At 64.3% G+C, this 54,502-nt stretch carries 50 protein-coding genes and 1 pseudogene; 34 read left to right on the forward strand and 17 right to left on the reverse strand.

Annotation, left to right across the window (positions count from 1 at the left end; all coding sequences use genetic code 11):
• Together ACZXDY_RS29480 and ACZXDY_RS29485 are read left to right on the forward strand one after the other, a co-directional pair.
• Nucleotides 1-168, forward strand: a pseudogene (locus tag ACZXDY_RS29480) (formate dehydrogenase); the annotation flags it as partial.
• A gap of 55 nt (nt 169-223) precedes the next feature.
• Complete coding sequence (locus ACZXDY_RS29485; protein WP_464347917.1) at nt 224-1,228, forward strand: formate dehydrogenase subunit gamma; 1,005 nt, start codon at nt 224-226, stop codon at nt 1,226-1,228.
• A gap of 10 nt (nt 1,229-1,238) precedes the next feature.
• Here ACZXDY_RS29485 and ACZXDY_RS29490 read toward each other — a convergent pair whose 3' ends face one another.
• Complete coding sequence (locus tag ACZXDY_RS29490; protein ID WP_464347954.1) at nt 1,239-3,230, reverse strand: 4Fe-4S binding protein; 1,992 nt, start codon at nt 3,228-3,230, stop codon at nt 1,239-1,241.
• A 171-nt stretch (nt 3,231-3,401) separates the two neighbouring features.
• Here ACZXDY_RS29490 and ACZXDY_RS29495 point away from each other — a divergent pair, with 171 nt between their 5' ends.
• The 11 genes from ACZXDY_RS29495 (at nt 3,402) to ACZXDY_RS29545 (ending at nt 11,790) form a co-directional block, all read left to right on the forward strand.
• A complete protein-coding gene (locus ACZXDY_RS29495; RefSeq protein WP_464347918.1) occupies nt 3,402-4,415 on the forward strand; it encodes a DUF6352 family protein in 1,014 nt (337 codons plus the stop codon).
• Nucleotides 4,412-4,888, forward strand: coding sequence for a DUF3305 domain-containing protein (locus ACZXDY_RS29500; protein WP_464347919.1), 477 nt, complete (start codon nt 4,412-4,414; stop codon nt 4,886-4,888). The genes ACZXDY_RS29495 and ACZXDY_RS29500 overlap by 4 nt, the downstream gene beginning before the upstream one ends.
• Before the next feature lie 18 nt (nt 4,889-4,906).
• Nucleotides 4,907-5,548, forward strand: a complete 642-nt coding sequence (locus ACZXDY_RS29505; RefSeq protein ID WP_464347920.1) for a DUF3306 domain-containing protein — start codon at nt 4,907-4,909, stop codon at nt 5,546-5,548.
• A gap of 36 nt (nt 5,549-5,584) precedes the next feature.
• Nucleotides 5,585-6,196 carry a TorD/DmsD family molecular chaperone gene (locus ACZXDY_RS29510; RefSeq protein ID WP_464347921.1) on the forward strand — a complete coding sequence of 204 codons (612 nt, stop codon included), beginning with the start codon at nt 5,585-5,587 and terminating at the stop codon, nt 6,194-6,196.
• Between the two features lie 76 nt (nt 6,197-6,272).
• Nucleotides 6,273-6,398: a hypothetical protein gene (locus ACZXDY_RS29515; protein WP_283807046.1), complete on the forward strand. Its 126-nt coding sequence runs from the start codon at nt 6,273-6,275 to the stop codon at nt 6,396-6,398.
• Nucleotides 6,399-6,470: 72 nt separating this feature from the next.
• A complete protein-coding gene (locus ACZXDY_RS29520) occupies nt 6,471-6,686 on the forward strand; it encodes a hypothetical protein (protein ID WP_464347922.1) in 216 nt (71 codons plus the stop codon).
• A 99-nt stretch (nt 6,687-6,785) separates the two neighbouring features.
• Complete coding sequence (locus ACZXDY_RS29525; protein WP_464347923.1) at nt 6,786-7,679, forward strand: LysR family transcriptional regulator; 894 nt, start codon at nt 6,786-6,788, stop codon at nt 7,677-7,679.
• Between the two features lie 174 nt (nt 7,680-7,853).
• Nucleotides 7,854-9,164 (forward strand): MFS transporter, encoded by a 1,311-nt coding sequence (locus tag ACZXDY_RS29530; protein WP_464347924.1) that lies wholly within the window; start codon nt 7,854-7,856, stop codon nt 9,162-9,164.
• Between the two features lie 11 nt (nt 9,165-9,175).
• Entirely contained in the window at nt 9,176-10,087 is a 912-nt protein-coding gene (locus ACZXDY_RS29535; RefSeq protein ID WP_464347925.1) for an ABC transporter substrate-binding protein, read from the forward strand.
• A gap of 11 nt (nt 10,088-10,098) precedes the next feature.
• A complete protein-coding gene (locus ACZXDY_RS29540; RefSeq protein ID WP_464347926.1) occupies nt 10,099-10,875 on the forward strand; it encodes a maleate cis-trans isomerase family protein in 777 nt (258 codons plus the stop codon).
• Nucleotides 10,876-11,019: 144 nt separating this feature from the next.
• Nucleotides 11,020-11,790 carry an IclR family transcriptional regulator gene (locus tag ACZXDY_RS29545; protein ID WP_464347927.1) on the forward strand — a complete coding sequence of 257 codons (771 nt, stop codon included), beginning with the start codon at nt 11,020-11,022 and terminating at the stop codon, nt 11,788-11,790.
• A 175-nt stretch (nt 11,791-11,965) separates the two neighbouring features.
• Here ACZXDY_RS29545 and ACZXDY_RS29550 read toward each other — a convergent pair whose 3' ends face one another.
• The 4 genes from ACZXDY_RS29550 to ACZXDY_RS29565 form a co-directional block, all read right to left on the reverse strand.
• A complete protein-coding gene (locus tag ACZXDY_RS29550; RefSeq protein ID WP_464347928.1) occupies nt 11,966-12,712 on the reverse strand; it encodes an SDR family NAD(P)-dependent oxidoreductase in 747 nt (248 codons plus the stop codon).
• Entirely contained in the window at nt 12,709-13,950 is a 1,242-nt protein-coding gene (locus tag ACZXDY_RS29555) for an ABC transporter substrate-binding protein (RefSeq protein ID WP_464347929.1), read from the reverse strand. The genes ACZXDY_RS29550 and ACZXDY_RS29555 overlap by 4 nt, the downstream gene beginning before the upstream one ends.
• Nucleotides 13,951-14,035: 85 nt before the next feature.
• Nucleotides 14,036-14,842: an acetoacetate decarboxylase family protein gene (locus ACZXDY_RS29560; protein ID WP_207231086.1), complete on the reverse strand. Its 807-nt coding sequence runs from the start codon at nt 14,840-14,842 to the stop codon at nt 14,036-14,038.
• 28 nt (nt 14,843-14,870) lie between these two features.
• Entirely contained in the window at nt 14,871-15,695 is an 825-nt protein-coding gene (locus ACZXDY_RS29565; protein WP_464347930.1) for a phytanoyl-CoA dioxygenase family protein, read from the reverse strand.
• Nucleotides 15,696-15,890: 195 nt separating this feature from the next.
• Between ACZXDY_RS29565 and ACZXDY_RS29570 the strand changes: the two genes are divergently transcribed.
• Entirely contained in the window at nt 15,891-16,673 is a 783-nt protein-coding gene (locus ACZXDY_RS29570) for an SDR family oxidoreductase (protein ID WP_464347931.1), read from the forward strand.
• A 96-nt stretch (nt 16,674-16,769) separates the two neighbouring features.
• Here the strand turns inward: ACZXDY_RS29570 and ACZXDY_RS29575 are convergent, their stop codons facing one another.
• Nucleotides 16,770-17,507 (reverse strand): aspartate/glutamate racemase family protein, encoded by a 738-nt coding sequence (locus ACZXDY_RS29575; protein ID WP_028168476.1) that lies wholly within the window; start codon nt 17,505-17,507, stop codon nt 16,770-16,772.
• 156 nt (nt 17,508-17,663) lie between these two features.
• Here ACZXDY_RS29575 and ACZXDY_RS29580 point away from each other — a divergent pair, with 156 nt between their 5' ends.
• Complete coding sequence (locus ACZXDY_RS29580; RefSeq protein ID WP_028168477.1) at nt 17,664-17,957, forward strand: GYD domain-containing protein; 294 nt, start codon at nt 17,664-17,666, stop codon at nt 17,955-17,957.
• Nucleotides 17,958-18,034: 77 nt separating this feature from the next.
• On the opposite strand, the gene ACZXDY_RS29585 is transcribed toward ACZXDY_RS29580, so the two are convergent.
• On the reverse strand, nt 18,035-19,012 hold the full coding sequence (locus tag ACZXDY_RS29585; protein WP_464347932.1) for a DUF3280 domain-containing protein: 978 nt from the start codon (nt 19,010-19,012) through the stop codon (nt 18,035-18,037).
• 214 nt (nt 19,013-19,226) lie between these two features.
• Here ACZXDY_RS29585 and ACZXDY_RS29590 point away from each other — a divergent pair, with 214 nt between their 5' ends.
• Nucleotides 19,227-20,639 (forward strand): HAMP domain-containing sensor histidine kinase, encoded by a 1,413-nt coding sequence (locus ACZXDY_RS29590; protein ID WP_464347933.1) that lies wholly within the window; start codon nt 19,227-19,229, stop codon nt 20,637-20,639.
• Complete coding sequence (locus ACZXDY_RS29595) at nt 20,636-21,298, forward strand: response regulator (protein ID WP_464347934.1); 663 nt, start codon at nt 20,636-20,638, stop codon at nt 21,296-21,298. Before ACZXDY_RS29590 ends, ACZXDY_RS29595 begins: the two co-directional genes overlap by 4 nt.
• A gap of 29 nt (nt 21,299-21,327) precedes the next feature.
• Here the strand turns inward: ACZXDY_RS29595 and ACZXDY_RS29600 are convergent, their stop codons facing one another.
• The gene (locus tag ACZXDY_RS29600; RefSeq protein WP_051397227.1) at nt 21,328-22,005 is read right to left on the reverse strand and encodes an alpha/beta hydrolase family protein; all 678 of its coding nucleotides are present in this window, start codon (nt 22,003-22,005) and stop codon (nt 21,328-21,330) included.
• A 186-nt stretch (nt 22,006-22,191) separates the two neighbouring features.
• On the opposite strand from ACZXDY_RS29600, the gene ybaL reads away from it, so the two are divergent.
• The 3 genes from ybaL to ACZXDY_RS29615 all read left to right on the forward strand — a co-directional run bounded on the left by ybaL (nt 22,192) and on the right by ACZXDY_RS29615 (nt 25,269).
• Nucleotides 22,192-23,958: a YbaL family putative K(+) efflux transporter gene (ybaL, locus tag ACZXDY_RS29605; protein ID WP_130228121.1), complete on the forward strand. Its 1,767-nt coding sequence runs from the start codon at nt 22,192-22,194 to the stop codon at nt 23,956-23,958.
• 47 nt (nt 23,959-24,005) lie between these two features.
• The gene (locus ACZXDY_RS29610) at nt 24,006-24,479 is read left to right on the forward strand and encodes a hypothetical protein (RefSeq protein ID WP_028168482.1); all 474 of its coding nucleotides are present in this window, start codon (nt 24,006-24,008) and stop codon (nt 24,477-24,479) included.
• A gap of 229 nt (nt 24,480-24,708) precedes the next feature.
• The gene (locus ACZXDY_RS29615; RefSeq protein ID WP_464347935.1) at nt 24,709-25,269 is read left to right on the forward strand and encodes a DUF2087 domain-containing protein; all 561 of its coding nucleotides are present in this window, start codon (nt 24,709-24,711) and stop codon (nt 25,267-25,269) included.
• A 198-nt stretch (nt 25,270-25,467) separates the two neighbouring features.
• On the opposite strand, the gene ACZXDY_RS29620 is transcribed toward ACZXDY_RS29615, so the two are convergent.
• Entirely contained in the window at nt 25,468-26,478 is a 1,011-nt protein-coding gene (locus ACZXDY_RS29620; protein ID WP_464347936.1) for a LysR substrate-binding domain-containing protein, read from the reverse strand.
• Between the two features lie 165 nt (nt 26,479-26,643).
• Here ACZXDY_RS29620 and ACZXDY_RS29625 point away from each other — a divergent pair, with 165 nt between their 5' ends.
• The 4 genes from ACZXDY_RS29625 to ACZXDY_RS29640 all read left to right on the forward strand — a co-directional run bounded on the left by ACZXDY_RS29625 (nt 26,644) and on the right by ACZXDY_RS29640 (nt 30,447).
• A complete protein-coding gene (locus ACZXDY_RS29625; protein WP_464347937.1) occupies nt 26,644-27,318 on the forward strand; it encodes an RraA family protein in 675 nt (224 codons plus the stop codon).
• A gap of 113 nt (nt 27,319-27,431) precedes the next feature.
• Nucleotides 27,432-28,538, forward strand: a complete 1,107-nt coding sequence (locus ACZXDY_RS29630; RefSeq protein ID WP_464347938.1) for an amidohydrolase family protein — start codon at nt 27,432-27,434, stop codon at nt 28,536-28,538.
• A gap of 20 nt (nt 28,539-28,558) precedes the next feature.
• Nucleotides 28,559-29,464: an amidohydrolase family protein gene (locus tag ACZXDY_RS29635; protein WP_464347939.1), complete on the forward strand. Its 906-nt coding sequence runs from the start codon at nt 28,559-28,561 to the stop codon at nt 29,462-29,464.
• Nucleotides 29,461-30,447: a Bug family tripartite tricarboxylate transporter substrate binding protein gene (locus ACZXDY_RS29640; protein WP_464347940.1), complete on the forward strand. Its 987-nt coding sequence runs from the start codon at nt 29,461-29,463 to the stop codon at nt 30,445-30,447. The genes ACZXDY_RS29635 and ACZXDY_RS29640 overlap by 4 nt, the downstream gene beginning before the upstream one ends.
• A 191-nt stretch (nt 30,448-30,638) precedes the next feature.
• Here the strand turns inward: ACZXDY_RS29640 and ACZXDY_RS29645 are convergent, their stop codons facing one another.
• Nucleotides 30,639-31,271, reverse strand: a complete 633-nt coding sequence (locus ACZXDY_RS29645; RefSeq protein WP_028167274.1) for an HAD-IA family hydrolase — start codon at nt 31,269-31,271, stop codon at nt 30,639-30,641.
• A 218-nt stretch (nt 31,272-31,489) separates the two neighbouring features.
• On the opposite strand from ACZXDY_RS29645, the gene ACZXDY_RS29650 reads away from it, so the two are divergent.
• Nucleotides 31,490-32,248, forward strand: coding sequence for a S1 family peptidase (locus ACZXDY_RS29650; protein ID WP_464347941.1), 759 nt, complete (start codon nt 31,490-31,492; stop codon nt 32,246-32,248).
• Nucleotides 32,249-32,349: 101 nt separating this feature from the next.
• Here the strand turns inward: ACZXDY_RS29650 and ACZXDY_RS29655 are convergent, their stop codons facing one another.
• The 3 genes from ACZXDY_RS29655 to ACZXDY_RS29665 form a co-directional block, all read right to left on the reverse strand.
• Complete coding sequence (locus ACZXDY_RS29655; protein WP_464347942.1) at nt 32,350-34,572, reverse strand: acetate--CoA ligase family protein; 2,223 nt, start codon at nt 34,570-34,572, stop codon at nt 32,350-32,352.
• Nucleotides 34,573-34,722: 150 nt separating this feature from the next.
• Entirely contained in the window at nt 34,723-35,310 is a 588-nt protein-coding gene (locus tag ACZXDY_RS29660) for a class GN sortase (protein WP_464347943.1), read from the reverse strand.
• Nucleotides 35,311-35,494: 184 nt separating this feature from the next.
• A complete protein-coding gene (locus ACZXDY_RS29665; protein ID WP_464347955.1) occupies nt 35,495-37,711 on the reverse strand; it encodes a marine proteobacterial sortase target protein in 2,217 nt (738 codons plus the stop codon).
• A gap of 237 nt (nt 37,712-37,948) precedes the next feature.
• On the opposite strand from ACZXDY_RS29665, the gene ACZXDY_RS29670 reads away from it, so the two are divergent.
• Nucleotides 37,949-38,710, forward strand: coding sequence for a helix-turn-helix domain-containing protein (locus ACZXDY_RS29670; RefSeq protein WP_464347956.1), 762 nt, complete (start codon nt 37,949-37,951; stop codon nt 38,708-38,710).
• Between the two features lie 7 nt (nt 38,711-38,717).
• Here ACZXDY_RS29670 and ACZXDY_RS29675 read toward each other — a convergent pair whose 3' ends face one another.
• The 3 genes from ACZXDY_RS29675 to ACZXDY_RS29685 all read right to left on the reverse strand — a co-directional run bounded on the left by ACZXDY_RS29675 (nt 38,718) and on the right by ACZXDY_RS29685 (nt 42,482).
• Nucleotides 38,718-39,431, reverse strand: coding sequence for a DUF1614 domain-containing protein (locus ACZXDY_RS29675; RefSeq protein ID WP_028167268.1), 714 nt, complete (start codon nt 39,429-39,431; stop codon nt 38,718-38,720).
• A gap of 183 nt (nt 39,432-39,614) precedes the next feature.
• Entirely contained in the window at nt 39,615-40,838 is a 1,224-nt protein-coding gene (locus ACZXDY_RS29680; protein ID WP_464347944.1) for an ABC transporter substrate-binding protein, read from the reverse strand.
• 96 nt (nt 40,839-40,934) lie between these two features.
• Nucleotides 40,935-42,482 carry an acyl-CoA synthetase gene (locus ACZXDY_RS29685; protein WP_464347945.1) on the reverse strand — a complete coding sequence of 516 codons (1,548 nt, stop codon included), beginning with the start codon at nt 42,480-42,482 and terminating at the stop codon, nt 40,935-40,937.
• Between the two features lie 209 nt (nt 42,483-42,691).
• On the opposite strand from ACZXDY_RS29685, the gene ACZXDY_RS29690 reads away from it, so the two are divergent.
• From ACZXDY_RS29690 to ACZXDY_RS29705, 4 genes are all read left to right on the forward strand, one after another.
• Entirely contained in the window at nt 42,692-43,828 is a 1,137-nt protein-coding gene (locus tag ACZXDY_RS29690) for an acyl-CoA dehydrogenase family protein (RefSeq protein ID WP_464347946.1), read from the forward strand.
• A 140-nt stretch (nt 43,829-43,968) separates the two neighbouring features.
• Nucleotides 43,969-45,132, forward strand: coding sequence for an acyl-CoA dehydrogenase family protein (locus ACZXDY_RS29695; protein ID WP_028167264.1), 1,164 nt, complete (start codon nt 43,969-43,971; stop codon nt 45,130-45,132).
• A gap of 1 nt (nt 45,133) precedes the next feature.
• Nucleotides 45,134-45,790 carry a glutathione S-transferase family protein gene (locus ACZXDY_RS29700; RefSeq protein WP_464347947.1) on the forward strand — a complete coding sequence of 219 codons (657 nt, stop codon included), beginning with the start codon at nt 45,134-45,136 and terminating at the stop codon, nt 45,788-45,790.
• A 204-nt stretch (nt 45,791-45,994) separates the two neighbouring features.
• Complete coding sequence (locus ACZXDY_RS29705; protein WP_464347948.1) at nt 45,995-46,801, forward strand: helix-turn-helix domain-containing protein; 807 nt, start codon at nt 45,995-45,997, stop codon at nt 46,799-46,801.
• A gap of 144 nt (nt 46,802-46,945) precedes the next feature.
• Here ACZXDY_RS29705 and ACZXDY_RS29710 read toward each other — a convergent pair whose 3' ends face one another.
• A complete protein-coding gene (locus tag ACZXDY_RS29710) occupies nt 46,946-47,788 on the reverse strand; it encodes a universal stress protein (RefSeq protein WP_464347949.1) in 843 nt (280 codons plus the stop codon).
• A gap of 197 nt (nt 47,789-47,985) precedes the next feature.
• On the opposite strand from ACZXDY_RS29710, the gene ACZXDY_RS29715 reads away from it, so the two are divergent.
• The 4 genes from ACZXDY_RS29715 to ACZXDY_RS29730 all read left to right on the forward strand — a co-directional run bounded on the left by ACZXDY_RS29715 (nt 47,986) and on the right by ACZXDY_RS29730 (nt 54,430).
• On the forward strand, nt 47,986-48,852 hold the full coding sequence (locus ACZXDY_RS29715) for a beta-keto acid cleavage family enzyme (protein WP_464347950.1): 867 nt from the start codon (nt 47,986-47,988) through the stop codon (nt 48,850-48,852).
• 147 nt (nt 48,853-48,999) lie between these two features.
• Nucleotides 49,000-50,604 carry an AMP-binding protein gene (locus ACZXDY_RS29720; RefSeq protein WP_464347951.1) on the forward strand — a complete coding sequence of 535 codons (1,605 nt, stop codon included), beginning with the start codon at nt 49,000-49,002 and terminating at the stop codon, nt 50,602-50,604.
• A 137-nt stretch (nt 50,605-50,741) separates the two neighbouring features.
• Entirely contained in the window at nt 50,742-52,358 is a 1,617-nt protein-coding gene (locus ACZXDY_RS29725; protein ID WP_464347952.1) for an acyl-CoA carboxylase subunit beta, read from the forward strand.
• 119 nt (nt 52,359-52,477) lie between these two features.
• Complete coding sequence (locus ACZXDY_RS29730) at nt 52,478-54,430, forward strand: acetyl/propionyl/methylcrotonyl-CoA carboxylase subunit alpha (RefSeq protein ID WP_464347953.1); 1,953 nt, start codon at nt 52,478-52,480, stop codon at nt 54,428-54,430.
• Nucleotides 54,431-54,502 lie beyond the last annotated feature (72 nt).

Genomic DNA, 54,502 nt, shown 5'->3' on the forward strand with positions numbered 1-54,502 from the left:
GGCGAGGGCAAATTGCCGATGTGCGCGGAGATGTGCTCGACCAAGTCGCTGCTCGCCGGCGATGGCGACATCATCGCTCAGATCTATGGCGAGCGGGTGCGCAAGCGCGGCTATGGTTCCGGTGCCTGGGGCTGGACCACGGCGTACCACGAGGACGTCGGGGTCTGAGCGGACAGGCTCAGGCGGCCCGCGATGGGCGCGGGATGAGAACAGGGTAACGGTCATGACGTTTCTCGCACGCTTTCGTCTGGCGACCTTCGTCCTGGCGCTGCTTGCGATATCAGCGGCGGCGCCCGTGTTCGCACAAGAGCGCGGTCCCGATGGCGCACCCAATCCGACCGCAAGCGTCACCAGCCAGCACGAATTGCTGCAGCAGATGCCGCGCATCACCGGCCGCATCGACATTCCCGACACCAGGGCCAGCGTACTGATCCAGCCGGCGGGCCGGACCTGGGAATATTTCCACCAGGTCCTGCTGCGCTGGGGCGGTGCGATTGTGATCCTTGGCACGGTCCTGCTGCTGGCGATCGCCTATCTGATCCTCGGACGGCTCCCGATCTCAGCCGGGCGCTCGGGGCAGAAAGTGGTCCGCTTCGAGGCGTTCGAGCGCTTCGCGCATTGGCTGACGGCGGCCTCCTTTGTCATCCTCGGACTGACCGGATTGAACATCACGTTCGGCAAGGCTCTGCTGCTGCCGCTCGTTGGGCCGGATATGTTCGCCACCATCTCGGAGATCGCGAAGTACATCCACAACTTCACGAGCTTTGCCTTCGTGGCCGGCCTCCTCCTGATCATGGTGATCTTCTTCAGGGACAATCTCCTGGAGAAGGTGGATATCGACTGGCTCAAGCAGGGCGGCGGCTTCATCAAGAACAGACACGCGCCGGCGGGCCGCTTCAATTTCGGCGAGAAATTGGTGTTCTGGCTGTCGATCGCGGCCGGCATTGCCGTGTCAGCCTCGGGATTCCTGCTGCTGTTTCCGTTCTACGGGACCGATATCCTCGGCATGCAGCTCGCGCAGGTGGTGCACGCCGTGACGGCTATCCTGTTCATCGCCCTGATCCTCGGCCATATCTATATCGGCACGGTCGGGATGGAAGGCGCCTTCGAGGCGATGGGCACCGGCGAGGTCGACCTCAACTGGGCCAAGGAACATCACGACCAATGGCTCGCCAAGAAGCTTGCGGGGGAAGGGCGCGCCGAACCTACGGCGACGCCGGCGGAATAGCTGCTCATTTTCAATCGTGACTGCCGCGGCGAGGCGGTGGCGCGTCGTCGCGCTCGCGCAGATAGTCGTCGGTGGTGCGGACGGTCGGGCTCGCCACGCCGTAGGATTCAAAGCCCTGCTCGGCGACGAAGTTGACGCGGCAATCGTCGCACATCTTGATGACGTCGAGCTTGCGCGGTGAGCCCTTGTACATCCAGTGCTTGCCTTCGAGCTTGGCGGCCACGCGCTCGATCGTGCTCTTGACGCCGAACGGCTTGCCGCAGCGGATGCAGCAGAACGGCTCTTCTTCCTTGAGGATGCGGGCAGGGGCTCTTGCCGCGCCGAAATCGAGCCGCGGCACCAGCGTGATCACGTTCTCCGGACAGGTCGACTTGCATAGGCCGCACTGAACGCAGGCGTCCTCCACGAAACGCAGCAGCGGCCGTTCGGGATCGTCGCGCAAGGCGCTGGTCGGGCAGGCCGATACGCAGGACAGGCACAGCGTGCAGCCGGTTGCATTGACTTCCACCGCACCAAACGGTGCGCCCGCGGGCAGCGGGATGATATCGGCAGGCGCTGGCGCCGCGCGATGCAATTCGCCGAGCGCAAAACGCAGCACGTCGCGTTTCTTTCCCGTGGCCCGGAAACTCGCCGGGCGCGGCGCCGGCGGCAATGACGGGATCGCGCGCAACGTCCCAAGCAGCGTGTCCGGATCGTCGGTCTCGATGGTGGCGATCCGCTCCGTGCCGAAGCCGAGCCCGGTCAGGATTGGATCGGCAATCGCCATCGTCCGCGTCAGGCCCGCAACGTCATGGCGCGGTTTTGCCCGCAGCAGGAAACGCATCGCAGACGCGCCATAGGCGAAGGCGGCGGCGATGCTCTCGAGCCCGATTTGCGTGACCTCGTTGACCGCGAACGGCAACACGTTGGCCGGCAATCCATCGCCGAACCGCGCCAGCGCGTCGATCAGCGGCGCACCATGTGCATCGTCATGCACCAGCACGATCGCCTGCTCGCCGCCGGCTTCGCGATAGGCGATCAGCAGCGCGCGCAATTTGCGCATCAGCGCGTCTTCCGGCGGCAGCGCGTAGGAGGCGGCGCCGGTCGGGCAGGCCGCCGCGCACTGGCCGCAGCCCGCGCAGATATTCGCATCGATCGCGACATGATCGCCGGCCGGCGTGATCGCGCCTGCGGGACAGAGATCGAGACAACGGGTGCAACCGATGCGCCCCGAGCGCGAATGCGCGCACAGCTTGGCGTCGAACGTGACGTAGCGCGGCTTCTCGAACGTGCCGACGAGATCGCGCGCCTTGAGCACGGCCTGCAGCATCGCCGCGGGGGAAGCGGGATCGGCGCGCAGATAGCCGTCGCGCAAATCCGCGGCCGGGAACAAGGACACGCCGCCGGTCAGATCGAGGATGATATCGCAGTTCGATCGCGCATTGTTGCGCGAAGGGCCGAACAGCAGCGTGTCGCGCGAGGAGGGTGCGGGTTCCGCGAAATCGTCGACCACGACCTCGAAGGCGCCAAGATGGCCGCGCGCCGCGGTCACCTTTCCCTTCGCTACCGGGAATTCGTCCTTGCGCGGTGGCGCGATGGCGGCGGGCGGCTCGATCAGCACGGTGACGTCGAGATGGTCCTTGAGCAGATTGCCAGCCTCGATTGCGCTCTCATCGCGGCCGTAGATCAGGATGACGCCGCCGCTTTCGAGTTCGACCGATGGTGCCGGCGGTGCAGTCTCGGCCGCCGCCGCAAGCAGCGCCGCCATTTTCGGCCCCGCGCGGTCGGCATCGCCGGACCAGCCGGCGGTTTCGCGGATGTTGGCGAATTGTATGGATTGTGTGCGGCCACTTTCTTCGGCCACGTCGGAGAACAACGCCGCTTCCTGGGTACAGGCGACCGTGAGCGGGCCGTCTTCGGCGGCGATGGCTCGGAAGCGATCAATCTCGGCGCGGCAGAGTTGCGCTGCCGTCATCGGCGAGTGACGACAGCCGCGGCTGATTGCATCGCCGTCGAGCGATATCGTGCCCTCGCACGAACAGATGAAAACACGCTTTTCGGTCTCAGACATGCGGTCACGAACCCGTGTAGCCATACGGTACAGCCGGCGAAACTGGCCGGGAACATGTGCAAAGTATATACTGCCTCTCAGGCAAAATACGATGGCGGCATAGCGACTTGCAGGGAGCATCGGATGAGTGCGCCGCGCGATTTCTGGCTGGCTTGCGGCCATCATCTGCTCGACCGCGACAAGAGCGGCCGGCTGCTGGTCACCGACGACTTCCTGAAAGCCTATCTGGCGCGGCCCGAACTGATGCCGCCGCCGGAGGCCTGCGCGGCGGAGCAGGAGTTGCACCGCGCGCTGCTGAGTCACCCGCGGCTGCCGATCTCGGCCGCACAAGTCGATGCGATCGCCGACGCTGATGCGCGCGAGAACTGGCAGATGATGATCGCCTGGCGCGATCACCTGGTAAGGCACGGGAGCCTCGAGGCCGCTTATCTGGCGATCATCAGGCGCAACATCGCCTTTCCCCAGCTCTTCATCGGCCAACTGGTGCAACTGATCCTGCGCAACGCGCTGGATGATTGCCCCGATGCTTTCATCCTGCGCGCCGCCGAACTGTTCTTCCGGCCGCAGAAGCTCATGATCGAAGGGGCCTCGGTTCTCGCCATTGACGAGGAACGGGGCTCGCCAACCGGCCGGCATTCAGCGTCGCCGCTGATGGCGCTGCTCGGGCTGCCCGAGGCCACTGAGGTCGACGTGCTGAAGGAGTCCACGGCGGGCGGCTATTGGGCGCGCAGCGACCGGTTCGACCTGGCGCTCGACCTCGCCGCCAGTGGGCGGGGGATGGCCGCGCTCGGCGATGTGATCGCCCGTTGGCTTGCGCATCTGCTGGCGATCGAGGTCAAGGTCGAGCCTGTGGCGGAACTGCGCGAGGCATCATGGAACTGGTATGTCGGACTGAGCTCCGACGCCACTCGCATCGGCGACGCGATCTGGCATGGCGATGATCTCGACGACGGCGTGCGCGCTCAGTTGATCGGCCTGTTCCGGCTGACGTTCCGCGATCCCGCCTATATGATCGAAAAGGTCAGGGGCGAGCCGGTTTATTTGCTGCTCGCCATGACCACTGATGGGGCGTTGCGGCTGAAGCCGCAAAACCTCATCACCGGCTTGCCGATTGCGAACACGGAGGCAGTCAATTGATATCGACGGCGCTGGAGCGCATTTCCGTTGGCGTTGTGGTCGAACGGCGCAAGGGCAGGAGCGCCTGGGCCGACGTCCTCTGGCGACCGGTTTCGGTGCTCGTGGGAAGCCCCTCGGCGGCGCCGTGGACCCCGCTCGATAGGCAAGGAGAGGTGACGTTGTTCTATGCCGGCGAGGCGGTGATCGAACTGCACCGCACCGAGACCGGCAACTATCGCGACAATCTTGCATCCGGCTCGCCCGCCCTGTGGGTCAATCTGCGCCCGACCGGCTCCGAGCCGCCTTACGAACTGCTTGCCGTCACCGCGGATCCGGCCGAGGGCGAGGCGTTCACCGACGCCGGAAGCAATCTCGTCGAGGCGGTGCCGATGCCTGCCGGCGTCGCCGAGATCGTCGAGCGATTTGTCGCCCGGCATCATGTCGAGCGCCCCTTCATCAAGCGGCAACGCGACCGGCAGGGGCCGCCGACTTAGGACAAGAGAGAGTGCACCGTGGCTGAAGAGCACAATGTTTTCCTTCGCTGGGCGCGGCTGAAGCAGATCGCGAAAGAGCGCCGGGATGCGGCGGTCGCTCCGACCGGCCGTGAAGAAGCAGCCGCGCCGCCTGCAGCCGACGCGGCGGGCGATGAACCGTTCGACCTCGCCAGCCTGCCGTCAATCGAATCGATTGTCGCCAACACCGACATTGCCGCGTTCCTGCGCGCCGGCGTGCCGGCCGAATTGACCCGCGCGGCATTGCGCCGGGCCTGGACCAGCGATCCCGCTATTCGCGACTTCATCGGCATCGCGGAGAACCAGTGGGATTTCAACGACCCGACCGCAATTCCGGGGTTCGGCCCGCTCGGTCCGACGGAAAACGCCACTGACCTTCTCGCGCAGGTCTCGCGGCGGCTGGAGCAGATTCCGGATACGCTCTCAGACATGACGTCGCCCGCCGATACGGTTCGGCCCGCGGCGGCCAATTCCGCCGAACCCGTTCTCGATCCTCCGCCCGCGACAGAGGGACCGTCGCTAGCTGACGCTGCACAATCGAATGAAATGCAGGACCTTGGCTCGCAAGGCGAGCAAGCCCCTCGCGAGCAAGCGCTAGAATCTCCCCGAAAGCGGCGTCATGGCAGCGCATTGCCGCAATAGCGATCGACAGGGCGCCATGTCTTTTTGGATCGAACCATGACGGATTCAATTTCAAAGGGCACTGCACCGCGCATCGTCGACGAGATCGATCGCGCCCGGGCGCAGGAATACGCGCTATTGGCGACCCTGCTGACGCGCAGCCCGGACGCCGAACTTCTTTCCCGTCTCGCCGGCCTGCGTGGCGATGCCAGCCCGATCGGAATAGTGCATATCGCGTTGGCCGAAGCGGCGGGGCGGACCGATCAAGAGCGCGCGTCGCGCGAGTTCTTTGCGCTGTTTGCTGGCCTGGGGGACGGAGCACTGCTGCCCTATGCGTCGCATTATCTTGCCGAGACATTGTACGGGCGGCCGCTCGTTCGGGTGCGAGAAACGCTCGATAGTCTCGGCATCGAAAAGGCGCCGGAACGGACGGAGCCGGAGGATCACGCCGGATTCCTCTGCGAGATCATGGCGGGTCTGGCTGGCGGCAGCATCGCGGCGCCCAATGGTGCCGACCGTGACTTCTTCGAGCGGCATCTTTCGCCCTGGATCAGGCGCTTCTTCATCGACCTGGAACGGGCAAAATCGGCTGATTTCTATGCATCGGTCGGCGCGCTCGGGCGCGCCTTCATCGACATCGAAGCCGAGGCGCTCGCGCTTTCGGCCTGAACGCCGCTTTTGCCTCCGGCTGAGACTCATTCGCTGCGGAACTGTGGTACAAAATGACGTGAAGAGGAGAAACACGATGCGCGCGTTCGTCCTGGCCTGCCTGTTTGCGGTCGTTGCCGCGGTTGGAGCGGCGGTGATTCTCGACAATTTCGTCCAGGAATCGGCGACCTCGGCCTTTGCCTTGCCGAGCGCCAGGGTTTAGCGCCGCATTCACATCGGCGTGGGTCTCGAAACCTTAAGCTGATCGCACGGACTCAATTGAGTGGAGAGGGAGATGCCTCATATGATCCGCTCAATGATTTCAGTCTTCGCCATTGCCGTTGTAATTGTTATTGGAACCCTGTTTTGGCGAGCGCATTCGCATCCGGTTGAATTGACCTCTGCGGCCATGCCGCCGCTGGCGCAATTGCACACGATGGCCGGCGTCGAGAAATTGCCCGCTCAAGAGATCGAGGATCAATCGCTCGTCTATCCGACACCGACGAGATAGGCTGACGCGATAGCCCGGGCTTGGACGGCCGGTTTGAGAAACGGGATCGGCCCATGATAGGGCTAGGCGGAGAATGTCTCCGTCCATTGCCGGCCCGCCATGCGCCCCCGAACCATCGATCTCAATCTGCTTGTCATGCTCGAGGCCCTCGTCGCCGAGCGCAGTGTTTCCAAGGCTGCGCGGCGCATGGGATTGACGCAGTCGGCGATGAGCCACGCGCTGCGGCGGCTTCGCGACACCTTCAATGATGAGCTGTTTGTCCGCTCCCCCGACGGGATGGAGCCGACGCTGCGCGCGCTCGAACTCGCCAATGCGACGCATGCGGCGCTGGAGCAGATCGAGCGGACTATCGACAAATCCGCAAGCTTCGATCCCGCGACCGCGGAGCGAACCTTCACGCTGCGGATCTCCGAATATGTATCGGGCCACCTGCTGCAGCGCTTGTGTCCGATCCTGCGCAAGGAGGCGCCCGGCATCCACATCAATGCGGCGCATTTCACCGGCGATGCGCGCGAGGACGAGATCGTCGGCGACGAAATTCACGTCCGGCTTGCCTCGTCGGGAAATCCGGAAGGCCGGCGCGAGCGGCTGCGCGTGCTCGACGAACGCTTCGTGGTGCTGATGCGGAAGACCAATCCGGCGCGTCGCAGCAAGATGACGCTGCCGTTCTACGCCTCGCTCTCGCATGTCAAGGTCACCGGCACCATCGGCACCAATGTGATCGATGATGCGCTGCGCATCCGCGGGCTCTATCGCCAGATCGTGTTCAATGTGCCGAGCTGGCGGGATGCGCGCCATATCGTGGCCAACAGCGATCTCGTCGCCGCCATACCGGCGCGATGGGCACGCGACCGGGAGACGCCGCTGCCCTGCGTCGCGGTCCGCTTTCCGCTTGATGACGTCACCTTCGCGATCGACCTCGAATGGCATCCGCGCTTCGCGCTCGATCCCGGCCAGACCTGGTTCCGCGCGCTGATCGCAAAGCAGTTCTAGCGCGGCACGCCTTCATCTCTCCCGCTTGCGGGAGAGGGGGCGCAGCGTCCATCCTGGGCGCCTTCTGTATGAATTCAACTCATATTCAACATGAAAATTATGAGTTTTATTTATCCGACCGGTTTGTGACATCGTGGGCCGACAACAAAACAAGAGACGGCGGGAGAAACGCAGGTGGCCCTTCAGAAGCGATATCTTGTCTACATTGGCCTGTTCGTGCTGATGTTCATCAACTATCTCGACCGGGTTAATCTCTCGGTCGCGGCCAAGTCGATCTCGGAGACCTACGGTCTGACGCCGATCGACATGGGCTACATCTTCTCCGCCTTTCTCTGGACCTATCTGATCTGCCTGATCCCGATGGGCTTGCTCGCCGATCGGTATGGTGGCCGCGCCGTCACCTATACGACGCTCGGATTGTGGTCGCTGGCCGGCATCTGGACCGGCCTTGCGACGACCTACTCCTCGCTGTTCGCCTCGCGCCTGGTGCTCGGCGTCGGCGAATCCGCAAGCTATCCCGCCGGCGGCAAGATCATCCGCGAATGGGCGCCCGAGGGCGAGCGTGGCATCGCCTCGGCATTCCTCAATTGCGGCGCGCATGCCGGGCTTTGCGTCGGCTCGGTCGTGGTAGGCTCGCTGATCGTCGCGTTCGGCTGGCGCGAGTCGTTCTACATCACCGGCGCTGCCGGCGTCGTGCTCGCGCTGCTCTGGTTCGCGCTGTATCGCCAGCCGGAACGTGCGTCGTGGCTCAGCGCACAAGAGCGCGATTTCATCCTGAAGAACCGAGGCGCCATCGCCGCACGGGGAGCCGGCGAGTTAAATCAGTCGGCCGCGCTGAAAGGACTTCTGAGCAGCCCCTCGATGTGGGCGCTGGCGCTCACGCAAGGCTGCGCCGGCTATACGCTCTATCTCTTCATGACCTGGCTGCCGAGCTATCTCGCCGCCACGCGTGGCATGGATGTGCTCAAGTCGAGCCTGTTCTCCGCCATTCCCTATGGCGTGGCCGCGATCCTCGGCCTTGGCCTCGGCTGGTTCAGCGACAGCCTCTTGAAGAAATCAGGTCGAGGGAATGCCGACCGGCGCAAGCTGATCGCGGCGATGCTGCTGCTGTCGTCAGTGATCCTCGCTGCTCCGCTGGTCGATTCGATCTGGGTCATTACGATGCTGATCAGCATTTCGCTTGCCTGCGTGGCCACCGCAATGGCGATGAACATTGCGCTCACCGCCGACCTGATGACTGACGGCCGCTACAACGGCGCGGCCACCAGTCTCTTGATCATGGGCGGCAATCTGTTCGGCACGGCCGCGCCGATCGTCACTGGCTATGTGGTCGCGACCACCGGCGGTTATTCCGGCGCGTTCCTGATTGCGGGCGTGCTGCTGCTCGGCGGTGCCGTGGTGATCACCCCGGGGGCGCGGACGCCGATCCGGCTTTCAGCCGCGTCGGAAGCGAGACTGCAGGACCGCGCGGCTTCGGTCGTCTAAGGGAGCAAATCATGAAGAAGCTGACATTCACCGCGGTCTCGCGGAACTACTTCAACATGCCGGTCTGGATCGCCAAGCACCGCGGCATGTTCGCAGATGAAGGGCTCGATGTCGCGATCGAGCTTTATGAGGGCGTCGACGAGGTGACGAATCGCATTCGTGATGGCCGCGCCGAGCTCGGCTACGGGATCACCGAGCACGTGATCCTCGACAGCGAGGCCGGCGGCTTCCTCGAAATCGTCGGCGGCAATGTCAACCGGCTGCCGTTCTCCTTCATCACCGGCAAGAACATCAGGACGGCGGAGGATCTGCGCGGCAAGACCGTCGGCGTCTCCTCGATCGAGGCGGGCAGCTCGTCGCTGGTCATGAAGCTGCTCGCCGCACGCGGCCTCGAATACCCGCGCGATTACAAGATCCGTGCGGTCGGCCCGATCCTGACGCGCTGGCAGATGCTGCAGTCCGGCGAGATCGATGCCGGCCTGCAGGGCGCGCCGCTGAATTACATGGCGATCGACCAGGGCTATCCCAGCCTGTGCGAGCCGCGGCAGGAGGTGCCGTATTTCCAGTTCACCTCGCTGAACGTCGACAGCCGCTGGGCAAAGGCGAATACGGACACGATGCACCGCTTCATGCGGGCCTTCGTGCGGGCGCATGAGTGGTTCTTTGCCAACCGTGCCGGCGTCAGCCCGATCGCGATCGCCGAAACCGGGATCGCGCAGCGCTATGCCGAGCGCGCCTGGGACGAATACACCAGGGATGAGATTTTCCCCCGCGATGGGGATGCGAACGACGCCGCGGTGCAGGCGCTGATCGAGATCAGCTCCTTGATCCGCGCGGTGCCCAACCGCGTCAAGTCGCAAGCCGCCGACTACATCAACCGCAGCTATCTGCACGCCGCGCAGCACGACGTCGCGGCGGCCTGACGGCCACGACCATGTCGACCTTATCTGATATCGACTACGGCAGCCGGCTTCGCGCCGGGCTGCTCATTCCATCCGGGAATTCGGTGGCCGAGCCGGAGATCCGCGCCATGCTGCCGCGGCAAGTCTCCATGCTGGTGACACGGCTGGCGTTGCGCGGCAGCTCGAAGCCGGAGCTGATGCGCATGCTCGATCGGCTCGAGGCCGCCTCTGAGCTGCTGGCGGACGCCGAGGTCGATGTCATCGTATTCCATTGTACGGCGGTCTCGACCTTCGCGCCGGAGCTCGCCGGCGGAATCCGTGAGCGCATCCAGTCGGCCTCCGGCATCCGCTGCTTCACCACGGCGGATGCGATCCTGGCGGGATTGACGCGCCTGAACGCGAGGCGGGTCTCGCTGCTGACGCCCTATATCGATGAGGTGCACGCGCGCGAGATCGCGTTCCTGGAAGCCAGCGGTTTCCAGGTCGCGGGCGGTGCTAATCTCGGGATCAACACCAATTCGGAAATGGCGGGCCTCAGCCCCGAGGCGATCCTCGACTGGGCCAAGGGGGCGATCGATCCGCGCGCGGATGCCTGCCTGATCAGTTGCACAGCAATCAAGTCGGCGCCGGCGATTGCCGAGCTCGAGAGAGTCTCAGGAGTCCCCGTGCTCACGAGCAATCAGAGCATGGTGTGGCACCTCATGAGGTCGAACGGCATCGACAGCGATGTCGCGGACTATGGTTGCCTGTTTTCGACCGGCCGGGTCGTAAGGGGCGCAGAGCGGAAGCCAATCGCCGCGAATCGTTAAGGCAATTCACAGGCGTGGAGGTGGCCCACGTGGACCAGCCGCGCAGATAACTTTTCGTCGCGCGGGTGATCAGGTACATCCAGGCTTCGTTCCCTGCCGCCTCGGCAGGGAGATGATGTGCTGGCATGTCCCAAGGCTTCACGGATGAAGAAGACGAAGAATGTGCAACCGGGCGCTCCCGCCCTTGAAAAGGGGCTGGATCTCCTGGAAGCGCTGTCGGCTGAGGCGCGCGGTCTCAGCCAGAAGCAGTTGGCCGAGCGGGTCGGCCGCTCCGTCGGCGAGATCTTCCGCATGCTGGTGGCGCTGGAGCGCCGCGGCTATGTCACGCGCGATCCGGCGACGGGTGAATACACGCTGACGCTGAAACTGTTCCGGATCGCCTCGCAATTCCCGCCGGCGGAACGGCTATTGAAGGCCGCGCTGCCCGTGATGGAGCAGCTTGCCGGCCGGGTGCGGTTGTCCTGCCATCTCACCGTGCTGCACGGCGAGCAGTTCATGGTGATCGCGCGGATCGAGCCGGAATGGCTGATGGGTTGGTCGGTCAAGGTCGGCGCCGTGTTTCCGCTGACCCAGCAATACGCGTCGGCGAAGGTGCTGGCGGCGTTCCAGCTCGAAGGCCGGCGCGAGGAGCTTGCGGAAGTCATCGCCGCCAATGATCGCATCAGCGGCAAGAAGGCGCTCGCGGCGCTCGACCGAATCTCGGAGGAAGGCGGCAACTTCTCCAACGACGACGGCTATACGCGTATCCTCGCCTATAGCTGCCCGATCGTCGAAGCCTCCGGCCGTGCGGTCGCCGCATTGACCGTGCCGCTGGTGCGAGAGGGCCGCATCTCCGCCGGCGAAGCCGCCACCATCGCCACCGAGCTGCGCGCTGCTGCGAAGATCATCTCGGAGAAGATCGGCGGCGTGCCTTAGAAGTCGAGTGGCAGGCACGGTGGAGGTGTGCTCCCTCTCCCGTTTGCGGGGGAGGGCCGGGGTGGGGGTGTCTCCGCGAGGCGAGACTCTTCGTGTGGACAGAGCCCTCACCCGGATCGCATCTGACGATGCGATCCGACCTCTCCCGCAAGCGGGAGAGGTGAAGGGAGCGTCTCTAACCTACCGTCATGCCGCCATCGACGACCCAGGCGGCGCCGTTGACATGCGCGGCGGCGTCGGAGGCAAGAAACGCGACGACATCGGCGATATTCTCCGGCTTCCCGTACGGCGCACCACCGCTGCGGCGTGGCGTGACGGACCGCTCGCGCGCCTGGTCCTCGAGCTCCTGGATCATCCGCGACTCGATCGGCCCCGGCAGGATCGCGTTGACCCTGATCTTCGTTCCCGTCACTTCCAGCGCCGCGGTGCGGGTCAGGCCGAGCACCGCATGCTTGGACGCCACATAGCCGGCGAGCCCCGCACGGCCACGGATCGCCGAGGTCGATGCGGTGTTGACGATCGCGCCCCGGCCGCGCGGCCTCATCCTCGCCAGCACGTATTTGAGACCGAGGAAGACGCCCTTGACATTGACCTGCATCAGCCGGTCGAACGTATCGTCAGGGTATTCGTGCAGCGGTGCGACCACGCCCTCGATCCCGGCATTGTTGGCGAAGATGCCGATCGGACCCAGCTTCTGCTCGATCGTTTCGATAAACGCCAACGTCTCCGGCGCGCTGGAGACGTTGGCGCGGACGGCCAGCGCCTTGGCGCCGGCCGCTTCAACCAGGCGCGCCGTCGCTGCGGCCGCCGCCTCATCGATATCGACGATCGCGACGGCCGGGGCGGTTCGGGCCAGCGCGACCGCGATCGCCCGCCCGATGTCGCCACCACCACCGGTGACGAGCGCTACGTCGCCCTTCATGATTTCAGGAAGTCACAGCCGCCTTCCTCCAGCGGCCGCCACGCTTCGCTCGGCGGAATGGTCTTGATCAGCTTGTAATAGTCCCAGGGATATTTGGACTCTTCCGGCTTCTTGACCTCGAACAGATACATGTTGTGCAGCTTGCGGCCATCGGCGCGAACGCTGCCCTTGCCGAACAGGGGATCGTCCGTCGGCAGCTTCTTCATCTCCTGCACAACTGCCTTGCCGTCGCTGGACGCACCAAGCGCGTCGACGGCCTTGAGGTAGTGCAGCGTGGCGGCATAGACACCGGCCTGCAGCGCGGTCGGATAGCGGTCGCCGTTGCGCGGCGCGAAGCGCTTGGCCCAGGCGCGGGTATCGTCGTTGAGATCCCAGTAGAAGGATTCGGTGAACTGCAGGCCCTGCGCCGTCTTCAGCCCCAGCGAATGCACGTCACTGAGATAGAGCACGGTCGCGACCACGCGCTGGCCGCCCTGCGGGATGCCGAACTCGACCGATTGCTTGATCGAATTGATGGTGTCGCCGCCGGCATTGATCAGGGCGATGACCTCTGCCTTCGAGCTCTGCGCCTGCAAGAGGAAGGAGGAGAAATCCTGGCTGTTGATCGGCGTGCGCACGCCGCCGACGACATTGCCGCCGAGTTTCTGCACGACGTTCTTGATGTCCGCCTCCATCGCGTGCCCGAACGCGTAATCGGCGGTCAGCGTGAACCAGGTCTTGCCACCGCTGCCAACGACCGCCCGCGCGGCGCCGGACGACAGCGCGTAGGTGTCGTAGGTCCAGTGCACAAGATTTGGCGAGCATGATTTGCCGGTGAGATCGGACGAGGACGCGCCCGACACCAGGAGCGTCTTGTTGTTCTGCTGCACGACGTTGCGCACCGCGAGCGCCACCGAGGAATTCGGCGCGTCGATGATGGCGTCGGCCTTGTTGCGGTCGATCCATTCGCGCGCGATGTTGGCGGCGAGATCGGCCTTGTTCATGTGGTCGCCGCTAATGACTTCGATCGGCCTGGTCATCTTGTGCGGCGAGGCCTGAAAATCCTCCACCGCCATCTTCGCCGCCAGCAGCGATCCGGGTCCGGTGACATCGGCATAGAGGCTCGACATATCCGTAAGCACGCCGAGCCGAAGCGGCCCGGGCTCCTGTGCCTCTACGCCGAAGCTGGCAAGGCCCAATGCCATGCCGCCAAGGCCGGCCATCAGCCGGCGGCGGTTCAACGAAATAGACTTTATCATATCCAAAACCCTCCCTTGTATGGTCCGCGCTCTCGCACGGATGGTTGCGCCCGCGCGTGCTTGGCGCGCGGGTCGATGTTGTCGTTTACGGAATCAGGCGCTCGATCAGCCGCCGGTCTTCGACCTCGAAACCGCCGCCATAGACCTCGGACACCATGAATTGCGCGCCCAGGATTTCCGGCTTGAGATCCGCGATCGGGTCGTATTCGCTCGCGTGCAGCGTCATCGAGGCGCGGCCGGGCAGCGGCGCGGAATATTTCAGCGGCGTGCGGCGATAAGCGATGTCGGCATAGGCCGTCTCCAGGCGCTCCGGATGCGGCAGGCGGCGGACATGGATTTCGCCGGCGGGCAGCTCGTTGCCGTCGACGATGCGGACGACCGGCGCCTTCGGATCGGGCGTGAAGGAAAAGTCCGCCAGCGCAATGCCGCGCCGCCTGACCGATCCGTTGATCGAGCCGTCCGGCTGCTCATTGAAGGTGTAGTGCGCATCCTTCTTGGTGTAGCCGAAGACCTCACGGCCGGCGCAGATCCCCATCGGGTCGCTGCAATACATGAAGATATGCGTCTCGGTGAACAGGCCCTTGTAGCGCACGGGAACCGTGATCATCAGATCGAACATTTGGCCGGCATGCACCGCCAGCGAATGGCCCGGCGACACCATGAAACGGAAGGCGACGCGGTCGCTCGCGATCTCGAACGGGGTATCCGCAAGCAGGCTCGCCACCTTGCCCGGCGCGACGCGCGTCATGATCTCGACCGTCCGCAACGTGCAGCCCCACTCCACGGGATAGGCCGGCGAGTAGGGTGGATTGACCCCGCTGTTCGGCTTCAACCGGTAATCGCCGAACATGCGGCGCCGGGGATCGTTGGGATCGGTAATCAGGTCGGTCATCTGGGCTTGCTCTCCATCGGCGGCATGCTCATCGCATGGCGCTTGCTTGCGTGTTCCGCATCAAGACCTTCTGCTGGTCGCCCATGACGTGGGCGTGGAAGGCTATCGCGGCCTCGGACAGGTCGCTCTCCGGAGCATATTCCGGCGCGAAGTTGCTGTAGCGGTCGACGCCACGCACCAGCGTGGCGCTGTCGTTCGTTCCCACCACCTGCCGCACATGGGTCGGCAGATAGCGGATGGCAAAGCCGATCCGGCGCTTGCCCGATGGGTTCGGGTCGCTGCCATGGATCAGGCGGACGTGATGCAGCGACATCTCGCCGGGCTGAAGCTGCAGCATCACCGCCTTGCTCTCATCGACGTCGACCGCGATCTCCTGCCCGCGCGTCAGCAGGTTGTCGGTCGCAAAGGTGTCGCGGTGGGCGACCTGCTCCAGCGTCTGGGTATCGGGAATGACGCGCATGGCGCCATTCTCGGCGGTGCTTTCGGACGCGACCCACGCGGTGACGATATCGGCCGGATCGAGTCCCCAATAGGTCGAGTCCTGATGCCAGGAGACGAAGCCGGGATCGCGGGCCTCCTTGATGAAGAAGGTGGAACTCCAGCAGAGGATGTCAGGGCCGATCACGCTTTCGACTGCATCGAGAATGGCCGGATGGCGGATCAGGCCATCAAGCCAAGTGAACAGCAGATGGCTCTTGTGGCGCATCGATCCCTTGAGCAGGCCGTACGCGGCCTCGTGCGCCTCCAGTTTCGCGCGAATGCCTTCGACCTCGCCCGCCGACATGACCCTGATCGGCGCGTAGTAGCCGTGCTCGCGGTAGTGGTTGATGGCAGCTTCGGGCAGGACGGCCATGGTTTCCTCATTTCATATATGACTTCTTATTTGCATATATGAAATCGAGTTTCCAGCCCGAGTCAAGCCACGGGCGAGCGGTTCCGCGGTCCTGATTGCGTCCGAATCGGGCCTAGAGGCGCCGTTCAGAAACCGGTTGCCAGCGCCACCGGGCGGCGAAAAGATGGAGTCAAACCGAAAAGGGAGTGCTCCGTCGTGCATGTGAAAGACAAGGTTTGCGTCGTGACCGGAGCGGCTGGCGGTATCGGCGAGGCCGTGGCGCGGGCCTATGCCGAGGCTGGGGCCCGCGGCGTTGTCGTCGCCGATCTCAAGACCACGCGCGAGCGGCTCGCGAGCGTCGCCGGCGATATCGACGGGCTGGCGGTGACCGCCGATGTCGGGCTGGAAGAGGACATCAAGGCGCTAGTCGCGGCGGCGGAAGCCAAATATGGCCCGGTCGACATCTTCTTCTCCAATGCCGGGCTGTCGCGCAAGGGACAGGAGACCGCCTCCGACGCCGACTGGGATGTGAGCTGGCGCGTGCATGTGATGAGCCACGTGTTCGCGGCGCGGGCGCTGGTGCCCGGCATGCTCGCGCGCGGCTCCGGCTATCTGCTCAACACAGCGTCCGCCGCGGGTCTCTTGGCGTCGCTGAACTCGATGCCGTATGGCGTGACCAAGAACGCCGCGGTCGCGCTCGCCGAGCATCTTGCCATCCAGTATGGCGACCGCGGCATCCGCGTCTCCGTGCTGTGCCCGCAATCGGTGCAGACAGGCATGACCACGCCGGGCCCGAGCGCGGCGCGGGTCGATGGCGTCATGCAGCCGGCCGAAGTCGCGCGCATCGTGATCGAGGCGATGGCGGAAGAACGCTTCCTGATCCTCTCGCATCCGCAGGTGCAGGAGTACATACAGCGAAAAGCGTCCAATCGTGACCGCTGGCTCGCCGGGATGCGCCGCTTGCGCGACCGCATCTACGGCGCGCCGCCAGCAGCGTGAGCCTTTCCACCGTCATTGCGAGCAGCGAAGCGACGAAGCAATCCACGTCTCCGCAAGTGGCGGCATGGATCGCTTCGCTGCGCTCGCAATGACGAATCATGTCGCCTTAGGCGCAAATTCCTTGAGCAAGCCCATGTAGCCCTTCGCGGCTGGAAGCGCGTAGGCGCCGCGGCGCGAGGTCGTGAGCCTGAGGCCGACCAGGGCCTCGGCCTGCTTCACCGCGGCGGCGACGCCATCGATGACGGGGACGCCGAATTTCTGCGACAGTGCGGCCGCAAGGTCGGCCATGCCGGCGCAGCCCAGCACGATCGCCTCCGCGCCGCGGTCCAGCGCCTGCTCGATCTCGGCGCGAAGCTTTTCCTCCGCGCCCGAGCCCGGTTTTTCCAGATCGAGCACCGCGACGTTGCATGCTGTCACCGAGACCCGTTCGGCAAATCCATAGCGACGCACCAGCTCTTGCAGCGGCACGACCGAGCGCGGCAGCGTGGTGACGATCGCGATGCGCTTTGCGAGTTGGCCGGCGGTGACCAGCGCCGCCTCGCAAATGCCGACCACCGGGAATGGCGCCGCCGATCGCGCCGCATCCAATCCGGTGTCGTCGAAGCAGGCGATGATGCCGGCATCGGCGTCCTGCGCGCCGAGTAGCGCCTGGATCAGGCCGGGGACCGCGAAGGCCTCGTCGTAATATCCTTCGATCGAGACCGGCCCGATCGCCGAGGTCACGGCAGCAATCTCAGTGCCGGGAGATGCCACCGCGCGCGCCGCGGCGGCGATGGTCTCGGTCATCGTGACGGTGGTGTTGGGATTGACGATCAGGATTCTTGTCGGTGCCATGGCGTCATCGTAGCCAAATTGAAGCCGCCTGGCAAAATTGGTCACGTCCCATGACCTTCCTCAAGGAGCCTGTGGCCGCTTGCGGGCCGCTGTGGCATGCTCAGCGCGACTTCCTCATGCCAAGTTGCACAGGGTCCTAACCTAGGGAGGACGGCCATGGTAACTTATGTCGTGTTGGCGAAGTTCACCGATCAGGGAATCCGCAACGCCAAGGACTCTCCGAAGCGAGCGGAAGCTTTCAAGGAAATGGCGAAGACGTTCGGCGTGACGGTGAAGGAGATCTGCTGGACCCAGGGGCGATATGACGTCGTGACCTTCCTCGAGGCGCCGGATGAGTCGTCCGCCATGTCGCTCAGTCTCAGCCTCGGCGCCCTTGGCAATGTTCGCAGCGAGACACTGCGGGCGTATTCGGCGGCCGAGATGACGAAGATCATCGGCAACATGCTCTGACATCACTGCTGTTGCCAACGCGGTTGTTCGGGCCGCCGCCGGCCGGCGCTCCGAGGTGGCGGGTCGTGTGCAGCCGCTTACTGCTGAGCCTGCCTCTCGAGCAGGTGATCCTTGACCAGGCGCACGGCGCCCCGCCGCCACGAATAGTCGGCGCCCATGCGAAGCCCGCTGTCGGCCCGCGAAACGACGGCGCCGGTTCTGATGTCGCGGACTTGAAATCCGATCGTGTATTCGGTGCGGCTGACCCGCCGCACCACGCCGATCAGCGATTGATCCGCGCCGAGTTTCAGGGCGATGCCGGCTTCGCAGCCGCCGCAGTCGCGCAGCGTATGCGTCTTGACCGCTTCCGCGTTCGTGCCGCTGGTCTCGATCACCCGGTAACGGCCCGATTGCGCGAGCAGTTCGCGAACGCCATTGGTGGCATCGGCCAATTGTGCCGCATCCGAAGCCGCGACACCGCTTGCCTGAGCGGCGGCAGTGGTATCTTCCAGCTCGAAGTCGAACACCGCAAGCGCGATAGGCGCAGACGCAATTGCCGCAGAAGCTGCTAGCTGCGCCGCAAGTGCCGCACGAATGTCGCGGGACAGGAAGGTCTCGGCGCGATCCCACGCCTCGTCATTGTCGCCCCGAAACGTGTAGCGCCTTTCGAACAGGATACGGTTGGTGCCGACGTCGATGACCGCCGCGCTTGCGAACTGGACCAGGGTGCTCATCTTCTGCACCGCGCCTGTGATCAGGACGTTGGCGCCGCCTTGCGCGGCGGCTTGCATGCGCTCGGCGGACGTCGCCCGATCGTCCGTCGAGGGCGGAACGAGGCGGTAGTGTCCGTCCGCCTCGACGTCGCGTCTCAGCGCGGCCATGAACGCCTGCAGGCGCTTTTGATGGGCGGCGGTCTGATCGATAGGCTCGCCCGAGGTGTCGAGATAGCCGAAGTCTTCAATCGTGACACCCAGAGACCGGGCTGCGGGCGCTCCGGTATCGGCATTGGCGGAACCGAAGCCCAGCAAGAGCCCAAGCACGGCAACGGTGAGCAAACCAAGACGGGATCGGCGCATCGGCGGACCTTTCGGTGATCATGGCGGCGTCCAGGCTATGCCGACCAGGCCCACCGCTGAAGCTGAGCCCTCCCGACGGCAGCCGGGAAAACTTCACGACGTCATTCTCGGGTTGCGAGCATTGCTTTCCGCCGCTTGCATTCTGCCGTTAAATGTATGGGTCCCGCTCGTAGAGCGGGAGTCCAAAGTTGTCCGCGCGAGGGGGATCCGCAAGATGTGGGACCACAGGAGCGATCTGAAGGTACGGTTGATGCTGCGCGTTGCAGCCGTATCTGCCCTCTGCTTTGCGGCCATCTCGGCCTATTTCCTCATCGACGCCGATAGGTCCGTGCGCGCCAGGACCAATGCGATCGCCGACGTCGCGGCAAAGACGCTGGAGCTGCAGCAAAACAAGATCCAGTGGGTGAACAATCCGCGGCCCGAATTTCCCGACCTCGACAATGTCGCGACGGCGGCCATAACGCCCGGTCTCTGTCTTGCGTTTCGCGCCAGCGATGGCGATATCCGGCAGCGCTTCTGCGGCGGCGCGCCGAACGAGGACAGCGCTCCGCCACAAATATTCGCGGCGTTCTATCGCAGCCTGTTCGATCCCGGCCGAGAGGCCACGCGGCCCGTGATGTCTCGCGGCGCCATCATCGGCGAAGCCGTCGTCTGGGTTGATCCGGCCGTGCTCACGGCCGGGGCCTGGCACGAAGCGGGCCGTCTGATGACCGTGCTCGCGCTCGCGCTGCCGTTATTGTGCGCGCTGGTCTATGCGGCCCTTGCACGCGCGCTGCGTCCGACACGGTTGATCCGGAGCGGTCTTGAGCGGATCGCCGCAGGCGACCTCACCGCGCGCCTGCCGCCGTTCGATCTTGCCGAGCTTTCGACCATCCGCGACGTGTTCAATCACCTCGCGGAGAGCCTCGGCACGGCGCTGTCGGAGCGCAGCGAATTGACCCGCAGGCTGATCGCGCTGCAGGACGAGGAGCGCCGACATCTTGCGCGGGAGCTGCATGATGAATTCGGGCAGTCGCTCGCCGCGATTCGCGCGCTGGCGGCATCGGCCCGCCATACCGCGGGACAGGATTGTCCCGCCATGCTCGCCGAATGCGACGGCATTGCGCGGATTGCGACCGACATGATGGAGACCCTGCGCGGCGCGCTGTTCAGATTGCGTCCGCCCGACGTCGAGGAACTTGGACTGGCGGCAAGCCTGGAAGGTCTGGTCGCCGGCTGGAACGGGCGCAGCCGGGGACAGCCCCGCTTCGAAATCATTTTTTTCGGTCGGTTGGAGAATACGCCTGCGGCGGTCAGCGCCAATCTCTACCGCATCGTGCAGGAAGCGCTCACCAACGCGGCCAAGCATGCGGGCGCGACGCGGGTCATGCTACGACTGAGCATGCGTGAGGCGGAGGCTCCCTCGAATGAGGGCGCTACAATCGAGCTCGACATCGAGGATGATGGCCGGCTCGGCGATCCCGCCGTGAAATCCGGAATGGGTTTGCTCGGGATGCGCGAGCGCGTCGCCGCCCTCGGAGGGCGGCTGAGGTTTGAAGCCGGGCAAAACGGCGGCTCTACCTTGCGCGTCGTTATTCCCGTCGCGCCGTCCAGACAGCATGGCGCCACCCTGGAGCGTGCGGCATGAATGGCGGCGGCCACGCCATCATGCTGGTCGACGATCACGCCGTCGTTCGCGAGGGCTATCGCTCGGTGCTGCAGAAGCAGCCGGGATTGCGCGTCGTTGCCGAAGCTTCCGATGGCGCCGAGGCCTATCGGCTGTTCAAAGCCACCGAGCCCGACCTTGTTATCATGGATCTGAGCATGCCCGGCATCGGCGGCATCGAGGCGATCAGGCGCATCCGGCAATGGGACAAGCGCGCCAGGATCCTCGTGTTCACGATGCACCAGAACGCGGCCTTTGCGGTGCAGGCAATCCGTGCCGGCGCCAGCGGCTATGTCACCAAGACAAGCCCGCCCGAGACGCTGGTGCACGCCGTGATGGATGTTCTGGCCGGAAAGATCGCGATCAGTCCTGATATCGATCATGAACTGGCGCTCAGCCGGCTCACCGGCGAAGCCGCTGCCGCGGATGTTCTCTCCGCGCGCGAATTCGAAGTGCTGCGCATGCTGCTGGCCGAGAGGACGACCGAGGAAATCGCCGAGGCGCTTCACATCAGTCCCAAGACGGTGGCGAACCTGCACTCCCTCATCAAGGACAAGCTCGGCGTCGGCTCGGATATCGAGCTGGTACGGCTGGCGCTGCGGCAGGGGATATTGACGCAGATCGATCTGGGAGAGGCGTGAGGGGAGCGCTCACTTAACGGAAGGCGCCTTCAAAGGACCGAATCCACCCACGCTGCGAATGCATCGAGCACCTCGTCCATCACCTCGCGGTCGTTGCGGCCTGAACGGACCAGCACATGGAAGGAATGATCGGCTTCCTTCACCAGATGCAGCGTCGCCAATGATCCGAGCTCCTTGACCGCCGGCTCGAGCAGCTTCAATTCCGCCAACGCATCGCGCGTGCCCTGCAGGAACAGCATCGGGATTTTGATATCCGCGAGATGCTTTGCCCGCTCGGTGGATGGCTTTCCGGCTATATGCAGCGGGAAGGCGAGAAACACCAGGCCGCGCACGCCGGCAAGCGGCTTGATTGCCTGAGCCTGCGAGGTCATCCGTCCGCCGAAGGATTTACCGCCGGCAAAGATCGGCAGCCCGGCGCACCGCTCTGCAGCTTTCGCCACCGCGGCGCGCACGGTGGCATGCGCAATCGCGGGCGGATCGGGGCGCTTGCTGCCTTTCTCCATGTAGGGGAACTGGTAACGCAACGTCGCGATGCCGCGCGCGGCAAGGCCTGCGGCAATCGCCTCCATCGAGGCATGCGTTATGCCGGCACCGGCACCGTGGGCAAACACGTAAGTGGCGCGCGCCTGCGGCGGACGAAGCAGCAGCGCCGAGACCGCGCCGGCATGTTCGACTTCGATCCTGAGGGACTGCGTGTCTGTTTTCATCGTGGTGGTATGTAGCCCGGGTGGAGCGTCAGCGTAACCCGGGACCGCTCGTAAACGTTGATGCAGAGGTTCCGGGTTGCGCTGCGCTCCACCCGGCTAGGGGCCAATCAGCGCAAGCAGCGAGTGCGACACGCCGCCACAAATGGTTCGCGAGACATCGGCGGCAGATTGTGCGAAAAGCCGAAAATGCTGCATGATACGCCACTTATCGCGACCATTGTCGCAGGGCTTGGGCTCGCTTTTGTGTTCGGTGCCCTCGCCCAGCGGTTCCGACTTCCACCATTGGTTGGCTATCTGCTCGCGGGAGTTGCGGCCGGCCCCTTTACGCCCGGCTTCGTGGCGGACCAGTCGCTGGCAACGGAGCTGGCGGAACTAGGCATCATCCTGCTGATGTTCGGGGTGGGCCTGCACTTCTCTCTCAACGATCTCCTGTCTGTCCGCGCCATCGCGCTGCCCGGTGCCGTCGTCCAGATCGCCGTCGCGACGCTGATGGGGCTCGGACTCGCCCTGGCCATGGAATGGTCAGTTGGAGCGGGCCTCGTGTTCGGGCTGGCATTGTCGGTCGCCAGCACCGTCGTGCTGCTTCGCGCGATGCAGGAGCGGCGGTTGATGGATACCGATCGGGGCAAGATCGCCGTCGGCTGGCTGATTGTCGAAGATCTGGCGATGGTGCTCGCGCTCGTGCTGCTGCCCGCGCTTGCGAGCGTGCTCGGCGGCAACGGCGATGCGCAGACCGCCGGTCCGCTCGCGGCGCGCCTTGGTCTTGGACTCACGGGCACATTGTTGCTCACAGTCGCCAAGGTCGGCCTGTTCATCGCCCTGATGCTGGTGGTGGGGCGCAGGCTCATCCCCTGGATCCTCCACTATGTTGCGCACACCGGCTCCCGCGAGCTGTTCCGGCTCGCCGTGCTGGCGATCGCGCTCGGCGTTGCATTCGGTGCGACCAAGCTGTTCGACGTTTCGCTCGCGCTCGGCGCCTTCTTCGCCGGGATGATGCTGACGGAATCCCCGCTCAGCCAGCGCGCCGCGCAGGAGTCGCTGCCGCTGCGGGACGCTTTTGCGGTGCTGTTCTTCGTTTCCGTCGGCATGCTGTTCGATCCGATGAGCGTGATCCGCGAGCCGTGGCCGCTGATCGCCACGCTCTTCATCATCACAATCGGCAAGTCGGTAGCAGCCTTCCTGATCGTGCTGGCGTTCCGGCACCCGGTCTCTACGGCGTTGACGATCTCGGCCAGTCTTGCCCAGATCGGTGAGTTCTCGTTCATTCTGGCGGAGATCGGCGTTGTAACGAATCTGCTTCCCAAGGAAGGTCGCGACCTGATCCTGGCCGGAGCGATCCTCTCGATCATGCTCAATCCGCTGATCTTCGCAGGCGTGGATTGGCTGATAGCGCGCCATGATCGGGATCGGTCATCGGGGGAGACAGCCGCTCCTGCCGCCCGCGAACCGATCCCGGTCACGAGCCTGACCGATCACGCGATCCTGGTCGGCTACGGCAGGGTCGGGAACATCGTCGGCAGCGCCATGAAGGAGGCGGGCCAGCCGTTCCTCGTCATCGAAGATGCCGATGCGGTCGTCGCCGGGCTCAAGCAGAACAATATCGAGGCGATCATGGGCAATGCGGTCCGCGCCGACGTGCTCGCCGCCGCCAATCCGTCCGCCGCCCGATATCTCGTGGTCGCGATTCCCGAAGCGTTCGAAGCCGGACAGATCGTTCAGCAGGCGCGCGTCGCCAATCCACAAATCCGGATCATCGCCCGCGCCCATTCGGATGCCGAGGTCGATCATCTCACGCGACTGGGCGCCGATACCGTCATCATGGGCGAGCGCGAGATCGCACGGGCGATGATCGAAAGCCTGCAGCGTGTGCCCGACATGCGGCAGATGGAACCGCAGCACGCCGCAACCATGATCGCTCTGCACGGTGTTCCAAATGCCCCGGCAGATCGCTAGTATGCCGCTGTCTCGCGTGGGAACGCAGCCGACAGAAGAGGGACAGAATGGGCGCGCTGGCGGAGCTGAAGCGGATCATCGAAACCGAATCCATCGATGGGATCCACTTGTTGAACAGTCCGCACGACAACCCGATCTGTTCGCTCTCATATGACGAAAGCATACCCTGCATTGCAGTGGTGTGGCGGAAATACGCGACCAGCGCCCAGCTTCGCTTCGTTCATGAGATCATCCTTGGCATGCTCACGCAGCATGCCGCCGACAGGATCCTGGGCGATGATTCGGACCTGCCGATCGTCCACGCGGAAGATCAGAAGTGGATCGTGGAAAATTGGCTGCCGCGGGCGCGCGCGGCGGGTCTCAAGGCCGTTGCCACTGCCGTGTCGCTGACATTCTTCGGCAAGGTCTCGATCGGAAGCATTCATTCGAAGCTGGCTCGGGAAATTGCGATCAAGGACTTTCACAATATCCACTCGGCCCGCATGTGGCTCGGCAGCCTAGGCCCGCAGCAACTGGCATGAGCTTGACCCGAACTGCCGCGTGAGCGGCGCGCCGGCCGATTGACGCTGTTGATCTTCGGTGGGCGCCGTATTATGGCTCTGGCAGGGTCTGCAGTTCACCCAGGCGTCACCGTCCCCTAAGGGAAGCTAAACCTGCAAGGCGAGAATCGAACCGACACCAACCTCGTGCCGCGTCGCAAGCCGGTGACCTCCGACAATCCGTTCTGGATCGGCACTACGAGGATTGGTCATGTCCAGGATTCCCGTTCCGTTTGCCGCGGTCGACATCTCCGCGCTTGCAAAATCGCTGCGCGGCCAGCTTATGGGGCGCACCTCCGCGCCGAGCCATGTTGAGCTGCTCAACATGCTTGCGCGATCGACGGGGCATCGGAATTACCAGCAACTCCGTGCCCAAGCGCTCGACGGCCAGCATCAAAGCGGCAAGCCTGCCGCCGATGAACCTGAGGCGGTCGACTACGGGCGCGTGAAGCGCGCCACCCGTCATTTCGATGCAGAGGGCAGGCTGCTACGCTGGCCGGCCAGGCAAAGCCTGCAGAATCTCTGCCTTTGGGTACTATGGTCCGCTTTCCCTTCCCGGCGCAGTTTTACCGAAGCGGAAGTGACAGCGTTCCTGATCACACGACATGTCTTCGAGGATCCCGCGATACTGCGCCGCTCGCTGTGCGGCAACGGTCTCGTCTCGCGAACGCGTGACGGGCGCGAGTATCGACGCATCGAGCGCAAGCCTCCTGCCGAAGCCGCGATCCTCATCCGCCAGCTCAACGAGATAGCGCGCGGAGACGCGCAATGACCCGGGATTTGGAAGCGCCGCCGCTCACCGGGTCGACACCGCCCCTGGTGCGGACATCTCGCGGCACCATCGAATGCGCCATGGGCGGCGAGGGCCCGGCGATCCTCGCCATCCATGGTGGCATGGGCGGTCACGATCAGTCATGGCTGCTCGCCCGCGCCCTGTCGGGTGATCTGCGCGGCCATCATGTCTCGCTGTTCACACATCTCGACCTCGTGCGCGAAAGGGCGATGTCTTTGCTCGCTGAGACTCAACGAGGCGGGGCGCTGTTCGCTTGGGTTGACGGTCGTCGACGGCACCAGTTGCGGTGCATCGGCACCCGAGATTGCAGGCGACATCGACGAAGCGCTGCATAAGTGGCGGCATGTTACGATCGCGCATCGCGATCATGAGCCAGCTCTCCGCGTCGATACCCGCGATGGGACGGCTGGAGACGCCTGGTATGGCCATGCACGTATAGCACTCCGGCAGCACGGCAATGCCGAGCCCAGCAGAAACGAGGCCGAGCACGGTGTTGAGCTCGCGCGCTTCCTGCGCGATGCGCGGCGCGAATCCGGCCGCGCCGCACAGCGTCATCAGATGTTCGTGCATGCCGCAATTGACTACGGGCTCGACCCCGACAAACGGTTGGTCGACCAAATCGGTCATCTCGACCGGCGCAGCCGAGCCGGCAAACGGATGGCTCGATGGAAAGAACAGCCGCGACCGGTCGCGCCACAGCGGCACGAGCCTGATGTTCCGGTTCTGCTGCAGCATGGCGGGCGGCCGCAGGATGCCGAAATCGATCTGGTCATCCGCGAGGGCTGCGAATTGCGAGCCCGTCCCCAGATGCTGTAGTTCAATCTGCACGTCCGGATAGCGGTTGCGAAATGCGCGCAGCATTCGCGCGAAGGCTTCGCGCATCGGGACCGAACTGGTGAAAGCGAGCCGGATGGTGCCGGCTTCGCCTCGGCCGGCGCGCCGCACCGCCTCGGCGGTCTGTTCGAGCAGCTTCACCGCGCGCCGCGCGTTGTCGAGCAACACCTCGCCGGCCGGGGTGAGTTCGACCTTGTGCCGATCGCGGCTGAGCAGGATTGTTCCCACTTCGGCCTCGATCACCTTGATCTGGGTGCTGAGCGGCGGCTGGCTGATGTTCAGCCGTCTGGCGGCACGGCTGAAGCTGAGCTCTTCCGCCACCGCGATGAAATAACGAAGCTGGCGATAATCCATCTTCTTATAGTCAAAACGTATAGCCAGGCTGTCAATATCATATTGGACGGAATAGCCGGCGGCGCCTATCACGGCAGAAAAGCACGAACAGGCCGAGGGGAAACCTGCGTCGCTCGCAGGTGCTCAGCGGCCCGGACAACCGAAGTGGCAAGGGAGGCGAGGGCGATGATTGGATTCCAGATTTGCAAGCGCGCGCGCAAGGTCGATGCCGAGACGGTCGCGAAATTCCGCGAGCTGCCGGTCGCCAATATCAGCGACTCCATGTCGCGGATGACGGCGGGCGGCGCGGCGCTGCGGCCGATCCACAAGGAAGGCGTGCTCGCCGGCCCGGCCTTCACGGTGAAGACGCGCCCCGGCGACAATCTGATGGTGCACAAGGCGATCGACATCGCCGAGCCCGGTGATGTGATCGTGGTCGACGGCGGCGGCGATCTCACCAATTCCCTGATCGGCGAGATGATGGCGGCGCAGGCCGAGCGGCGTGGGATCGCCGGCATCGTGATCTACGGCGCGATCCGCGACTACGACACGCTCCACGTCGGCACGTTCCCCGTCTACGCCGCCGGCGTCACCCATCGCGGCCCCTATAAGGACGGCCCCGGCGAGATCAACGTGCCGATCGCGATTGGCGGCATGGTGATCGCGCCTGGTGATCTCATTGTCGGCGACGGCGACGGCATCGTCTGCGTGCCGTTCGATGTTACGGCCGAAGTGCTGAAGGCGACCGAGGCCAAGCAGCAGGCCGAGATCAAACAGCTCGCGTTGATCAAGGAGGGCAAGCTCGATCGTTCCTGGGTCGACGCCACGCTGATCCGGCTCGGTTGCAAGATTGACGCTTGATCGCGACGTCGCACGCGACGTTCGCAAGGGAGTATGCCGTGTTTGCTTTTTCCGGATCGGTCCACCCGAACGGCTGTTCGTGCTGCAGCGGGCCACTGGCTTTCGAGGCCGTGATGGCTTCGCGCAGGTCTTTTTCCGTTTCGCCTCCGACCAATATCGAAGCGGCGGAAGGGCTGCGCCGCGCACAGGCCCCGAGCGGGCCGATCATCGACTGCCACGGCCATTACACCACGGAGCCGCAGGCATTGCTCGATTGGCGCAAGCGTCAGATCGCTGCGATCGGCGATCGCTCGCAGATGCCTTCGGTCGATGCGCTCAAGATCAGCGACGACGAGTTGCGGCAATCGGTCGAAGGCGCGCAACTTCGGCTGCAGCGCGAACGCGGCACGTCGGTGACGCTGTTCTCGCCGCGTGCCTCCGGCATGAGCCATCACATCGGTGACGCCGCGGTCAGCGAGGCCTGGTCGCGGGTCTCGAACGAGCTGATCTACCGGCTGACAAAGCTCTATCCGAAGAATTTCATCGGCGTCTGCCAGTTGCCGCAATCGCCTGGCGTCGAACCGAACAACTGCATCGCCGAGCTGACGCGCTGCGTCGAGGAACTCGGCTTCGTCGGATGTAACCTCAACCCGGACCCGAGCGGCGGCTACTGGAAGGATCCGCCGTTGACCGACCGCTGGTGGTATCCGCTGTATGAGAAGATGGTCGAGCTCGACGTGCCAGCGATGATCCATGTCAGCGCCGCCGCCAATCCGGTCTTCCACACCACCGGCAGCCACTACATCAATGGCGACACCACCGCCTTCATGCAGTTCCTGATGTCGGACCTGTTCAAGGACTTTCCGACGCTGAAGCTGATCATCCCGCATGGCGGCGGCGCCATTCCCTATCATTGGGGCCGCTACCGCGGCATCGCACAGGACCAGAAGCGGCCGCCATTGTCAGAAAGCGTGCTCAAGAACGTGTTCTTCGACACCTGCGTCTATCACCAGCCCGGCATCGACCTGCTGACGAAGGTGATTCCGGCAGAGAACATCCTGTTTGCTTCAGAGATGGTCGGTGCGGTGAAGGGCATCGATCCCCAGACCGGCTTCAATTACGACGATACGCGTCGCTACATCGATGGTTCGACGCTGCTGAGCGCGGACGAGAAGCGCGCGATCTTCGCCGGCAATGCGCGGCGCGTGTACAGCCGCATTCCCGCGGAATTCTTCAACTGAGCGGGGCGGGGTACGATTACGTGATCACGGACTCGCAGGTTCATCTCTGGGAAGCACATCGGCCCGATCGGCCGTGGCCGGCTGAGCAGATCGGCAAGCCGTCCTTCGTCGCCGTCCCCGGCGCGCGGCCGCATCGCTCCGAGCCGCTCGGCGCGGATGAATTGATTGGGATGATGGACCGCACCGGCGTCGATCGCGCGGTGATCGTGCCGCCGTCGCCCGTCGGCGATTCCAACGACACGGCTCTGGAAGCAGCTCAGCGGTTTCCCGAGCGCTTTGCGGTGATGGGCCGTTTCAACCCGGATGCAGCCGGTGCGCGCGAGCGCCTGCAGACCTGGCTCGACCAGCCGGGGATGCTCGGCATCCGCATGACCTTCTACAAGCCGCAATGGGCGCGGTGGCTCGTGCCCGGCACGATCGAATGGTTCTGGTCGGACTGCCAGCGCCTCGGTATTCCGCTGATGGCGCTCGCGCCCGGCCTGCTCAAGGAGATTGCGACCCTGGCCGCGCGCTATCCCGGCCTCACCGTCATCCTCGATCACATGGCGCGGCAGAGCGCGCTACGCGATCAAGCCTGTTTCGCCGATCTCGATGAGCTGCTGTCGCTCGCGCGGTTTCCGAACATCGCGATCAAGGCGAGCTCGCTGCCTTGCTACACCGACAGCGCCTATCCGTTCGCCAGCCTGGAGCCCTATCTGCGGCGAACCTTCGAGGCATTCGGCGCCGATCGCATCATGTGGGGATCCGATCTCACGCGCCTGCCGTGTTCCTATCTCGAATGTCTCGACCATATGCGGCGCGAACTTCCGTTCCTGACCGATGACGATCGCCGGCAGGTGCTCGGCGGCACCGCGGCCGCGCTGCTGCGCTGGCGCGAGACGGGAGGCGCCGTCACATCAGCAACATCGAACGAGGCCCGCCCGTGACCGACCAGATCAACCGACGCACCGTCCTGTCGCTGCTTGCCGGCGCTACGCTATTGCCTGGCCTACCCAGGATGGCTTTTGCTGCCGGTTATCCCGAGCGCCCGATTCATGTCGCTGTGCCGTTCTCGGCGGGCGGCGCGGTCGATATCGTCGCACGCACCGTGATGCAGCAGGCCGGTCCGCAGCTCGGCCAGCCGATCGTGATCGAGAACCGGCCCGGCGCCAGCGGCAATATCGCGACCGGCTTCGTCGCCAAGTCCGATCCCGACGGCTACAACGTCTTGATCGCTGCCAACAACCTCGCGACCAATGAAGCATTGTTCGACAGCCTGCCGTTCAATGCGGAGAAGGACCTGGAGCCGGTCGCCCTGGTCGGCTATTCGCCGTTGATCCTGGTGGTGCAGCCGCAATTCGAGGCCAAGACGGTCAAGGACCTCGTCGACATGGCCAAGGCGACGCCGGACAAGCTCACCTTTGCCTCCGCCGGCACCGGCACCTCGGGCCATCTTGCGGCGGAGATCTTCAAGCAGGTGACCGGCATCCAGGCGCTGCATGTGCCGTACAAGGGCGGCGCGCAGGCGATGGTCGATATCATAGCCGGCCGCGTCTCCTTCATGTTCGTCGATCCCGTGCAGGGCATGCCGCAGATTCGCGCCAACCAGCTCCGTCCCGTCGCCGTCAGCTCGCGCGAGCGACTGGTGCTGTTGCCGGATGTCCCGACCGTCACCGAGGCCGGTTTCCCCGGCGTCGAGGCCACCGTCTGGTGGGGCTTCCTGGTTCCGGCCGGCACGCCAAAGGAGATCGTGGTGCGATTGAACAAGGAGATCGACCTCGCGCTCGGCGATCAGAGGGTGAAGGACAGCCTTCGCGAGATGGGCGCCGTAGTCAAAGGCGGTTCGCCCGAGGATTTCCGCGCCTTCATCAAGTCCGAGACCGAACGCTGGGGCAACATCATCCGTACCGCCAAGATCAAGGCCGAATGACTCGTTGGCGTTGCAAGCGCGCTCGGTCTCACCTCACTCCGCTTGCGGGGAGAGGTCGACATTCAAGCGCAGCTTGAATTTCGGGTGGGGGGAACTCTCCGCGAGTCCATCTGTCATGGTGTTTGCGCAGGCTGCCTTTCACCCCAACCTTCCCCCGTAAGAACGGGGCGGGGAGAGGGAGAAGTCCGTGCCTAGCGCAATACCAGCCCGGTTGCCGCCTCAAGCTCGGAAATCGCCTGGTCCGCGCTGACCACCTTGATTGTGGTCATGCCCATTTCGCGCGCGGGCTTCAGGTTGACGCCGAGATCGTCGAGATAGACGCAATTGCTTGGATCGACCTTCAGCGTTTCTACCATCAGCTTGTAGATGCGCGGATCGGGCTTGCGCAGGCCGATCTTGGCGGATTCGATCACGTGATCGAACAGCGCCATCACCTCGGCGACATAGAGTGTGCGGCCGCTTCTGCTTCCGATTGCGTTCGCCGGCAGATTGTTGGTGATGCAGCCGGTCTTGAATTTGGCATTGATGCGCTTCAGCGCTTCTACCATTTCAGGGCGTAGGTCGCCCTGCAGCAGCGGCAGCACGTCCCTGCCGCGCACCTCGGCGCCGAGCGCCAGCGATTCGGCGGCGAACAGCATATCGAAGGTTTCGATATCGATCTCGGCGCGCTCGAATTTCGCCCAGGCGTTTTCGAGGTGGTTGGCGGCGTTGGTGCGGCGGACGATGTCGGCGGGCAGGCCGCGTTCGGTCTCGAACCGGGTGAATGCCTCGAACGGCGAGGTGGTCAAGACGCCGCCGAAATCCCAGATCACTGCCTCGATCATTTCCTGCTGCCTGTCGTTATGTGTGTTGACCGAGCCGCTAACACGGATCGATTTGCGGAGCCAGAGCATATTCGGTTCTGATTGAATCAGAACCGAAGCTCTAGATTCTTGTTTTGACGCGTTTTCTTCACGCGAACCGGTATCCACTTCGCTCGAAAACGCTTTCGCCTGAATGCGCCGGCTTGGCGATGCGCGCGGCGCAAGCTATTGCTGTGCCCATGAAAGCAATCGCGACATTTGCAGGGCTCACGCTGCTCGCCTCCACGCCGGCCTCCGCCATTGTCGGCGGCGGCGTGCCGTCCGCCGAAGGTGTCGGTCGTTCCATCATCACCATCGTCGGCTCGCGCGGCAACTTCTGCACCGGCGCGCTGATCGCGCCGAAAGTGGTGCTGACGGCGGCGCATTGCGTGCAGCCCGGCGCGGACTACAAGATCGTCGAATATGGCCCGGACCGGCAGCCGCAATTGAAGGACGTCAAGAGCATCGCGATCCATCCCGCATTCAGGATGGACGCCATGACGTCCCATCGTGCCACGGCCGACGTGGCGCTGCTGCAGCTTGCCGCGCCGGCCGCCGGCAAGGCGCCCGCGGCACTCGGTGCGCCGAACATTCCGGTTGTCGTCGGCAGCCGCTTCACCATCGCAGGGATCGGCGTCACCGTGCGCGGCGATGGCAAAAGCGGCGGCATGGTCCGCGTCGCCGGCCTGATCGCGACCGGCCAGCCCGGCACGCAGCAGATCCGCCTCGTCGATCCGCTCGCCAAGGGCGCGCGCGACGGGCTGGGGGCCTGCACCGGCGATTCCGGCGGCCCGGTATTGGAGGACAAGCAGACCGGGCCTGCGATAATCGGCGTCATCAGCTGGTCGACCGGACCGAACAATGCCGCGGGCTGCGGCGGCATCACCGGCGTCACGCCACTGACGCTGTATCGCGACTGGATCTTGCAGACCGCAAGGCAGTGGGGCGCGGGGTTCTAGCTCCTGGCGTCATTGCCGGGCTTGACCCGGCAATCCATCCTTCCCACAAGACTCATTTCTCGACGGATGCGCGGGCCAAGCCCGCGCATGACGAGAAGAGATCAATGCCCCACCGCTTTATTTACCGCGGCGTTGTTCAGCACGATCAGCGCATCCACCGCAACGCCCAGCTTCGTGTTGATCAGGAACGGATTGATATCGATCGAGGCGATGCGGTTGCCGGCATCCGCGATCAGGTTGGAGAGCCCGACCAGCGCCTTCACGGCGGAGGCTTCGTGCAGTGCCGGCCTGCCGCGATAGCCCTTCAGCTTGATGCCGGCTTTTGTCTTCGCGATGAGCTGTTTTGCCTCTTCCGCGTCGAGCGGCGCGCCGGCAAGCGCGACGTCCTTCATTAGTTCGATATCGACGCCGCCGGTGCCGAACAGCACCACGGGGCCCATCTCGGCGTCGAGTGAGGCACCGACCACGAGCTCCAGATCGGCCTTGACCTGCTGTGCGATCAGGATGCCCTCGAGCTTCGGCTTGTTCTTCAGCTTTCTGACCCGCGCCGTGATGTCGTTGAACGCCTTCTTCACCTCGGTCGCGCTATTGAGGTTCAGCACCACGCCGCCGATATCGGACTTGTGCAGGATATCGGGGCTGACCACCTTGGCGACCACGGGGAAGCCGATCTTCCTGGCGATCGTCGCAGCTTCAGTTGCCGTCTGCGCGATCTCCTCCTTCGAGATCGGAATGCCGTACGCCTTGAGCAGCTTCTTCGACGCGACCTCGTCGAGCGCAGCCGTGCCGTTGGCGCCGTTCAGCGCCTTCTCCAGCATCGCGCGCGCGGGTGCTGACGAGCTCGAGACGATATCAGGTACTTCCTTGCGAAGCTGCGCGTATTCGATCAGCGACTTGATCGCGCCGACCGCGCGGTCGAGCCCCTGCAGCACGGCGACGCTCTGCAGCGTCTTGCGCAGCGCCTTGGTGTGCTCGGTGAAGCCGATCGACATCGCGCTGATATAGATCACGGGCTTGCCCGCCTTGGCAGCCATCTCGTTGACGATGCGAAGATTGCGTTCGCGCAATTCATGAGGCGCCTTCGGCAGTTCGGCGTCGATGATGACGATGTCGGTATCAGGGTCATCGATCATGATCTTGATCGACTTCATGTAGACGGAGGGATCGACCACGGCGGCAAAGCCGGCGTCCAGCGGATTGCCGACAATGCTGCCGGGACCGAGCATCTTGGCGAGTTGCTCGGTCGCGTTCGGGCTGAGCGGCGCGAAGTTCAATCCGGCCGCATAGAATGCGTCGATCAGGAGCCCGCGCTTGCCGCCGGACAGCGATACCGCGGCGAGCCGGTTGCCCTTCGGCAGGTCGGCATGCACGAAGCATTCGGTGGTCTCGATCAATTCATCGAGGCCGCGGACCCGGATCACGCCTTCGCGGGTCGAGATCGCGTCAAAGGTCTCGATCGAGCCGGCGAGCGCGCCGGTATGCGCCATCGCCGCGGCGCGGCCGCCCTCGGACGCGCCGAGCTTGAGCGCGATCACCGGCTTGCCGGCGGCACGCGCAGCCTTGCAGGCATCGCGGAACGCCTTCGTGTTCCGCACGCCCTCCAGGTACACCACGATGACGCGGATGCTCGGGTCAGTGGCGAAATAGGTCATCAGGTCGGGCGTGGTCAGCCCGCTCTCGTTGCCGGTCGTCACCATGTAGCCGACACCGACGCCGCGATCCTCCAACGTCTGGCGGATCGCCATCACGATCGCGCCGGATTGGCCGGCGATCGCGACCGGCCCGGCTTCCATCGTGACGATGCGGTCGTCGATATTGGTGAAGAGGTTTTCACCGGCGCTCAGGTTCCCAAGACAATTTGGTCCGGTAACGGCAAGCCCGGTCTCGTGCACCGCCTTCTTCAAGTCCACCGCGAGGCGTTGACTTTCTTCGTCCTGCAACTCGCTGAAGCCGGAGGTGACGATGGTCGCCGAGCGCGCGCCGGCGGCAGCCGCATCGCGGATCACCTGCACCGCAAAGCGCGCCGGCACCAGCACGAGCACATGATCTGGCTTGTCGGGGAGGCTCGCGAAATCCTTGTAACAGGTGACGCCCCAGATCGTCTCGCGCTTGGCGTTAACCGGATAGAGCCCGCCGCGGTATCCGTATTTGATCAGGTTGTTCCAGATTCGCTCGGCGTAATTGCCGGGCTTGTCGGTGGCGCCGACCAGCACGATGTTGCGCGGGTGCAGCATCGCATGGATCTGCTTGATCACGTCGCTGGCATCACGCGACGGCAACCATTTCTCAGTCGGAGCAGACGCGGGGCTGAATTGAGCTTCCATGGACTCTGCCTTGTCGTTTCCTGTGGCGCTGCAGCGAACACTGTGCGCCATGTTTTTTTGCTATTTCTATTGAGCCCTGCGCGGCGTGGCAACTCACCTTGGCTGCATGCCGCTACGCTTTGATGCGATATCCCACCGCGCGGACAATATTCACGGTGTTGTCATGCGCGAGGAGCCGGATTCGATCATCGTCGCGTGCAGGAGATAGCGTTCCGGCCCCGATGTCAGCGCGTCGAATGGCCAACAGGTCGAGAGCACCAGCTCGTATCCGTTCGAGAGCGGATCGATGCCGGAGGCATCGAAGCGCACCACGGAGCTTCTGTCGGCGCGATAGCGGAAGATCTTGCCGTCGCTGCGGGTGATATCGATCTCGTCGCCAATGACGACGTCCTTCAGGAAACGAAAATGGGTGTCGCGATGCGCGGAATAGACGGCAACGCCGCGTTCGCCGGCGTCGGGTGTGAGTTCGACATGGCCCGGGCCGAAGGCGAGCGCCTGACCGCTGGAGCCCGCGAGCACGATGGTGCTGGCATCGAGCCGCTTCACCTCGATGCGTGCGACCGGCCAGGTGTCGGCCCATGACCATGGTTTCGTCGGATGCCCGGTCGCGATGGTTCTTGCAAACGCGCGTTCAAGGAGGACCTGCGCGAGGAGGGCCTTGGCGTGGATATAGGCACCCTGGCCGAACAGGATCAAGCCGAGAAGGGCGAGGAGGAGAGGGGCAAGGAAACGCGGCATTTGACCGATACTCCGCCGTCATTGCGAGGAGCGCAGCGACGAAGCAATCCATCTCTCCGCAAGTGGTGGCATGGATTGCTTCGCTGCGCTCGCAATGACGCGTGTGGAAAGAGACGCGCGCGGCGCTCGGGGACGGGAGGCCGCGCGCGCCAAGAGGGGGGGACGCCCCTCTTTTCATTCGGCATCAGTGGGCGAAGTTCTGACGCCGGATGAATGCGAACAGGAGCAGGCTGAGCACGAGCAGGATCGCGCCCGCGATCATCTTCAGTTCGGCGTCGGTCGCGGTCTTCGGCAGCTTGACCGTGTCGGGCGCCTGCACCACTGCCGGGCGTTTCAGGGCGGCGAGCTGCGTCCGGCCATCGCCTTCCGCGCGCCGCTCGATTGGTGCCACCGGCAATTGCGGGCCATCGCCGAAGACCTTTGCGAAATCCCAGCCGGCGGGCAGGTTGAGCGGCAATTCGCTCACTTTCAGCGGCTCGCCATCGGGCCGGCTCGGAGTCTTGTCGATCGCAACCAGGCTGGTGAGCCGGGTCACGAGCTGATGCTCGAGCGCCAGTGCGAGGATGGTCTTGTCGGCATCGTCAGGACTCGCCTGCCGCGTGGTGCGCGCAACCTCGGCATCGTCGATCTTGCGCCGCGCCCACAGCTTCGACAGGCCCTTGCCTTCGGCGGCGTTCGCCAGTGGCAGCGTCACGAGCCAGGGGCGATCGCCGATGCGGCCCCTGATCTCGACCGAGCCTGCGAGCTTGTCGAGCCTGGCCGCCAGCACCAGCGGCTCGCCGCGATAGAGGTCGGGAAGGATCGCCGGCGTGACCTCGGCATGCGCCTCGGAGAATTTGGCCGAAAGATTGGTCACCGCGGGATTCTCGAGCTTGGCGAACAGCGCGCGCATGCGCTCCTCGACCTGGTCGGTGGAGCCGATATGGGTAAAGGCGCCGCGGCCAAGCTCGGCGGCGCGCGTCATCAGATAGGTGTTGGGCGCCGAGCCGATGCCAACCATGAAGATACGCGAGCGGCCGCGCATCGCCGTGATCGTCTCGAACAATTGCTGCTCGTTGCCAACAGCGCCGTCGGTCAGGAACACGACCTGGCGGACATGATCGGAATCACCATCCGAACGGTCTGTCAGCGCCGCCCGCATCGCCGGCACCATTTCCGTGCCACCATTGGCCCGCAGCGCGCTCACGAAGGCGGTGGCGCGGCCGAGATGCTCGCTGTCGGCCGGCACCGCTGATGGAAACAGCACGTCCATGGTGTCGTCGAAACGGATCACGTTGAAGCGGTCGTTCGGCTGCAGCCGTCCGAGCGCGTAAATCAGGCTCGCTTTTGCCTGCACGATCGAGGTGCCGCCCATCGAGCCGGAATTGTCGATGACGAAGATCACTTCGCGCGGTCGCGGCTTCTGCTCGGCCTCAACGACGGCAGGCGGGGTGACGAAAGCGAGCAGATAGTCGGCGTCACCGACATGCTCGCGGAACAGGCCGACTGATGGCGCCTTTTCGGCGGCAGGCTTCCAGGTCAGTTCGAAATCGCGGTCCGCCGGCACGAGCCCTTCGGCGAGCTTGATGACCCGCGTCGCATCGTCGACGTCTTCGATCTTCACGATGTGATGATGGCTTTTCACCTCGCCGAGCGGAAAGCCAGCCTGCAGGCGAACGGTGATGTTGGTCGGATTGACCGGCGCATGCTTGGCCGGGTCGAGCACCGTCGGCGTGATGCGGTCGCGATCGGGAACGGGATCGGACTTCGTTGCACCCCAGCCGCCGCCATCGGGGCGAAGGTCGACGCTCTGCACGATCGGCGCGGGATTGTAGCGTGGTGCCACCACCATCGGCACGCGCAGCGAGAATTCGTTGCCGAACTGCTGCACCGGCTCCTGATATTCGATCTGCACCAGCACGGTCTCGCCCGGGCCGATATTGGCGACCGAGTTGGTGAAGATGTTCGGCCGCTCCTGTTCGGTCAGCGCCGCCTTCTGGCCGTTCTGTTTGGCCTGCTCGTAGATGACGCGCGCCTGCTTGCGCTCCTTGATGTCGCCGACCACGATGCGATCGCCGACCACCATCTTCAGCGTGTCGACCGCGCCGCCAGCCGGCAGCGGATAGACGTAGACCGCTTCGACCCAGTCCTTGGTCGGGTTGCGGAAAATTTGCGTGACGCGGGCGCGGATGGTCGGGCCCGACACCGTGAGGTCGACATCCGTGCCGAGCCTGAGGGCGTCGTCATAACCCTCGTCGGTCTTCAGCAGCAGCGACCCGGAACGGGCATCGCCCGGCTTGATGTACGCTGCCGGTGGCTTGATCCCTGCCGACCATGCCGGCGCGAAGTTCACAAAGAGTGCCGCGAACCCGATCATGAGCGCGGCAATGCCTTCCGCCAGAAAGAACAGCGCTATTCGCATCCTGCGCGACAGGCGCGGGCGGCCGGTCGCGATACAATCGCACGTCGTCATTTCCTTCTCCCGAGGGACGTCTTGGATACGCAAAATCTTCGGGAAAGTGCGTCGAGGCGCGAGCAGAATGATCGGCATTGTTCAGCCGCAGGCAGGCGCCGTACGCCGCGCCGTCGGCGGCTTTGTGCGGTTTTGTGCTGAAATGTACGGTCTGGTAGAGTTGGCGTGAATCAGCATGGGGTGACGATGCCGACGCCGGACAAGCAGCTTTCCGAGGAACAAAGTCGGCAGATCGCGGAGCTGATCCGCGAGGAATTGGCGCGCCGGCGCATCTCGCGGCAGGCGCTGGCCGAGCAGGCCAAGCTCAGCCTGTCGACGCTGGAAAAGGTGCTGGGCGGGCGCCGCCCGTTCACGCTGCAGACCACGGTGCGGCTCGAACAGGCACTCGGCGTCTCCTTGCGCAAGGTCCAGCCGGCGCCGGCGATGCCGGTGGCCAATGGCGAAGTCGCGCCCGACGGGCTGGGGGCCTATTCGCGGCGGGCGGTGCAGTGGATCGAGGGCACCTATCTCACGGTCCGGCCCTCGTTCGGGGCCAAGGACGCGGTCTACGCCTATCGCACCGAGATCGCCTGGGACGACGCCGTCTCGTCGCTTATTTTTCGCGAGGGTGAGCGGCTGGATGCCGCCTACACCCAGTTCGGCGAAGTCGCCGTGCCCAACCAGTCCGGCTTCGTCTATCTCGTCACCAACCGGCACGGCCAGCATCGCCTGATCACGGTGTCCAGGCCGCGCAACACCGGCGAGATGTACGGCATCATCACGACACTGCTCGCCGGCCGCGGCTCACTGCTGACGCCGATTGCCGCACCCATCGCATTCGTACCGATCAAGAACATCGCCAATCCCTCGGTCGGTCGGGTATCGCCCGATGACGAGAACTACGCGCTCTATCGCGAGCATCTGCGCCGCACCGTCGACGAACCGTTTGCGATTTTCCTGCCGGGTTAGCGACGCGCTACGAGGCGCGGTGCAGGGGCGAGGGTGAAACGATGGCGGCGAGCAACACCGCGAGGATGCCGGTCAGGAACACGCCATCAAACGTGCCGGCGCCGCCAATCGAGGCGATGGGCGCGCCCAGGCTGCCGATCTTGTCCAGGTTGAGAATATCGGCGCCGATCAGTGTTCCGACTGAACCTGCGATATAGGCGAGCGGCGCGGCATAGATACGCGAGAGCAGGAGCGCGATGATCGCGACGCTGACAACGGGCACGAACACCGGCACCGCGATGCCGATGCCCGGCACCGGCGTCGCCAGCCAATGGACGATGAAGGCGATGATGGCGGTACCGATCGCGGCCCTGACCCAGAGCTCGTATCTGACGACCAGGTAGATCGACACGAATGTCGGAATCACCGCGCCGCCGACATTTACGGCCAGGATCGTGCTGGGCGCGGTCACCAGCGGCACGACATAACGCATGCCGAAGAAGTCGACGATCTCGCCGGATCTCACCGGCGGTCCCGACAATTCCGTGATCGGAATATTGACATAGCTGCCGATCAGCGAGCCGAACAGCAAAAGGAACGCAGCTCCTGGACTGACACCGAGGCTCAGATAGGCATAGCGGAGAATGCGGAGCTGGATCAGGATCACCAGCGCCAGTGCCAGGAACACCAGGATCGAGAACGATCCCGGTGTCATCGGCAGATAATGCATCTGGCTTTCCACGATCGGCGGCTCGCTTTGTTGGGCCACTCGTTCAAGTGGGGAGCCGTCCGCACGATCTCAAGGATACACAAAGATGAACCGTCATTCCGGGGCGCTCGCGACAGCGAGCGAACCCGGAATCCAGAGATTGTGGGGCGAGATTCCGGGTTCGCGCTTCGCGCGCCCCGGAATGACGGCAGACGATTAGCCGCCCGTCTCGGCGCTGATGATGTCGCCGAACAATTCCCACTGCCCCTTGGTGAACCGCATCATCTTGAGCTGCTCGATGGGGGCGAAATCATTCGGGCCGGTGTTGATCTTGATGCCGGGGATCAGCGTATCCGGTGCGAAATCCTTCAGGCTGGCGGCCTGCTTCATCACATTTTCGCGGGTGAGATTGTCGCCGCACTGTTTCAGCACCTGCACCAGCGTTTGCGCCGCGGCGTAGCCATAAACGGTGTTGGTGTCGGTGACATTGGCGCCCGGCATGTATTTATCGATGAACGCCATGAACTTCTTCATGCCCTCATCGTCCTTCCATTGCGGGTCGGACGCATCCTTGAGATAGCCCGCCGACAGCACGCCTTCGGATGCATCGAGACCGGCCGGCTTCATGACGGCGCCGATCGAGATCGAGACGTCGGTCATCAGGTGCATCGGCTTCCAGTCCAGTTCGGCGATCTTCTTGATCGCTTGTGCTGCGAATTTCGGCGTCGCGATGTTGACGAAGACGTCGGCGCCGGTGCCCTTCAGCTTGACAATGTGGGAATCGATCGAGGGCTCGGTGGTCTCGTAGCTTTCCTCGGCGACGATCAGGCTGGAGGCCTTTTCGCCGAAGATCTCCTTGAAGCCTGCGACGTAATCCTTGCCGAAATCGTCGTTGGCGTAGAAGATCGCGACCTTGGCATTGGGCTTGTTCTTGAGAATGTATTTCGCGAAGATCCTGGCCTCGACGCGGTAGCTCGGCTGGAAGCCCATGGTCCAGGGAAAATCCTTTGGATCGTTCCACTTGCTGGCACCGGTGGCGAGGAAGAGCTGCGGCACCTTCTTGGCGTTGTGATATTTCTGCACCGCGGTCTGGGTCGGCGTGCCCAGCGCGTTGAACACCAAAAACACCTCGTCGCCCTCGATCAGCTTGCGGACCTGCTCCACCGTCTTCGGTGGCGAGTAGCCGTCGTCGTAGGAGATCCAGTTGATCTTGCGACCGTTCACGCCGGCCTGGTCGTTGATCATCTTGAAATAGGCTTCCTCGGTCTTGCCGATGATGCCGTAGGCGGAAGCCGGGCCGCTATAGGCCTCGACATTGCCGATCTTGATCTCGGTGTCGGACGCGCCGGTGTCGTATTTCTTCTGCGCAAATGCGCCTTGGGTCGAGAGCAGGGAGAACGCCGCGACGGCGGCAAGCAAAGCGATTTTCTTGTTCTGCATAAAGCAATTCCCTCGGGCTTTTTGTGGTTGGGGACGAACGCACGAAAATCGCCGCCGGTCCCGGCAGGCGGCGGCGAAACCTGTCAGCGTGTCATGTCACGAGGCTTGCGCCAGATCGGTCGGCTTCTGCTCGGCGAATTGCTTGCGCAGCGTCGGCTTGTGGATCTTGCCGGTCGCATTGCGCGGCAGCGCATCGACGAATTCGATTGTCCGCGGGCATTTGAAGCGTGCCAGATTGGCCGCGCAATGGGCGTGGATCTGTTCTGGCGTCAGAGTCTGTCCCGGCTTCACCGCGACGATCGCCATGCCGACCTCGCCCCATTGCTCATCAGGGATGCCGATCACGGCCGCTTCGGCGACCACCGGAATCTGGTGCAGCACGTTCTCGACCTCGGCCGGGTAGACGTTCTCGCCGCCGGAGATGTACATGTCCTTCCATCGGTCGACGATGTAGTAGAAGCCTTCCTCGTCCACGCGCGTCGCATCGCCCGTGTGCAGCCAGCCGTCGGTGAAGGAGGAGGCGTTGGCGTCAGGCCGGTTCCAGTAGCCCGGCGTGATGTTCGGCCCCCGGACCCAGAGCTCGCCGAGTTCGCCCACGGCAGCGTCGGTGCCATCGGGACGCACGATCCGCACTTCGGTGTGCAGCACCGGCTTGCCGGCCGATCCCGCCTTGCGCGCGGCATCCTCGCGATCGAGCGCCATCACCGCGGGCGAGGTCTCGGTCATGCCGTAGCCCTGCTGCAGCGCCATGCCGCGTGCTTCCCACACCTTCAAGAGCGGCACCGGCATCGGTGCGCCGCCGACGCCGCCGATGATCAGCCGACCGAAATCGGCGCTCGCAAACGACGGATGCTGCGCCATGAACTGGTAGATCGCGGGCACGCCGAAGAAGGCGTTGATGCGCTCAGCGGGATCGCTGATCAGGCGCAAGGCCTCGCCAGGATCGAAGGCGCGCATGATCAAGGCGGTGCCGCCGGCATGCAGCACCGGGTTGGTGTAGCAATTGAGCCCGCCGGTGTGGAACAGCGGCAGCACGCAGAGGAACACCGAGGATGGCGAGATGTAGGCGAGGCCGCCGAGATTGACGCAATTGAAGAACGTCATGCCGTGAGTGATGATGGCGCCCTTCGGCTGGCCTGTTGTGCCCGAGGTGTACATGATGGTCGAGATGTCATCGAGCGTGACGGGCTCGAATGTCTCGATCGGCTTTGCTGCTGCGATGCCGGCTTCATAGGAGCCATCAGGGCCGAGCCGCAGCGCCGTTGGCACGTTGCAGAGCCGCGCGACGCTGAGTGCCGTCTCGGCGAGGTCGCCATCATGGATCATCACTTTCGGCGAGGCGTCGCCGACGATGAACTGCAGTTCCGGCACCGTGAGGCGGGTGTTAAGCGGCAGGAACACGGCGCCCAGCCGGCCGCAGGCGAACTGCACTTCCAGCGTGTCAGTGGTGTTCAGCGCCAGCACCGCGACGCGGTCGCCGCGCCCGACCTTGAGCTGATCGCGCAGATGCGCCGCGAGCCTCGAGATCCGTGCGTCGGATTGCGCATAGGTGAAGCGGCGGCCGCTGCCAAGGTCGACCATCGCGACCTTGTCAGGCGTCCTCCGGCGATGATGAGCGATCCAGTCGTAGTAACGAACCGGCAAATGTCCCTCCCACGGTGGGCGGTCTGGCGCCGCCTGATCATGATCCGCAGGGGTACCAGTGGACGGGCCGAGGCTGGAATCTGTCTTGCGTTTAGTGGCTGGACCGAGGGTAGGATCGGCGTCCATTCGCCGCCGGCAGCCACTTGACGCAAGTTGGCGCGGCGATTTCCGGACATCGTTCCGGACACAGGAATCGACGGAGCAAAGGGATGGCGAGCCCATTCTACAGCAGCGAGCACGAGGCCTTTCGCGAGGCGGTGCGCCGTTTCGTGCAGAAGGAGATCGAGCCTTACGCCCACGAGTGGGACGAAGCGGGCGAGTTTCCGCGCGAGCTCTATCGCAAGGCCTCCGAGATCGGTTTGCTCGGGCTGGGCTTCCCGGAGGAATATGGCGGCATTCCCGCCGACCAGTTCATGAAGATCGTGGCCTCGCAGGAACTGGCGCGGGCCGGCGCCGGCGGCATCAGTGCGAGCCTGATGAGCCACACCATCGGCTCGCCGCCGATCGCGCGCGCTGCCCGTCCCGAGGTCAGGGCGCGTGTGCTGCCGGAAGTGCTGCGGGGCGAGAAGATTTCCGCGCTCGCGATCACCGAGCCGAGCGGCGGCTCCGATGTCGCGAACTTGCGCACCAAGGCGCGCCGCGACGGCGATCACTATGTCGTCAGCGGCGAAAAGACGTTCATCACCTCGGGCGTGCGCGCCGATTATATCACGGTCGCCGTCCGCACCGGCGGCGAGGGGCCCAGTGGCGTCAGCCTGCTGCTGATCGAGGGCGATACGCCCGGCCTGTCGCGCACCAAACTGAAGAAGATGGGCTGGTGGGCCTCCGATACGGCGACGCTGCATTTCGACGAGTGCCGGGTGCCCGCTGAAAACCTGATCGGCGAGGAAGGCCAGGGCTTCAAGATCATCATGCAGAATTTCAACAGCGAGCGCATGGGCATGGCGGCGAGTTGCACGGCCTATGCCCGTGTCTGCCTCGAGGAGGCGATCGCCTACGCCAAGGAGCGCAAGACCTTCGGCAAGCCGATCGCCCAGCACCAGGTGATCCGGCACAAGATCGTCGACATGGCGCAGAAGGTCGCAGCGTCGCAAGCGATGCTGGAGATGCTGGCCTGGCGGCTGGGGCAAGGCGAAAGCCCGGTCGCCGAGATCTGCATGATGAAGAACCAGGCGACCCAGACCATGGCGTTCTGCGCCTCCGAGGCGGTGCAGATCTTCGGCGGCGCCGGTTTCATGCGCGGCGTCAAGGTCGAGCGCATCTACCGCGAGGTCAAGGTCAACGCGATCGGCGGCGGCACCGAGGAAATCATGAAGGACCTCGCGAGCCGCCAGATGGGATTGTGACTAGGGATACACCACCGTCATGCCCGGGCTTGTCCCGGGCATCCACGTCTTTGGTCCCGCGTGATCGGATGGACGTGGATGGCCGGGACAAGCCCGGCCATGACGGCTGACCAAGAACGCCGATTGGAGCTTAGCAAAAAATGATCTTCACCGCCGACCATGACGAACCCCGCCGTATCTTGCAGAAATTCATCGCGGCCGAGATCAACCCCTATGTTGACGACTGGGAAGACGCCGGCATCTTCCCCGCGCATGAGCTGTTCAAGAAGCTCGGCAGTCTCGGCTTCCTCGGCCTCAACAAGCCCATCGAATTCGGCGGCCAGGGGCTCGACTACAGCTTTGCGCTGATGATGGCGGAAGAGTTAGGGGCCATCAGATGCGGCGGCGTGCCGATGGCGATCGGGGTGCAGACGGATATGGCCACGCCCGCGCTGGCGCGGTTCGGCTCCGACGACGTGCGGCGCGAATTCCTCAGTCCCGCGATTTCGGGCGATCAGGTTGCCTGCATCGGCGTCTCCGAACCGGGCGCAGGCTCCGATGTCGCCTCGATCAAGACGAGTGCGCGCTCTGACGGCGACGACTACGTCATCAATGGCGGCAAGATGTGGATCACCAATGGCACGCAGGCCGACTGGATCTGCCTGCTCGCCAATACCAGCGACGGCCAGGTCCATCGCAACAAGTCGCTGATCTGCGTGCCGATGAAGAGCAAGGGCGTCACCATCGCGCGCAAGCTCGACAAGATGGGCATGCGCTCCTCCGACACCGCGCAGATCTTCTTCGACAATGTCCGGGTGCCCAAGCGCAACCGGATCGGCGAGGAGGGCAAGGGTTTCACCTACCAGATGATCCAGTTCCAGGAGGAGCGTCTGTGGGGCGCCGCCGCCTGCCTGAAGGCGCATGAATTCATCATCAACGAGACCATCGAATATACCCGGGGCCGCAAGGCGTTCGGCGGCTCGATCCTCGACAACCAGGTGGTGCACTTCAAGCTCGCGGAGATGCAGACCGAGGTCGAGCTGTTGCGCTCGCTGATCTATCGTGCCGGCGAGGCGCTGGTCGCGGGCGAGGATGTCACCCGTCTCGCCACCATGGCGAAGCTGAAAGCCGGCCGGCTCGGCCGTGAACTCACCGACGCCTGTCTGCAATATTGGGGCGGGATGGGTTTCATGAACGAGACCCCGGTCAGCCGCGCCTATCGCGATAGCCGCCTGACCTCGATTGGCGGTGGCGCTGACGAAGTCATGCTGATGGTGTTATGCAAGATGATGGGTATGTTGCCCAGCATGAAGGGAAGCGCCTGAGATGGTCACGCTTTATCACTGCGAAGCCGCGCGTTCGTTCCGGCCGCTCTGGATGCTCGAGGAAATGGGACTGCCCTATGAACTCAAGATGCTGCCGTTTCCGCCGCGCGTGTTCGCGAAGGACTATCTGGCGCTGAACCCGCTCGGCACGATTCCCTTGCTGATCGATGGCGAGACGCGGATGACGGAGTCCTCAGGCATCTGCCATTACCTTGGTACTAAATATGGCCCGACACCACTGATCGTCGGATCCGACGAGCCGGCCTATGGCGCCTTCCTGAACTGGATGTACTTTTCCGACGCCACGCTGACCTTCCCGCAGACGCTGGTGCTTCGCTACGGCCAGCTCGAGCCGGAGGAGCGGCGCAATCCGCAGGTGGTCGGCGATTACGCCAAGTGGTTCTTCGGCCGCCTGCGCGCGGTGGAGGCCGCGACCGGAAAGGCCGAGACGCTGTGTGCCGGCCGTTTCACCGCCGCCGACATCGCCATCGGCTACGCACTCCGGCTCGCCGACAATATCGGGCTCGCCAAGGATTTCGGTCCCAATGTCGCAGCCTATTGGGCGCGGCTGCAGCAGCGCGAGGCATACCAGCGGGCCGTCGCGGCGGAACGCAAGGCTGGCGTGGAGCAAAACGTCGCGCCGCGGGTGCGTGGGTAAAGCGCCCGCCCCGGCCGTCATTGCGAGGAGCGACAGCGACGAAGCAATCCATTTCTCCACTCGTGGTGGCATGGATTGCTTCGCTTCGCTCGCAATGACGGAGAGAGCCGTTTCCTCGCCCCAATTGTAACGGTGACTTCAGCCAGATTTCGGCTATGGTTGGCGCCGCAACGGCCGGGAAGAGCCGTGCGAGGAGGAACCACCATGGACGACCAGGCCCGCGAAGTAGGCCATCTGATGCTGATCACGCCGGAGCGCGTGTTTTACGCCGGACTGCTCGGCCGCCCGCGCGAGCGCTGTCCGGGCGCATTCCATGTCTATGTCGCGATCAAAGGCGGCCTGCACCTCGCGACCAGCGATGGCCGCGAGTCCTATGGTGATCTCGTCGTGACCATGCCGAACCTGCGCCACACGATCGCGAGCGACTATCGCTCGGCGATCTGCGTCGCCATCGAGCCTGAGAGCGTTCGCGTCGGCGCGCTCGAGTCGTTCTCAAGGCTGTTGACGGGCTCGGAAAGCCAAATCTTCGCCGACCGCATCCGCGCCGCCTATGCCGCACTCGGACGTCGGCAATATAGCGACAACCTCTCGAACGCCGAGTTCGACATCATGTGCTTCGGAGAGGGGCTGCCGCAGCGTGTGCTCGATCCGCGCGTGGTGCGGGCCATCATGCGCATCGGCAAATTCTCCGGCGAGCCGGTGACGGCGGCGGATTGCGCGGCGGATGCCGCGCTGTCGCCCTCGCGCTTCCTGCATCTGTTCAAGGAGGAGACCGGGATCTCGTTCCGCTCCTTCCGTGCCTGGAAGCGGGCGCGGCATCTGTTGCATTTCGCCAACCAGGACATCAACCTGGCGCATCTGGCGCAGGACATCGGCTATCCCGACTCGACCCATTTCAGCCACTCGATCCGCCGCTTCTACGGCCTGAAGCCGCGCGCGATCTTCTCCGGCTCGCGCGATCTCGCGATCTATCGCAGCAGCGGATCGTTCACGGAAGCGGTGGTCCCCTAATCGTCACGCCCGGGCTTGTCCCGGGCATCCACATCTTCCTTTGGTGTCGCCAGCACGTAGATGGCCGGGACAAGCCCGGCCATGACGGAGAGAGCGTCTACAATTCACTCCTGGGTCCGGCCGGTCGCTGGCCGCCTTCCGCCATCAGTGCGACAGCAGCACGGGCAGCGGCGGGTGTGACATCATGCTGAGCGTGGCGCCGCCGAGCACGAATTGGCGGAAGCGGGAATGGCCGAACGCGCCCATGACCAGAAGGTCGCTGTCATGGCTCGTCAGCGCAGCCTCCAGCGCGTGCGCGACCGAGCGGCCCGCGGCATCGACGGTGTCGAGGATCACCTCGACGCCGTGACGGGCGAGATGCTTGGCAAGTTCCGGCCCGGACCGCTTGGTGTCGATGCGCTTCTCATTGGTCACCGTCACGATGTGGACGCGCTTGGCCTGCTTGAGCAGCGGCAGCGCGTCCGCGACAGCGCGGGCGGCCGGACGGCTGAAGTCCCAGGCCACCGTTGCCGTATTCAGGATGAACGGCTTGCGGCTGGTTTGCGGCAGCAGCAGGACGGGGCGTCCGGATTCGAAAATGATCGGCTCGGCATTCCAGGCGCCGAACAGGGCATCGTCCTGGACCGGAATGATGGTGAGGTCGCGAAGCCGCGCATACTCGACCAATAGCTCGCGCTGCTCGGAGGTCAGGCAGCGTTCCAGGATGCGTTCCTCGAAGACGCCGCGCTTTTCCGCGGCGGCCTGGAACGCTGCGAGCGCGGCCTCGGCCTGAAAGCGTGATTTCCTTTCATCGGTCGCGGCGATTCCGGGAACGTCGAGCAGCGCCGGGCTCAGGAAGCTGCCGGGCACGGCGACGCGGATCTCGCAGGCGATCGCGGAAATCTTGGCACCGACGGCGGCGGCGAAATCGGTCGCAAGATCGATCGCCGCCGGCGGCGTCGTTTCGGGGTAGCTCGCGAGCGTCAAGAGGAGGTCTTTGTAGGCCATGTCGTGTCTCCCAGAATCTAGGGAAACTCATAGCCCCGTCGCGGCGTCCGGGTTTGATTCAGAGCAAACCTCCATGCGCGCTATTGCCACGGCGACCTGCCTGCCGCCGCGGCAATAGCCAGTCAACGCAAGAGGGCCCCGGCCAAATCCCGCATCATGCAAAAAACCGCGCCATTCAAACACTTTGGGCAGGATGCATGAGCGACAAGGCCGTTATCACCTGCGCGCTGAACGGCGTGCTGACCGATCCAAAACAGCACAATGTGCCGGTGACGCCGGAACAGATGGCGCGCGAGGCCAAGGCGGCCTTCAACGCCGGCGCCAGCATCATGCATATCCATCTGCGCCAGCAGGCACCTGGCAAGGGCCATCTGCCGTCCTGGGAGGTCGGCGTCAGCAAGGAGATCCAGCAGGCGATCCGCGAAGCCTGCCCCGGTGTCATCATCAATCACACCACGGGCACCTCCGGCCCGAACTATCAGGGCGCGCTCGATTGCGTCCGCGAAACCAGGCCCGAGATCGCCGCCTGCAATGCCGGTTCGCTGAATTATCTGAAGGTCAAGGCCGACAACACCTGGGCCTGGCCGCCGATGCTGTTCGATAACGCGGTCGAGAAGGTGCAGGATTATCTCGACGTGATGAAGGATGCCGGCACGATTCCTGAGTTCGAATGTTTCGACGTCGGCATCGTGCGCTGCGTCGGCATGTACCGGCAGACCGGCATGTATTCCGGTCCGCTCGAATATAATTTCGTGATGGGCGTTGCCTCGGGCATGCCGGCTGATCCGGAATTGCTGCCGATCCTGCTCAAGCTGAAGGCGCCGGACGCGCATTGGCAGGTCACCGCGATCGGCCGCGCCGAGATCTGGCCATTGCACCAGCGCGCCGCCGATCTCGGCGGCCACTTGCGCACCGGGTTGGAGGACACGTTCTATCTGGCTGATGGAACCAAGGTGACCTCCAACGGCCAGTTGATCGAGGCGATCGCCGCCTGCGCGCGCAAGGCCGGGCGCGAGATCGCGAGCCCCGCCGAGGCGCGGCAGATTTTCGGGGTGAGGCACTAGGGCTGCTCCGCTGTCATTCCGGGGCATCGCGAAGCGATGAGCCCCGAATCCATCGGGCCGCATGGACCTGTGGCGAAATGGATTCCGGGCTCGCGCTACGCGCGCCCCGGAATGACGACGGCGGGTGGAGGGGAGGGAATCAAATCAATGGATAATCTCGCAGCAACCGGCGGCGTGCCGGGTCCGGGGCAGATCGGCCGGGTGGCAATCGGCGATCTGCTCAAGCGTGCAGCACGGCGCTTTCCTGATCGCGTCGCGCTCACCGACGGGGCGCGGCGCGTCACCTTCACCGAGCTCGAACGCGACGCTAACCGATTTGCCAACTACCTCGTGCAGCGGGGGCTAAAGCCGGGCGAAAAAATCTCGACCATCTGCAACAACTCGGTCGAATTCGTCAAAGCGCTATTCGGCATTCACCGCGCGGGCCTCATCTGGGTCCCGATCAACACCATGCTCGGGCCTGCCGATATGGATTACATCCTCGGCCATGCCGAGGTCCGCTTCGCGCTGATCGACGACAATCTGCATGCGCAAGCGGAGCGGCGCGCGGCGCTCGAACAGCGCGGCATCGGGATGGTCGCGATCGATCTTGCCGGAAAAGTCGCGGCGACCGGCCTCGAGAATTTCAACGATCTCATTAAGGGTCAATCCGACATCGAACCCGAGATCGAGATCAACGACCGCGATCTCGCCATGATCATCTACACCTCCGGCACGACGTCGCGGCCGAAGGGCGCGATGCACTGCCACCTCGCCGTGGTAATGGCGGTGATGAGCAATTGCATCGAGATGCAGCTCTCCCGCGATGACGGCATCACCGGCCAGTTTCCGCTGTTCCACTGTGCCGGCCATGTGCTGCTGCTCAGCTATCTCTCGGTCGGCGGCCGCATGGCGCTGATGCGTGGCTTCGATCCCGTGGTCTGCATGGAGGCGATCGTCCGCGACAAGCTCACCGTCTTTGTCGGGCTGTCGCTGATGTATCAGGCGATCCTCGACCATCCGCGGCGGCGGGAATTCGATCTTTCGGGCTTGCGCTGCTGCATCTACACCATGGCACCGATGGGCAAGCCGCTGCTCGAACGCGCCATCGCCGACTTGTGTCCAAACTTCGTGCTCTCCAGCGGCCAGACCGAGATGTATCCGGCGACCACGATGTCGCGGCCCGAAGTGCAGCTCAATCGCTTCGGCAATTATTGGGGCGAGTCGCTTGTTGTTAACGAGACCGCGATCATGGACGACAACGGCAATCTCTTGCCGCGCGGCGAGATCGGCGAGCTCGTGCATCGCGGGCCGAACGTAATGATGGGCTATTACAAGGACCCGAAGGCGACCGAAGAGGCGCGCAAGTTCGGCTGGCATCACACCGGCGACCTCGCGCTGATCGACGACAATGGCGAGGTGCTGTTCCTCGATCGCAAGAAGGACATGATCAAGTCCGGCGGCGAGAACGTGGCTTCCGTGAAGATCGAGGAGACGCTGCTCGCACACCCCGCGGTGCAGAACGCCGCGGTGGTCGGCCTGCCGCACCCGCAATGGGGCGAAGCCGTCTCCGCCTTCGTCAAGCTGAAGCCGAATGCTGCGGTTGGCGAAGCGGACATCATCGAGCATTGCCGAAAGCATCTCGGTGGCTTCCAGGTGCCGAAACTGGTGCGTATCCTCGACGAAATGCCGATGACGGCAACCGGCAAGCTGCGCAAGGTCGAACTGCGGCAGGCGTCTAGTGAATATTTCTCGGAAGCGAAAAGCGCATGATGCTTACCAAGAACACCCCTGTCATTCCGGGGCGCGCGCAGCGCGAGCCCGGAATCCATTTCTCCATGAGCGTCCGCGGCCCGATGGATTCCGGGCTCGCGCTTCGCGCGCCCCGGAATGACGGAGAGGGCTGAGCTATGGCCATCATCGAAAATACCATCTCGCCCTCCAGCGCCGCCTTCCAGGCCAATCGCGAAGGCATGCTGGCGCTGATTTCCCGGATGCGCGCGCTGGAGGAACGCACCCGCGCGGCATCCGCTGCTGCAAAGGACCGCTTCCACAAGCGCGGCCAGCTCCTGCCGCGCGAACGGGTGGCGCTGGTGCTCGATCCCGGCTCGCCCTTCCTCGAATTGTCGACGCTCGCAGGCTACATGTTCGACGTCGCGGATGCGGAGAAAAGCGTGCCTGGCGGCGGGCTGATCGCCGGCATCGGCTTCGTCTCCGGCATCCGCTGCATGGTCAGCGCCAATGATGCCGGCATCGATGCCGGTGCGCTGCAGCCTTATGGTCTCGACAAGACGCTGCGGGTGCAGGAACTGGCACTCGAGAACAAGCTGCCTTATGTGCAGCTCGTCGAGAGCGCCGGCGCCAATCTGTTGCGCTACCGCGTCGAGGATTTTGTCAGGGGCGGCAACATCTTTCGCAACCTGGCGCGGCTCTCGGCAGCCGGCTTGCCGGTGGTCACGGTGACGCATGGCTCGTCCACCGCCGGCGGCGCCTATCAGACAGGATTATCCGATTACATCGTGATGGTGCGCGGCCGCACCCGCGCCTTCCTCGCCGGTCCGCCGCTGCTCAAAGCCGCTACCGGCGAGATCGCGACCGAGGAGGAACTCGGCGGCGCCGAGATGCACACCTCGATCTCCGGCCTCGGCGATTACCTCGCCGAGGACGACCGCGACGCCATCCGGATCGCGCGCGACATCATGGCAAGTCTCGAATGGGACCGGGGCAAGCCCGCGAGCGCGTCGTTCAAGCCGCCGCGCTATGATGCGGAAGAGCTGCTCGGCATCATGCCGATGGACCACAAGCGTCCCGTCGACATGCGTCAGGCGATCGCGCGCTTCATCGACGATTCCGATTTCACCGAGTTCGGCGCCAATTATGGTCCGGCCACGATCTGCGGCCATGCCCGCATCGAAGGGCAGGCGATCGGCATCATCACTAATAACGGCCCGCTCGATGTGCCCGGTGCTAACAAGGCGACGCATTTCATCCAGGCCTGCTGCCAGTCGCGCACGCCGCTGCTCTATCTGAACAACACCACCGGCTACATGGTCGGCAAGGCCTATGAGGAAGCCGGCATGATCAAGCACGGCTCCAAGATGATCCAGGCGGTGACCTCGGCGACGGTGCCGCAGATCACGATCTATTGCGGCGCCTCGTTCGGTGCCGGCAATTACGGCATGTGCGGCCGCGGCTTCCATCCGCGCTTCTGCTTCTCATGGCCCAATGCCAAGACCGCCGTGATGGGCGGCGAGCAGGCCGCCGAGACCATGGCGATCGTCACCGAAGCCGCCGCCGCCCGCCGCGGCAAGCCGGTCCCGAAGGAGAAGCTGGACGCGATGAAAGCCGAGATCATCGGCGTGTTCGACGGCCAGATGGACGTGTTCTCCACCAGCGCGCGCGTGCTCGACGACGGCGTGATCGATCCGCGCGACACCCGCAGCGTGCTCGCCGAGGTGCTTGCGATCTGCCGCGAGGCGGACGCGCGCAATCCTCAGCGCATGCAGTTCTCGGTGGCGCGGCCATGATTGGAGCATGATCCGGAAAAGTGGAAACCGGTTTTCCGAAAAGATCATGCTCAAACAAAGAGATGAGATCATGATCCGATTTTCGTCTAATCGGATCATGATCGAATGAAGGGGGCGGGATGTTCTACAGGATCCTGATTGCCAATCGCGGCGAGATCGCGCTGCGGATCATGCGCACCGCGCGGCGGCTCGGCTACGGCGTCGTCGCCGTTTATTCCGATGCCGACCGTGATGCCCTGCATGTGCGCGAGGCCGATCACGCGGTGGGCATTGGCGAGGCGCTGCCGTCGCAATCCTATCTCAACATCGATGCGATCATCGCCGCCGCCAAGGCCAGCGGCGCCGGCGCCGTGCATCCCGGCTACGGCTTCCTCGCCGAGAACGAGGATTTTGCGCAAGCCTGTCGCGACGCCGGCCTCGTCTTCATCGGCCCGTCGCCGGAAGCGATCCGGGCGATGGGCAACAAGGCGGGCGCCAAGGAGATCATGCAAAAGGCCGGTGTGCCCTGCGTGCCTGGCTATCAGGGCGCCGACCAGAGCGACGAGGTCATGCTAGCGGAAGCGCGAAGGATCGGCTTTCCCGTGATGATCAAGGCGGTCGCCGGCGGCGGCGGGCGCGGCATGCGGCTGGTCACAGACGCCGCGTCGTTCCCGGATGTGCTGCGCAGCGCGCGCTCGGAGGCGCAGGGCGCCTTCGGCGATGCGACGGTCATCCTGGAGCGCGCGATCGTCAATCCCCGCCACATCGAGATCCAGGTGTTCGGCGATCGCCATGGCAACGCGATCCATCTCGGCGAGCGCGACTGCTCGGTGCAGCGCCGGCACCAGAAGCTGATCGAGGAGGCGCCGTCGCCGGCAGTGTCGCCCGGGCTGCGGGCGCGGATGGGCGCGGTCGCGGTCCAGGCGGTGAAGGCGCTTCGCTACGAGGGCGCCGGCACGCTGGAATTTTTGCTCGACGGCAACGGCGACTTCTATTTCATGGAAATGAACACGCGCCTGCAGGTCGAGCATCCCGTCACCGAGGCAATCACCGGGCTCGATCTGGTCGAGCTGCAGTTGCGCGTCGCCCGCGGCGAGCCGCTCGGCGTGAAGCAGGAGGACATCACATTCTCCGGCCACGCGATCGAGGTGCGGCTGTGCTCGGAGGACGCGGACCATGACTTCATGCCGCAATCGGGCACGATGGCGCGCTGGCAGATGCCGGACGGCGTCCGCGTCGAACATGCGTTGCAATCGGGTTCGGAAATTCCGCCATTCTATGATTCCATGATCGCCAAGATCATCAGCCATGGCATCGACCGGCGCGAAGCGCGCAGCAAGCTGATCGTGGCGCTGGAGCAGGTCGAAGCCTTCGGCGTCACCACCAACCAGGGCTTTCTGATCTCCTGCCTGCGCCATCCAGCCTTCGCCAGGGGCGAGGCAACGACGTCGTTCATCTCAGCGCATCGGAGCGAACTGCTGGCGCCGCGCGCCGACGAGAGCGCGGATGCGGCGCTCGCGGCGCTGCTGCTCTACGTCACCAATCCGCACGCGCCGCCCTGGCGAGGCGGCCGCTCGCTCGCTGCGACGTTCCCGCTCGGATTGCGCATCGATCTCGGCCGCGGCCTCCGCGAGGTCGAGATCGTGCGCGAGCGCGACGGCTTTTATGTTGCCGACGTCGCGGGACACAGGCATCGTTTCGAGCTCGATGAGCTCGGCCTCGATGCGATCCGCTATCGCACCAACGGCCTCATGGCGCGCGCAAAATTCCTGCGCGACGGCGATCGTCTTTACATCCTCAATCACGACGTCACGCTCTCGGTTCGCGATCTGACGCTGGCGCCGCCCGAGGCCGCCTCGGGGGCCAATGGCGACGGCAAGGTCCGCGCCGCCATGAACGGCCGCGTCGTCGCGGTGCTGGTCAAGCCGGGCGAGCAGGTTGCCGCCGGCCAGCCCGTGATGACTTTGGAAGCGATGAAGATGGAGCACGTGCACACCGCCGGCGTCGCGGGCACGGTGTCGGCCATCGACGTTGCCGAGGGCGAACAGGTGACGACGGGCAGGATTGTCGTCGAGATCGAGGCGGCGGCTTAGCCTCAACGCGTAGGGTGGGCAAAGCGCAGCGTGCCCACCATCACGAGCACGACACTTGATGGTGGGCACGCT

Source organism: Bradyrhizobium sp. LeoB3 (assembly GCF_055456055.1).

Bases quoted from the DNA above. Each gene is read 5' to 3' on its own strand.
- ACZXDY_RS29495 (WP_464347918.1), top strand. From the start codon at position 3,402: ATGAGTGCGCCGCGCGATTTCTGGCTGGCTTGCGGCCATCATCTGCTC.
- ACZXDY_RS29720 (WP_464347951.1), top strand. From the start codon at position 49,000: ATGGATAATCTCGCAGCAACCGGCGGCGTGCCGGGTCCGGGGCAGATC.
- ACZXDY_RS29590 (WP_464347933.1), top strand. From the start codon at position 19,227: ATGTGGGACCACAGGAGCGATCTGAAGGTACGGTTGATGCTGCGCGTT.
- ACZXDY_RS29715 (WP_464347950.1), top strand. From the start codon at position 47,986: ATGAGCGACAAGGCCGTTATCACCTGCGCGCTGAACGGCGTGCTGACC.
- ACZXDY_RS29510 (WP_464347921.1), top strand. From the start codon at position 5,585: ATGACGGATTCAATTTCAAAGGGCACTGCACCGCGCATCGTCGACGAG.
- ACZXDY_RS29690 (WP_464347946.1), top strand. From the start codon at position 42,692: ATGGCGAGCCCATTCTACAGCAGCGAGCACGAGGCCTTTCGCGAGGCG.
- ACZXDY_RS29725 (WP_464347952.1), top strand. From the start codon at position 50,742: ATGGCCATCATCGAAAATACCATCTCGCCCTCCAGCGCCGCCTTCCAG.
- ACZXDY_RS29610 (WP_028168482.1), top strand. From the start codon at position 24,006: ATGGGCGCGCTGGCGGAGCTGAAGCGGATCATCGAAACCGAATCCATC.
- ACZXDY_RS29585 (WP_464347932.1), bottom strand. From the start codon at position 19,012: ATGCGCCGATCCCGTCTTGGTTTGCTCACCGTTGCCGTGCTTGGGCTC.
- ACZXDY_RS29485 (WP_464347917.1), top strand. From the start codon at position 224: ATGACGTTTCTCGCACGCTTTCGTCTGGCGACCTTCGTCCTGGCGCTG.
- ACZXDY_RS29695 (WP_028167264.1), top strand. From the start codon at position 43,969: ATGATCTTCACCGCCGACCATGACGAACCCCGCCGTATCTTGCAGAAA.
- ACZXDY_RS29620 (WP_464347936.1), bottom strand. From the start codon at position 26,478: ATGGATTATCGCCAGCTTCGTTATTTCATCGCGGTGGCGGAAGAGCTC.
- ACZXDY_RS29625 (WP_464347937.1), top strand. From the start codon at position 26,644: ATGATTGGATTCCAGATTTGCAAGCGCGCGCGCAAGGTCGATGCCGAG.
- ACZXDY_RS29645 (WP_028167274.1), bottom strand. From the start codon at position 31,271: ATGATCGAGGCAGTGATCTGGGATTTCGGCGGCGTCTTGACCACCTCG.
- ACZXDY_RS29515 (WP_283807046.1), top strand. From the start codon at position 6,273: ATGCGCGCGTTCGTCCTGGCCTGCCTGTTTGCGGTCGTTGCCGCGGTT.
- ACZXDY_RS29665 (WP_464347955.1), bottom strand. From the start codon at position 37,711: ATGCGAATAGCGCTGTTCTTTCTGGCGGAAGGCATTGCCGCGCTCATG.
- ACZXDY_RS29595 (WP_464347934.1), top strand. From the start codon at position 20,636: ATGAATGGCGGCGGCCACGCCATCATGCTGGTCGACGATCACGCCGTC.
- ACZXDY_RS29705 (WP_464347948.1), top strand. From the start codon at position 45,995: ATGGACGACCAGGCCCGCGAAGTAGGCCATCTGATGCTGATCACGCCG.
- ACZXDY_RS29630 (WP_464347938.1), top strand. From the start codon at position 27,432: ATGGCTTCGCGCAGGTCTTTTTCCGTTTCGCCTCCGACCAATATCGAA.
- ACZXDY_RS29680 (WP_464347944.1), bottom strand. From the start codon at position 40,838: ATGCAGAACAAGAAAATCGCTTTGCTTGCCGCCGTCGCGGCGTTCTCC.
- ACZXDY_RS29575 (WP_028168476.1), bottom strand. From the start codon at position 17,507: ATGGCACCGACAAGAATCCTGATCGTCAATCCCAACACCACCGTCACG.
- ACZXDY_RS29660 (WP_464347943.1), bottom strand. From the start codon at position 35,310: ATGCCGCGTTTCCTTGCCCCTCTCCTCCTCGCCCTTCTCGGCTTGATC.
- ACZXDY_RS29520 (WP_464347922.1), top strand. From the start codon at position 6,471: ATGCCTCATATGATCCGCTCAATGATTTCAGTCTTCGCCATTGCCGTT.
- ACZXDY_RS29565 (WP_464347930.1), bottom strand. From the start codon at position 15,695: ATGGCCGTCCTGCCCGAAGCTGCCATCAACCACTACCGCGAGCACGGC.
- ACZXDY_RS29525 (WP_464347923.1), top strand. From the start codon at position 6,786: ATGCGCCCCCGAACCATCGATCTCAATCTGCTTGTCATGCTCGAGGCC.
- ACZXDY_RS29545 (WP_464347927.1), top strand. From the start codon at position 11,020: ATGAAGAAGACGAAGAATGTGCAACCGGGCGCTCCCGCCCTTGAAAAG.
- ybaL (WP_130228121.1), top strand. From the start codon at position 22,192: ATGCTGCATGATACGCCACTTATCGCGACCATTGTCGCAGGGCTTGGG.
- ACZXDY_RS29670 (WP_464347956.1), top strand. From the start codon at position 37,949: ATGCCGACGCCGGACAAGCAGCTTTCCGAGGAACAAAGTCGGCAGATC.
- ACZXDY_RS29540 (WP_464347926.1), top strand. From the start codon at position 10,099: ATGTCGACCTTATCTGATATCGACTACGGCAGCCGGCTTCGCGCCGGG.
- ACZXDY_RS29710 (WP_464347949.1), bottom strand. From the start codon at position 47,788: ATGGCCTACAAAGACCTCCTCTTGACGCTCGCGAGCTACCCCGAAACG.
- ACZXDY_RS29615 (WP_464347935.1), top strand. From the start codon at position 24,709: ATGTCCAGGATTCCCGTTCCGTTTGCCGCGGTCGACATCTCCGCGCTT.
- ACZXDY_RS29600 (WP_051397227.1), bottom strand. From the start codon at position 22,005: ATGAAAACAGACACGCAGTCCCTCAGGATCGAAGTCGAACATGCCGGC.
- ACZXDY_RS29560 (WP_207231086.1), bottom strand. From the start codon at position 14,842: ATGACCGACCTGATTACCGATCCCAACGATCCCCGGCGCCGCATGTTC.
- ACZXDY_RS29655 (WP_464347942.1), bottom strand. From the start codon at position 34,572: ATGGAAGCTCAATTCAGCCCCGCGTCTGCTCCGACTGAGAAATGGTTG.
- ACZXDY_RS29535 (WP_464347925.1), top strand. From the start codon at position 9,176: ATGAAGAAGCTGACATTCACCGCGGTCTCGCGGAACTACTTCAACATG.
- ACZXDY_RS29730 (WP_464347953.1), top strand. From the start codon at position 52,478: ATGTTCTACAGGATCCTGATTGCCAATCGCGGCGAGATCGCGCTGCGG.
- ACZXDY_RS29700 (WP_464347947.1), top strand. From the start codon at position 45,134: ATGGTCACGCTTTATCACTGCGAAGCCGCGCGTTCGTTCCGGCCGCTC.
- ACZXDY_RS29580 (WP_028168477.1), top strand. From the start codon at position 17,664: ATGGTAACTTATGTCGTGTTGGCGAAGTTCACCGATCAGGGAATCCGC.
- ACZXDY_RS29650 (WP_464347941.1), top strand. From the start codon at position 31,490: ATGAAAGCAATCGCGACATTTGCAGGGCTCACGCTGCTCGCCTCCACG.
- ACZXDY_RS29555 (WP_464347929.1), bottom strand. From the start codon at position 13,950: ATGATAAAGTCTATTTCGTTGAACCGCCGCCGGCTGATGGCCGGCCTT.
- ACZXDY_RS29550 (WP_464347928.1), bottom strand. From the start codon at position 12,712: ATGAAGGGCGACGTAGCGCTCGTCACCGGTGGTGGTGGCGACATCGGG.